41 protein-coding genes, 3 tRNA genes and 1 pseudogene are annotated in these 52,951 nt (G+C 56.9%); 14 read left to right on the top strand and 31 right to left on the bottom strand.

Annotation, left to right across the window (positions count from 1 at the left end; translation table 11 throughout):
- Positions 1–242: 242 nt before the first annotated feature.
- From QP381_RS07850 to QP381_RS07835, 4 genes are all read right to left on the bottom strand, one after another.
- Positions 243–1,061 carry a glycerophosphodiester phosphodiesterase gene (locus tag QP381_RS07850; protein ID WP_006681764.1) on the bottom strand — a complete coding sequence of 273 codons (819 nt, stop codon included), beginning with the start codon at positions 1,059–1,061 and terminating at the stop codon, positions 243–245.
- Positions 1,058–1,906 carry a M23 family metallopeptidase gene (locus QP381_RS07845; protein ID WP_006681765.1) on the bottom strand — a complete coding sequence of 283 codons (849 nt, stop codon included), beginning with the start codon at positions 1,904–1,906 and terminating at the stop codon, positions 1,058–1,060. The genes QP381_RS07850 and QP381_RS07845 overlap by 4 nt, the downstream gene beginning before the upstream one ends.
- Before the next feature lie 124 nt (positions 1,907–2,030).
- A complete protein-coding gene (locus tag QP381_RS07840) occupies positions 2,031–3,095 on the bottom strand; it encodes a hemolysin family protein (protein ID WP_006681766.1) in 1,065 nt (354 codons plus the stop codon).
- Entirely contained in the window at positions 3,092–4,423 is a 1,332-nt protein-coding gene (locus tag QP381_RS07835) for a hemolysin family protein (protein ID WP_040318734.1), read from the bottom strand. The genes QP381_RS07840 and QP381_RS07835 overlap by 4 nt, the downstream gene beginning before the upstream one ends.
- A 236-nt stretch (positions 4,424–4,659) precedes the next feature.
- Between QP381_RS07835 and QP381_RS07830 the strand changes: the two genes are divergently transcribed.
- Both QP381_RS07830 and QP381_RS07825 read left to right on the top strand, forming a co-directional pair.
- Positions 4,660–8,484, top strand: coding sequence for a multifunctional oxoglutarate decarboxylase/oxoglutarate dehydrogenase thiamine pyrophosphate-binding subunit/dihydrolipoyllysine-residue succinyltransferase subunit (locus QP381_RS07830; protein ID WP_006681768.1), 3,825 nt, complete (start codon positions 4,660–4,662; stop codon positions 8,482–8,484).
- Between the two features lie 14 nt (positions 8,485–8,498).
- Complete coding sequence (locus tag QP381_RS07825; RefSeq protein WP_006681769.1) at positions 8,499–9,098, top strand: GDSL-type esterase/lipase family protein; 600 nt, start codon at positions 8,499–8,501, stop codon at positions 9,096–9,098.
- A 67-nt stretch (positions 9,099–9,165) separates the two neighbouring features.
- Here the strand turns inward: QP381_RS07825 and QP381_RS09700 are convergent, their stop codons facing one another.
- The 3 genes from QP381_RS09700 to QP381_RS07815 all read right to left on the bottom strand — a co-directional run bounded on the left by QP381_RS09700 (position 9,166) and on the right by QP381_RS07815 (position 10,255).
- Positions 9,166–9,240, bottom strand: a complete 75-nt coding sequence (locus QP381_RS09700; protein WP_373273797.1) for a 50S ribosomal protein bL37 — start codon at positions 9,238–9,240, stop codon at positions 9,166–9,168.
- Between the two features lie 90 nt (positions 9,241–9,330).
- Positions 9,331–9,657 carry an anti-sigma factor family protein gene (locus QP381_RS07820; protein ID WP_006681770.1) on the bottom strand — a complete coding sequence of 109 codons (327 nt, stop codon included), beginning with the start codon at positions 9,655–9,657 and terminating at the stop codon, positions 9,331–9,333.
- Complete coding sequence (locus QP381_RS07815; protein ID WP_006681771.1) at positions 9,650–10,255, bottom strand: sigma-70 family RNA polymerase sigma factor; 606 nt, start codon at positions 10,253–10,255, stop codon at positions 9,650–9,652. The genes QP381_RS07820 and QP381_RS07815 overlap by 8 nt, the downstream gene beginning before the upstream one ends.
- A 134-nt stretch (positions 10,256–10,389) precedes the next feature.
- On the opposite strand from QP381_RS07815, the gene QP381_RS07810 reads away from it, so the two are divergent.
- From QP381_RS07810 to QP381_RS07785, 6 genes are read left to right on the top strand one after another with little or no spacing between them, the layout of a single operon-like run.
- Positions 10,390–10,884, top strand: coding sequence for a hypothetical protein (locus tag QP381_RS07810; protein ID WP_006681772.1), 495 nt, complete (start codon positions 10,390–10,392; stop codon positions 10,882–10,884).
- Positions 10,881–12,215 (top strand): 3-phosphoshikimate 1-carboxyvinyltransferase, encoded by a 1,335-nt coding sequence (aroA, locus tag QP381_RS07805; protein WP_285068327.1) that lies wholly within the window; start codon positions 10,881–10,883, stop codon positions 12,213–12,215. The genes QP381_RS07810 and aroA overlap by 4 nt, the downstream gene beginning before the upstream one ends.
- Positions 12,205–13,275 carry a ribosome small subunit-dependent GTPase A gene (rsgA, locus tag QP381_RS07800; RefSeq protein ID WP_285068326.1) on the top strand — a complete coding sequence of 357 codons (1,071 nt, stop codon included), beginning with the start codon at positions 12,205–12,207 and terminating at the stop codon, positions 13,273–13,275. Before aroA ends, rsgA begins: the two co-directional genes overlap by 11 nt.
- A gap of 9 nt (positions 13,276–13,284) precedes the next feature.
- Entirely contained in the window at positions 13,285–14,082 is a 798-nt protein-coding gene (gene hisN / locus QP381_RS07795) for a histidinol-phosphatase (protein ID WP_103633521.1), read from the top strand.
- 51 nt (positions 14,083–14,133) lie between these two features.
- On the top strand, positions 14,134–15,354 hold the full coding sequence (locus QP381_RS07790; RefSeq protein ID WP_103633520.1) for a metallophosphoesterase family protein: 1,221 nt from the start codon (positions 14,134–14,136) through the stop codon (positions 15,352–15,354).
- A 1-nt stretch (position 15,355) separates the two neighbouring features.
- The gene (locus tag QP381_RS07785) at positions 15,356–18,481 is read left to right on the top strand and encodes an AAA family ATPase (RefSeq protein WP_285068322.1); all 3,126 of its coding nucleotides are present in this window, start codon (positions 15,356–15,358) and stop codon (positions 18,479–18,481) included.
- A 144-nt stretch (positions 18,482–18,625) separates the two neighbouring features.
- Here QP381_RS07785 and QP381_RS07780 read toward each other — a convergent pair whose 3' ends face one another.
- Positions 18,626–19,078, bottom strand: a complete 453-nt coding sequence (locus QP381_RS07780) for a DUF6912 family protein (protein WP_219585733.1) — start codon at positions 19,076–19,078, stop codon at positions 18,626–18,628.
- A 490-nt stretch (positions 19,079–19,568) separates the two neighbouring features.
- On the opposite strand from QP381_RS07780, the gene QP381_RS07775 reads away from it, so the two are divergent.
- A complete protein-coding gene (locus QP381_RS07775) occupies positions 19,569–20,039 on the top strand; it encodes an Rv3235 family protein (RefSeq protein ID WP_006681779.1) in 471 nt (156 codons plus the stop codon).
- A gap of 126 nt (positions 20,040–20,165) precedes the next feature.
- Here the strand turns inward: QP381_RS07775 and secA are convergent, their stop codons facing one another.
- The 5 genes from secA to gltX form a co-directional block, all read right to left on the bottom strand.
- A complete protein-coding gene (gene secA / locus QP381_RS07770) occupies positions 20,166–22,994 on the bottom strand; it encodes a preprotein translocase subunit SecA (protein ID WP_103633516.1) in 2,829 nt (942 codons plus the stop codon).
- Positions 22,995–23,237: 243 nt separating this feature from the next.
- A tRNA-Glu gene (locus tag QP381_RS07765) sits at positions 23,238–23,313 on the bottom strand.
- A gap of 49 nt (positions 23,314–23,362) precedes the next feature.
- Positions 23,363–23,438, bottom strand: a tRNA-Glu gene (locus tag QP381_RS07760).
- 23 nt (positions 23,439–23,461) lie between these two features.
- A tRNA-Gln gene (locus QP381_RS07755) sits at positions 23,462–23,536 on the bottom strand.
- Between the two features lie 304 nt (positions 23,537–23,840).
- Positions 23,841–25,346, bottom strand: coding sequence for a glutamate--tRNA ligase (gene gltX / locus QP381_RS07750; protein ID WP_285068316.1), 1,506 nt, complete (start codon positions 25,344–25,346; stop codon positions 23,841–23,843).
- A 132-nt stretch (positions 25,347–25,478) separates the two neighbouring features.
- Between gltX and QP381_RS07745 the strand changes: the two genes are divergently transcribed.
- On the top strand, positions 25,479–26,663 hold the full coding sequence (locus tag QP381_RS07745; RefSeq protein ID WP_285068314.1) for a MalY/PatB family protein: 1,185 nt from the start codon (positions 25,479–25,481) through the stop codon (positions 26,661–26,663).
- Between the two features lie 114 nt (positions 26,664–26,777).
- On the opposite strand, the gene QP381_RS07740 is transcribed toward QP381_RS07745, so the two are convergent.
- A complete protein-coding gene (locus QP381_RS07740; RefSeq protein ID WP_285068312.1) occupies positions 26,778–27,557 on the bottom strand; it encodes a fumarylacetoacetate hydrolase family protein in 780 nt (259 codons plus the stop codon).
- Between the two features lie 382 nt (positions 27,558–27,939).
- Positions 27,940–29,409 (bottom strand): alanine/glycine:cation symporter family protein, encoded by a 1,470-nt coding sequence (locus QP381_RS07735; protein WP_179370532.1) that lies wholly within the window; start codon positions 29,407–29,409, stop codon positions 27,940–27,942.
- Between the two features lie 266 nt (positions 29,410–29,675).
- On the opposite strand from QP381_RS07735, the gene QP381_RS07730 reads away from it, so the two are divergent.
- On the top strand, positions 29,676–32,336 hold the full coding sequence (locus QP381_RS07730; protein WP_179370533.1) for a DEAD/DEAH box helicase: 2,661 nt from the start codon (positions 29,676–29,678) through the stop codon (positions 32,334–32,336).
- 202 nt (positions 32,337–32,538) lie between these two features.
- Here the strand turns inward: QP381_RS07730 and ybaK are convergent, their stop codons facing one another.
- Together ybaK and QP381_RS07720 are read right to left on the bottom strand one after the other, a co-directional pair.
- On the bottom strand, positions 32,539–33,051 hold the full coding sequence (gene ybaK / locus QP381_RS07725; protein WP_285068308.1) for a Cys-tRNA(Pro) deacylase: 513 nt from the start codon (positions 33,049–33,051) through the stop codon (positions 32,539–32,541).
- Positions 33,052–33,065: 14 nt separating this feature from the next.
- Positions 33,066–33,455: a YccF domain-containing protein gene (locus QP381_RS07720; RefSeq protein ID WP_103633510.1), complete on the bottom strand. Its 390-nt coding sequence runs from the start codon at positions 33,453–33,455 to the stop codon at positions 33,066–33,068.
- Between the two features lie 139 nt (positions 33,456–33,594).
- On the opposite strand from QP381_RS07720, the gene QP381_RS07715 reads away from it, so the two are divergent.
- On the top strand, positions 33,595–34,290 hold the full coding sequence (locus QP381_RS07715; protein WP_285068305.1) for a YggS family pyridoxal phosphate-dependent enzyme: 696 nt from the start codon (positions 33,595–33,597) through the stop codon (positions 34,288–34,290).
- A 179-nt stretch (positions 34,291–34,469) separates the two neighbouring features.
- Here the strand turns inward: QP381_RS07715 and QP381_RS07710 are convergent, their stop codons facing one another.
- The 12 genes and pseudogenes from QP381_RS07710 to ilvD form a co-directional block, all read right to left on the bottom strand.
- Complete coding sequence (locus tag QP381_RS07710) at positions 34,470–35,519, bottom strand: lipoate--protein ligase family protein (RefSeq protein ID WP_103633508.1); 1,050 nt, start codon at positions 35,517–35,519, stop codon at positions 34,470–34,472.
- A 61-nt stretch (positions 35,520–35,580) separates the two neighbouring features.
- Positions 35,581–35,808, bottom strand: a complete 228-nt coding sequence (locus QP381_RS07705; RefSeq protein ID WP_442953409.1) for an alpha-isopropylmalate synthase regulatory domain-containing protein — start codon at positions 35,806–35,808, stop codon at positions 35,581–35,583.
- Between the two features lie 4 nt (positions 35,809–35,812).
- Positions 35,813–36,770, bottom strand: a pseudogene (locus QP381_RS07700) (lipoate--protein ligase family protein); the annotation flags it as partial.
- 82 nt (positions 36,771–36,852) lie between these two features.
- Positions 36,853–37,908, bottom strand: a complete 1,056-nt coding sequence (locus QP381_RS07695; RefSeq protein ID WP_184453202.1) for a DUF4432 family protein — start codon at positions 37,906–37,908, stop codon at positions 36,853–36,855.
- Positions 37,908–38,912, bottom strand: coding sequence for an ABC transporter permease (locus QP381_RS07690; protein WP_285068299.1), 1,005 nt, complete (start codon positions 38,910–38,912; stop codon positions 37,908–37,910). Before QP381_RS07690 ends, QP381_RS07695 begins: the two co-directional genes overlap by 1 nt.
- A complete protein-coding gene (locus QP381_RS07685; protein WP_285068296.1) occupies positions 38,909–39,955 on the bottom strand; it encodes an ABC transporter permease in 1,047 nt (348 codons plus the stop codon). The genes QP381_RS07690 and QP381_RS07685 overlap by 4 nt, the downstream gene beginning before the upstream one ends.
- The gene (locus tag QP381_RS07680) at positions 39,952–41,475 is read right to left on the bottom strand and encodes a sugar ABC transporter ATP-binding protein (protein WP_285068294.1); all 1,524 of its coding nucleotides are present in this window, start codon (positions 41,473–41,475) and stop codon (positions 39,952–39,954) included. Before QP381_RS07680 ends, QP381_RS07685 begins: the two co-directional genes overlap by 4 nt.
- 66 nt (positions 41,476–41,541) lie before the next feature.
- Positions 41,542–42,576: a substrate-binding domain-containing protein gene (locus tag QP381_RS07675; protein WP_285068292.1), complete on the bottom strand. Its 1,035-nt coding sequence runs from the start codon at positions 42,574–42,576 to the stop codon at positions 41,542–41,544.
- 38 nt (positions 42,577–42,614) lie between these two features.
- A complete protein-coding gene (locus QP381_RS07670) occupies positions 42,615–43,364 on the bottom strand; it encodes a hypothetical protein (RefSeq protein WP_184453212.1) in 750 nt (249 codons plus the stop codon).
- 141 nt (positions 43,365–43,505) lie between these two features.
- Positions 43,506–44,552: a LacI family DNA-binding transcriptional regulator gene (locus tag QP381_RS07665; RefSeq protein WP_184453214.1), complete on the bottom strand. Its 1,047-nt coding sequence runs from the start codon at positions 44,550–44,552 to the stop codon at positions 43,506–43,508.
- Positions 44,553–44,630: 78 nt separating this feature from the next.
- Entirely contained in the window at positions 44,631–46,247 is a 1,617-nt protein-coding gene (cimA, locus tag QP381_RS07660) for a citramalate synthase (protein WP_285068284.1), read from the bottom strand.
- A gap of 124 nt (positions 46,248–46,371) precedes the next feature.
- Entirely contained in the window at positions 46,372–48,243 is a 1,872-nt protein-coding gene (gene ilvD / locus QP381_RS07655; protein WP_285068281.1) for a dihydroxy-acid dehydratase, read from the bottom strand.
- Positions 48,244–48,429: 186 nt separating this feature from the next.
- Between ilvD and QP381_RS07650 the strand changes: the two genes are divergently transcribed.
- Positions 48,430–49,623 (top strand): cobalamin-independent methionine synthase II family protein, encoded by a 1,194-nt coding sequence (locus tag QP381_RS07650; protein ID WP_285068279.1) that lies wholly within the window; start codon positions 48,430–48,432, stop codon positions 49,621–49,623.
- A 124-nt stretch (positions 49,624–49,747) separates the two neighbouring features.
- On the opposite strand, the gene QP381_RS07645 is transcribed toward QP381_RS07650, so the two are convergent.
- On the bottom strand, positions 49,748–50,896 hold the full coding sequence (locus QP381_RS07645) for a branched-chain amino acid aminotransferase (protein WP_006681793.1): 1,149 nt from the start codon (positions 50,894–50,896) through the stop codon (positions 49,748–49,750).
- A 108-nt stretch (positions 50,897–51,004) separates the two neighbouring features.
- Positions 51,005–52,063, bottom strand: coding sequence for a 3-isopropylmalate dehydrogenase (locus tag QP381_RS07640; RefSeq protein WP_285068338.1), 1,059 nt, complete (start codon positions 52,061–52,063; stop codon positions 51,005–51,007).
- A gap of 202 nt (positions 52,064–52,265) precedes the next feature.
- Here QP381_RS07640 and QP381_RS07635 point away from each other — a divergent pair, with 202 nt between their 5' ends.
- A complete protein-coding gene (locus QP381_RS07635; RefSeq protein WP_285068277.1) occupies positions 52,266–52,907 on the top strand; it encodes a class I SAM-dependent DNA methyltransferase in 642 nt (213 codons plus the stop codon).
- Positions 52,908–52,951: the final 44 nt, after the last annotated feature.

Below are 52,951 nucleotides of genomic sequence, written 5' to 3'. Positions count from 1 at the left end.
GCGCGGCGCACACCCCGAATGCGTATGTAAGTATGGGGTCAGCATCGACGTCAACAGCGGATCAAACATACAGAACCTCGCTGGCGCTCTCTGAGGTCATTCGAGGCAAAAAACCGGATCCACTCCACACGCAAACCCCACATCGTCGCCTCACACGCCCAAACCTGCCAGCTCGCGCGTAACGCAAAAGAAAACGCACCTGCATGCACATAAACGCATGAGGCGCATTCTGCTCACGACGCTCAGTCGCGCGGGTGCTGACCTCGCATCGCGCCTGGAGGAGGAAGCTCTTCCCAAAGTCCGCGATCGATCAGATAGTCGCGCAGACACTTCGGCTTATTGGTCACAAAGCCGTCGACTCCAAGAGCGATCAGCTGATTAAGATCGTCAATCTCATCGACCGTCCAGACGTGGACAGCTAAACCATGCGAATGGGCCGCCGCAACAAAACGACGATCCACAACGGTCACAGGGCCGAAGGACAGCGGAACCTGAGCGGCAACAACGCCCTGATGAGAACCTGGAATCCGCCATGTGCGCGTCTTCGTTGCGCTCTTTGCAGCCACAACCAAACGCACCACTGATTGACTACCCAACGACGTTGCAATCTGGCCCTGAGATTGCTCTCTGAGCCACTTCAGCCGACGCTCGTTAAACGATGCCAGGACAACGCGATCCTCAGCATGAGCCTGACGGACAACATCCAACAGAGGCCCCTCAACACCGGGAACCTTCGCATCGATGTTGAAGTAGAGATCCGGGAAGGTCTCAAGAGCTTCGGACAGCAACGGAATACGATCACCGTGATCGTTCGTGTACGTCTTCAACTCATCCCACGTCATCTGAGCAATCAGACCAGAACCGTTGTATACGCGATCGATCATCGGATCATGGTGGACAACAACCTTGCCATCAGCGGTCAGATGAACATCGGTTTCAATGTGGCGGATACCGAGCTGACGTGCATCAGCGAATGCCTCAAGCGAGTTTTCAGGCGCGACCTCGTTGCCTCCCCTGTGGGCAAGAATGATCGGCCCGACGCGAGAAGAAACCGGGATCATGAACAAGCCTGCTCTCCGAAATAAACTGCGCCAACTTCTTTAAGCCATGCTTCGGGATCGATGGGCTCGTCGTTGGAGTTATGGATTTCAAAGTGAAGGTGCGGGCCAGTTGACCAACCGTTGTTTCCAACGGCACCGATTACCTGTCCCGCTTCTACGGTGTCGCCCACACGGACCTTGATCTGATCCATGTACTGGTGCAGGTACGCGCTATAGAAAATGCTTCCGTCTTCACGGACGTGCTTGATCTTCACCAACGCACCGGAACGGCTGTTTTCAGAGACCTCGACGACCTCGCCGCCATACACGGCGTGTAGCGGAGTCCCCAGTGGGCCAGCCATGTCGATGCCTTCGTGCATCTGTAGCTGACCAGAAATCGGGGAAACGCGCATCAAGAACGGCGACGTGATCTCGAACGTTCCTGCTGGCATTGGCCAGTAGATCTCCGAGGATCGAACCTGGACATCTCGATTGCCCGCGGCTGTCTGGGCAGAGGGCAAGCACCTATTGAGAGTCAAAGGTGCGCGAACTCGTGTGCGAGATGCTGCGGTGACGGACCCTTCAAGGGCCTGCGATTGCGCGACGACCGTTGTCGTTGTCCAGGACTCGTCACCGGCACTAACACCAAGTGCACGCGCAGGAAGTTCAACAGAAGACTGAGCACCAACAAACCCCGACAGCGGGATCGCGACAGTCGTTGCCGTTAGCACAGCAAGAACACCGACACGAGCTACACGACGAGTAACGTGGGATTGTCTTTTGCGAGGCGTAGACGCGTCCAGATCGCTATGTCCATGAATCTGCCGACGTGACGGCAACGGACATTCAATCTTGGCTTCAGACACGCTGAACGTTCCTTTTCATCTGCTGATTTCAGGGAGTTGCCCTCGAAGTGAGTGCCCGAGTTCAACGGTTACTAACCTACATCGTATTGCCTGGCGGTTAAAGAGGTTTGGTTGAAAGTGGGAGTCATAACTCATCGCGGTCGCGAGTGATCACATCGCGTTGCAATGAGTCACGAACCTCGCCGACCAATTCTTCTAGAACATCTTCAAGGAAGAGCACGCCGATTCGTTCTCCTGCTTGGTTTTTCACCAGTGCACAGTGCGTTCCCGAACGTTGCATTGCGCGGAGCGCGTCTTCGACTTCATCGGTTGATGCAACGGTTTCCATCTTGCGGATACGCCAGGCGGGAATCGGTTGAGTGCGATTCGTAGCATCGGCATAGAGTACGTCCTTCAGGTGAATGTACCCAGCGATTTCACCGGATTGAGCAACGATCGGGAAGCGCGAGAAACCTGTTCGAGCAACTTCTTTTTCAACCTCGTCGGGGGTGACATCGGGCTCCAAAGTAACCAGGTCACCCAAAGGAACCATCGCTGACCCAGCGGTTTCGGTCGAGAATTCCAAGGTTCCCGAGAGCAAACCAAAGTCGTCACTCAAAGCTCCTTCAGCGGTCGAATATTCGACGATGGAGGCCACTTCTTCGGCTGTAAACGTTGCCGCAATTTCAGATTTAGGTTCAATTCCACGAAGTGACAGGAACCAGTTCGCCAATGAATCCATTGCATGGATAATCGGGCTGACAACGTGTCCAATTGCCACCAGAGGTGGCGCAAGAAGCAGAAGGAGTCGTGCCGGGTTTGCGATCGACACGTTCTTCGGCACCATTTCACCGAATACTACGTGCAGGAACAACACGATAATCAGTGCGACAATAAAACCAACGACGTGCGCCGACGAGGCAGGTAAGCCCAGTGAAACCAGCGGATGCTCCACGAGGTGCGCGATCGCCGGTTCTGCGACGACGCCGAGGGTTGTTGATGCGACCGTGACACCCAGCTGACAGATAGCGAGCATCAATGATACGTGTTCAAGTGCGAACATCGCCTGAGCGCTTCCGCGACGCTTTTCTTCGCAGAGAGGCTCGATCTGCGAACGGCGCGACGATGTCGTCGCAAATTCTCCGGCGACGAAGAAAGCATTCATTGCCAGCAACACAACGGTGATTCCAAGACCCCAACCGGCGCTCATAGCTGAACCTCCGGTTCTTCATCTTCCTGATCAGGCACATAGAGCGCTATCTGCATAATGCGTCGACCCTGCATGTGTTCAACTTCGAGGATCACTGAGTGCACGTCAACGCGGTCGCCAACCATTGGGATGCGTCCAAGTTGGGCCATCACGAGGCCGCCTATCGTGTCGTAGGCGTTGTCTTCAGGAAGGGCGATCCGAGTTCGTTCGAAGAGCTCATCGGGGCGCAGGGTTCCGGGGATCAGCAGAGCGCCGTCGGCACGGGTACGGATCCCGAGGCGACGCCCATCATGCTCGTCGGACACTTCACCAACGATTTCTTCGATGACGTCCTCCAAAGTGACAACACCTGCCACCCCACCGTATTCATCGACGACGATTGCCATTTGCAGGCCTTCGTCACGCAATTGCACCATCAGAGGACCAATGGGGGCTGTTTCGGGAACCGATGGAACCTCTGCCATCAGGGATGCAGACACAACGGGGACCTCGTCGCGACGCTCGAAAGGAACTCCGATGGCACGGCGCAACGAAACCAAGCCGATGATGTCATCTAAATCCTCACCGACGATCGGAAAACGTGAGTGCCCGGTTTCTCGTGAGAAGGCGACAACGTCAGATGCGACGGCGGTGTCCGGCAGGAAGTGAAGCAGCCCGCGGTCTGTCATGACGTCGGCAGCGGTGAACTCGGACAGGCGGATTGAGTTCGTCAACAACGAGGCGGTCGACGTGTCTATCGTGCCTTCTTCGGCTGAGTGTCGAACCATTGCTTCGAGTTCAGACGCTGACCGAGCAGATGAGATCTCTTCCTGAGGCTCGATGTTCACCAGTTTGAGCACCGCGTTCGCCGACCCGTTCAAAACGAAAATAATCGGCTTCATCAGCGCAGTGAAGAACATATGAAAGGGAACGACAAGACCCGCGGTTTTTAAGGGGTGAGCGAGCGCAAGGTTCTTTGGAACCAGCTCGCCAAAGAGCATTGATACGGCGTTAATGAAAACTGCCGCCACAATCGCGGCGATACCCGTGGCAAGCCCAGCCGCTAAACCAGCACTTCCGAGTGCCGTTTCAAGAAGGTCAGCGATTGTTACCTGCGTGGTGTAGCCGAGAAGAATCGTGGTCAGCGTAATACCAACTTGGGCTCCAGAGAGCTGGGTCGACAGTGTTTTCGTTGCCTTCAGGACTTCTCCGGCGGATTTGTCGCCGGCTTGGAATCGCTTTTCAACGACCGCTTGATCGAGCGCGACCAGCGAAAACTCCGCGGACACGAAAATAAATGTGCCGATTGTCAGAACGATGCCAAGCACGAGCATCGCAATAGTTGCGATCACTGCGTGACCTTACTGTTGGATGGTAAATCAGAATCCATAACCCGTTCAGTTTACCGATTCGTGCTCTGTGTAGCACAAGAATCCACTCTGTTGCCAGTTTCACCAAAAATTCTTCTTCTTTTCCCCAAAGACGCGTTCAAGCTATATCCAATCTCTATAAAATCGGGCCTAAAGACCCAGACTGTCCGTATGCTTTGCCGTAGGGTTCACGGCTGAACAGAACGGAGATTCTCGTGGCAACTGACAACGGAGCACAGCCGCAGGCAAATAATTGGTACGTCGACACCATGCGTCGCGCGTATCAGGCGGATCCAACTTCGGTTGATCCCTCGTGGCGCGCATTTTTTGCGACCGAGTCCGCTCCTCCTCAGTTGCGTGTTCCTCAGCCAACTGCCGAGGCCGCTCCGGCCGCATCGCACCCCGCCCCCGTTCAGACCGCGGTTTTCCCGCCGGCGGCCTCGTCGATCCACGATCACCCCACGACACACTTCGCACAGCCGAAAGCACGTATCTTAGCTGAATCTGTGTTCGAGGAACCCGAAGCGGACGCACCGGAAACGAACGTGGAGTCCGTGACGCGTTCTGACCTGCCCCCGGCTCCTCCGGCGCGCATCATGGAAGCAACGTCTCCCTATACACGTCAGATGCACGGCCACACCGCCGCATCACTCAACACTGATCTTGCCGAGGAAGACGAGCTCCGCATCCTCAAGGGCGTGGCACGCGCAACTGCGAAGAACATGGATGAATCCCTCTCTGTTCCCACTGCAACGTCACAGCGTCAGATACCTGCGAAGCTCCTGATTGAAAACCGCGCTCTGATCAACGCTCACTTGGCGCGCACCGTTGGTGGCAAGGTTTCCTTCACCCACCTGATTGGCTACGCCTTGGTCGAGGCTCTGTGCGAAATGCCGGATATGAACGTCCGCTATCAGATGGAAGGCACCAAGGCCGCGATCCACCGTCTAGCCCACGTCGGATTCGGCTTAGCAATTGACGTCACCAACGCCTCCGGCGGGCGTTCTCTGATGGTCCCGGTCGTCCACAAGGCAGACACCATGACCTTCATGGAATTCGTTGACGCATATCAGGATCTGGTCAAGCGTGCGCGCACCGGCGATCTTGGTACCGCTGACTTCCAAGGGGCAACCGTTACTCTGACAAACCCTGGAACAATCGGTACAACAACATCTGTTCCTCGCCTAATGAAGGGGCAGGGCCTCATTATCGGTGTTGGCGCAACCGACTACCCCGCCGAATACCGCGGAGTTTCCCCGCGCAAGCTGGCAGCAATGGGCATCGGCAAAACCATGTTTATGTCGTCGACCTACGACCACCGCATTATTCAAGGTGCGGCCTCCGGCCAGTTCCTCGCGCTCATCGATAAAAAGCTGTCGGGTCTGGATGGATTCTACGAACGCGTTTTCTCTTCACTTCACATCCCCCAGTACCCCTACGCCTGGGAAGCGGACCACGAGTATGACGTCGAGCGTGAGAAGGGGAAGCCCGCGCGCATCGTAGAGCTGATCCACGCATTCCGCTCACGCGGTCACCTTGCCGCAGACACGGACCCGTTGGCATACCGCGTGCGCCGCCACCCCGACCTGGATATCACCCAGTACGGCCTGTCCGTATGGGACCTCGATCGTCCCTTCCCGACCGGCGGATTCGGTGGCCAACAGCAAATGTTGCTACGCGATATCCTGACTCGCCTGTCCGACACGTACACGCGTAGCGTCGGCATTGAATACATGCATATTCAGGATCCCGAGCAACGACAGTGGGTCCAGCACCGCATCGAACTCCCCTACGAAGTTCCCACTCCAGTTGAACAGCGTCGAATTCTGTCGACGCTGATCCGCGCCGAAGCGTTCGAAGAGTTCCTTCAGACCAAGTTCATGGGACAGAAGCGTTTCTCCCTTGAAGGTGGCGAGTCACTGATCCCGCTTCTTGATGAGATCCTTGCACGATCGGCACGAGAAGGTATCCACGAAGTTGCGATCGGAATGGCGCACCGTGGCCGACTGAATGTTCTGGCGAATATTGCTGGCAAGTCCTACGCGCAGATCTTCTCCGAGTTTGAAGGAAACCAAGATACTTCATCGGTTCAGGGCTCCGGCGACGTGAAGTATCACCTAGGAACCTGGGGCGTCTACACTTTGGAAGACGGTGTGGCAACGAAGGTGTACATGGGCGCTAACCCATCGCACCTCGAGGCCGCCGACGCCGTCCTAGAAGGCATTGTCCGCGCCAAGCAGGAAGTGCTTGGCGATGAAAGCCTGCCAATTATCCCTGTTCTGGTTCACGGCGACGCCGCGTTCATTGGCCAAGGTGTTGTCCAGGAAACCTTCAATATGAGCCAGCTGACCGGTTACAAGACCGGTGGCACGATCCACGTGATCGTGAACAACCAGATTGGCTTCACAACCGGACCAACGTCTGGCCGTTCGACCCGCTATCCCACCGACCTTGCCAAGGGCCTCCAGGTACCGATCCTCCATGTGAACGGCGACGATCCGGAAGCTGTTGTCCGCATGGCAGCACTCGCCTTCGAGTACCGCAATACGTTCCATAAGGACGTCATCATCGACATGGTCTGCTATCGCCGTCGCGGTCACAACGAAGGTGATGACCCGTCGATGACCCAGCCCGTCATGTACGGATTGATTAATAAGATCCCGTCGACACGCACCGTTTACACGCGGAACCTCGTTGGTCGTCACCAACTGACAGAAGACGAGGCCCTCGCTTCGGCGACCGCGTACGAGAACGAGCTCTCGCGCATCCTGTCCGAAACTCGCGAAAACGGGTGGGCACCGCAAGATGATGCTGAGAAGGAAAGCGCCGGCTGGTTGATGCCCGACTCTCAGTTGCCCGGTTCCGGCATGATGATTGGCTGGCACTCAGCAACAACGACGGAAGAAATCCGCCGCATCGGTGACGCTCACGTTTCCTTCCCGCCCGGCTTTACCCCGCATCCGAAGATGGCTCAGCTCTGCGAGCGACGCCAAGAAATGGCCTACGGGAAGCGTCCCATTGACTGGGGATTCGGCGAACTCTTGGCTCTTGGCACACTGCTGATGGAGGGAACGCCCGTTCGTTTCTCGGGTGAAGACGCACGTCGCGCGACCTTCGTCCAGCGCCACGCTGTTCTTCACGACAACACGAACGGCCGTGAATTCACACCGCTTCAGTTCCTGACCCCAACGCAGGCGAAGTTCGATATCTTCGACTCTCCCCTGTCGGAGTATGCGGTGCTCGCATACGACTACGGTTATTCGGTGGAACGTCCCGATGCTCTGACCGTCTGGGAAGCACAGTTCGGTGACTTCGCGAACGGCGCGCAGCCCGTCATCGATGAGTTCGTGTGCTCCGCCGAGCAGAAGTGGGGCCAGCGTTCTTCCTTGGTGATGATGCTTCCCCACGGTTTCGAAGGTCAGGGTCCCGACCACTCGTCGGCGCGTATCGAGCGTTACCTGCAGTTGGCTGCCCAGGACAATATGTGGATCGTTCAGCCGTCTACTCCGGCTAACCACTTCCATATGTTGCGTCAGCAAGCCTATCGACGCCCGCGTAAGCCTCTGATTGCCTTCACGCCCAAGCAACTGCTCCGTCTTGCCGCCGCAACTTCTAAGATTGAAGACTTCACATCTGGGACCTTTAGACCAATCATCGGTGAAGTTGATCCGTCGATTGATGCAACGCAGGTCACCAGGGTCTTGATCTGTTCCGGACGCATTTACTATGACCTTGTTAAGGAACGCAAAGCGCGTGGCGATCGTTCAACGGCGATCATTCGTCTTGAACAGTTCTACCCGCTTCCCGCCCAGGAGCTTGCTTTAGAGCTTGCCCGCTACCCGCACGCAGAAATTATGTGGGTTCAGGATGAGCCGAAGAACCAAGGTCCCTGGCCGTTCCTGGCACTCAATATGTTCATGGAGTTTGAACGTCCTGTTCGCCTTGTCTCTCGCCCCGAATCGGCAACAACCGCAGCCGGTCGAGGATCGGATCACAAGCGGCAGAACGTCGAACTCATGGCAGCAGCATTTGCTCGCTGACTCGAGGGAACCCAATGAGACTTTGCGTTATCGGAGACGAACTGGTCACTGGAACTGGTGACCCGCGAGCGCTCGGCTGGATTGGTCGCGTGCTTGCTCGATCAGAGTTTGCAACGGCTCCAACGGTGATGACATTGGGCGTTCCCGGGGAATCCACGAATAGCCTGGCAGCGCGTTGGGAATCGGAAGTCGGGCTCCGCTTGGGTGCCGAAGGACCTCGCGGTTTGATTGTCGGTGTTGGTACCGCTGATATTTCAGCGGGTTTAAGCTCGGCTCGTTCGCGCTTGAATCTGGCGAATATCACCGATCGTGCTGCCTCGCTGGGGATTCCTTGCTTCGTGGTGGGACCTCCACCTCTTGCCGGGAGTGATTCTTCGTCGGTTGCTCAGCTTTCCCGTTCGATGAGTGAAGTATGCCAGCGCCGTGGCCTTCCTTACGTTGATACGTACACTCCCCTTGTTGCGCACGATCAGTGGTTTGAAGACATGGCAGCCTCGAGGGCGCGAACGGATTCAGGGCTGACGCTTCCCGGCCAGTCCGGATACGCCTTGATGGCGTGGCTCGTACTGCATTCAGGGTGGTACGAATGGACGGGTGCGACGCCTCGCGAGTAATGCGAAGGAAACTGATAAAACAAAATGCCCGGAGGCTTTAGCCTCCGGGCATTGCGTTAAAGACGGCTCATGCGTTTGGACGCTTGCCGTGGTTCGCACCGTGCTTCTTACGATCGCGACGCTTGCGGCCCCTCTTCGACATGTTGATCTCCTCAAGTTTTGAATTCAACCCTGACAGTTTCCCATAAAAACAGCGGTTAAGCCAACAGGCTGACCGTCCTAGCGACACACGTCACTGCCCTGACGTTTCGACATATACAGATGTTGTTTCAACCTGAACCGATGAGAGGCGAGCAAGCAGACGGGCTTCGAATCCTTCGGGAAGAGGCTCGTCATCGAAGAAGTGTCGCAACGCGGTTCGCACATGGCGTTCATGGTCTAATTCTTGGGCGCAGTGCTCGCATCCAGAAGCATGCGCGATCAAGGCAAGGCGTTCGCGTTCGCAGGGGCCTTCGACTGTTCCGGTATCAATGAGCGAGCGACGTTCTTCGCATTCTTCACAATCCACCAGGGCGAAGAGCGCTTCTCGGAACGCGTCGCATCCGATGGCTTCACTCATTGTTATCTCCTGTAATTCCATATTCTTTGGCAAGGTCTGCGAGTGTTCGGCGCAGGCTTGCTCGGCCTCTAGAGAGACGCGACATGACGGTTCCAATCGGAATGTCGAGTATGTCGGCAATCTCTTTGTAGCTGAGCGATTCAACATCGGCGAGTACAACAACTGCTCGCTGTTCGTCGCTCAGGCTGTGTAATGCTTCTTGAATTTGTGTTGACGGAATCCGAGCGAGAGCCTCGGTTTCCGCCGATTTCAAAGCAACTGAGTCGTGAGAAGCTGCTTGCATGAGCTGCCAGTCTTCAACGTCTTCGTTAGGCGAGTGTTTGGGTCGACGTTGCGCTTTGCGATATTCGGAGATGAAGGTGTTCGTCAGTATCCGGTAGAGCCAGGCTTTCAGATTGGTGCCTTGGGCGTATTGATGGAACTTCGCATATGCGCGAAGATAGGTCTCTTGTACGAGGTCTTCAGCGTCTGTTCTGTTACCTGTCAGTCGCAGTGCTGCGCGGAAGAGCATTTTTTCGTACGGGATGGCATCGCGGACGAATGTCTGATCTAGTTCCACTTCTACAAAGGGACGAGAAGCGTTGTCGAAAGTAGTCATCGCTCTTAAGGGTAAGCGTTGGAGACCCAAATCGTGTGGTTCATACGTCTGTAAACGCGTGCGGACGAGGTTTGTATTCCATAATCAAGCGCGTTGTGGCTCACGAAAACCGCTTTTCATCGGACAATAGAAGCATGAATCTTCTTCGTGCATGTGCAAGGCCAGCTTTGGCGCTTCCCGCCCTCCTCGATGGCATTTCAGCTCTGCGTGAGCCTGAAGTGCACGTCGAGCGCGCTCACGTTGTCCGTCCGCTGATGGATACGGTGGCGGGCGAGGCCGCTCCCACCGATGAGCAGCTGACTGTTGCGACGCGGGTTTTAGGTGGCGTGATGCTGGGTGCAGCCACATGTTTTGCTCTTGGTAAGGCTCCTCGGACAAGCGCTACGGTTCTTGCGACTATTTCGATTCCGATGGCTCTTGTGAATCATCCGCTGTGGACTGCTCGTAGTCGCGCTGAGCGCCGTGAAATGACCTCTGGAATGGCATCCCGTTTCGCACTTGCTGGAGCATATGCGCTGGCCAGCACGGATCGCGTGGGTGCCCCGTCAGTGTCATGGCGAGTCAATCAGTGGCAGGCACGCCGTGCCCTAGAACGTGAGAAAGCTCTGGCGACAAAGGTTTCCGCTTGACTTCCCGCCTATGGCAGGCGCCCGTAGCATCGGGCACGTTAGATGCAACTATTGAGATCCCCGGGTCGAAGTCGCTGTCGGCTCGTGAGCTTTATCTTGCAGCGACCGCTGATTCTCCTTCTTCACTGACCGGGGTTCTTGATTCGCGGGATACTCGATTGTTTATAGACGCCCTTCGACTGTTGGGCGCTGACATTGAGTTTTCCGGCACCTCGGCGCACGTTGTCCCTCTTGATCCTCAAGCGCCAGAGCACACCGATGAGATCTCCATCGATTGTGGGCTTTCTGGCACGGTGATGCGTTTTATTCCGCCCTTGGCTGCGCTCAACAGTCGGATCACTCATTTCGATGGTGATGAGGGCGCTCGTCTACGCCCCCTCAAGCCACTCCTGGACGCTCTTGCGCAGTGTGGTGCCACGATCACCTACCACGGCGAAGAAGGATTCCTGCCTTTCACTATTCAAGGACCACTCCGCCTTCCGGCGGGAGCAACAATCACGGTCGATGCTTGCGCATCATCACAATTCGTGTCATCCCTGCTGTTGGTTGCGCCTATGCTCAGCCATCCTGTAACGATCAGTGCACTCGGTAAAGTCGTTTCGCTCCCCCACATTGAAATGACCTGTCAGACCATGCGAGCGCGCGGATGCGATGTCGAGGAAATAGACGAAGGTGCCCCCGCGTTCCATTCCTGGCATGTCATCAACGAACGGTCGCGCGGCCTCGTCAATTCGATCGAACCCGACCTGTCGAATGCTGGCCCTTTCCTCGCAGCCGCACTGGTGTGTGGCGGAAAGGTGACGATCCCGCATTGGCCCGCCGAAACGACGCAGGCCGGTGACGCATGGCGCGACATTCTTCCACGGCTGGGAGCCGACGTTACTCTGCGCGATGGCGCACTGACTGTGAGCGCGAAGGCCGGCCATATTCGCGGAATCGACGTGGATCTGGCAGACGTCGGGGAACTCACGCCGACGATTGCTGCGCTCACCGTTTTCGCTGATTCACCTTCGCTTCTACGAGGTATCGGTCATCTGCGAGGTCATGAAACTGACCGTCTAGCCGCTTTGGCAACAGAACTGCGGGCATGTGGTTGCCAGGTCGATGAGGGGACAGATTATCTGGCGATCACTCCCCCCACCACTCCAACGCCCGCGCTCCACCACGCCTATGCCGACCACCGAATGGCAACCTTCGCGGCAATCCTAGGATTGGGAATTCCGGGAACAACGCTGGATGATATTGCGTGCACATCAAAGACATTGCCCGATTTCCCTTTCATGTGGGCATCGCTTGTCGCTTCAAGCAAGGAGGCTTCCGTTGAGGCGTGACACTGGAACCGACGATCCGCGCGTCAAAGTTCGCGCAGGAAAGTCAAAGCGTCCACGAACAAAAATTCGCCCAGATTGGTCTACTTCACCGCTCGGGCACGTCATTGCTATTGATCGTGGGCGATACCGCGTCAGGATGGACGACGCGACAACTCTGAATGCTATTCGCGCCAAAGAGCTAAAGCGCGGATCGGTGATCATGGGTGACCGCGTGCGCGTAACCGGGGACGTTTCGGGACGCGTCGATACGCTGGCTCGAATTGTCGCCGTCGAAGAACGCACTTCCATCCTTCGCCGGTCATTGGAAGATGCACCCGACCAACGCGGAGAAAAGGCGATTGTCGCGAACGCGGACACTATGTGTATCGTCGTCGCGCTGGCCGATCCGCCACCTCGAACCGGCATGATTGACCGATGTTTGGTGGCCGCATATGAAGCCGGAATGACCCCCATCCTCTGCCTCACGAAGTCCGATCTTGGCGTCCCAAGCGAGCTTCTTGCGACCTATACTCCATTTGGCTTCCGCATTATTGTTACGCAGGCGCTTGAGGGTGGTAAGGCCACTCCCACTGAGGGGCTCGGGGCATTAAAGGGCGAGCTTGCGGGTCATTTCTCCGTGCTTGTCGGGCATTCGGGTGTCGGAAAGTCAACGCTGATCAATGCGCTGGTTCCTGATGCTCACCGCAGTGTCGGGCACGTCAATGAAGTGACGGGACGGGGACGCCATACGTCCACTTCCTCCGAAGCATTCGAACTGCCCGAGGGCGGATGGATTATGGACACGCCCGGCGTCCGTTCTTTCGGCCTGGGGCACGTAGACGAAGAAGACGTTCTGGGAGTATTCCCGGAAGTTGCAGAAGCAACCTCGTGGTGTCTCCCCCTCTGTTCCCATGCGGAGGGCGAACCGAGTTGCGCAATCGACGCTTGGGTGCGTGGCGAGGCCCCGTTTGAGGCTGTCTGTCATGAAGACTCTGCGCGTCGCAACGCTATGGCACTGTCAGCGCGTCGCCTGCTTGATGCCGTTAACGTGGCAAAGCAAGCGTCACGCGATGCGCGCTAGAGTGAAGACATGCCTGACTCTCGTTACGCTGATGATCTGAAAATAGCATTAGATCTTGCTGATCACGCTGATGAAATCACAATGGCGCGCTTTCAAGCATCTGATCTTGTTGTTGAGTCAAAGCCTGATCTCACGCCCGTGTCAGACGCGGATCGTGGTGTCGAAGACATGATCCGCACTGCGTTAGCGACTCGCCGCCCAGATGATGCGATCTACGGAGAAGAACGCGGTTCGTCTGGGGCGGGGACGCGACGTTGGATCATTGACCCGATCGATGGCACGAAGAACTTTGTGCGCAATGTCCCCGTGTGGGCGACATTGATTGCACTGGTTGATGGTTCCGATGTTGTTGTCGGTGTTGTGTCGGCGCCTGCGTTGGGACGACGCTGGTGGGCATCCCAAGGTGGCGGAGCATGGGAACAGTTTGGCTCGAATGCCCCTCATACTCTGCACGTTTCCACAATCAATGCCCTGTCGGAGGCGTCGCTATCGTATTCGTCGCTGACGGGTTGGCAGCAAGTTGGGCGGATCGACGAGTTCATTGATTTGCAGGCTCGCGTTTGGCGCACGCGCGCCTACGGTGATTTCTTCAGCTACATGTTGGTCGCCACCGGCGCTGTTGACGTCGCTTGTGAACCTGAGCTTGAGCTTTATGACATGGCCGCGCTGGTGCCAATTGTGACTGAAGCAGGTGGGCGCTTTACGTCTTTGTCCGGAGTAGCAGGCCCCTGGGGAGCGAATGCACTCGCATCAAACGGCTTGCTTCACGACCAGATTCTTGATCATTTCCACTGGCCAAAGGACTAATCCGTCGAGAGTGCAATTCGGTTTGTACACGGTATGCCTCACACTAGAAGCATGCAGATTCTTCACACATCGGATTGGCACGTTGGGCGCACGCTTCACGGCGAGTCCCTATCTGACTCCATTGATGCCTTCTTTAGCTGGTTAAAGGAACTGGTTATCCAGCGCAAAGTCGATGTTGTTCTGATTAGTGGCGATGTTTTTGACCGTAGCGTTCCACCGGTTCATGCAGTACGCCAGTTGTCCCGCTACTTGACCGATTTGGCTGGTCATACGCGCATTATTCTGACGTCCGGGAATCACGATGGCCCCATTCGTTTGGGAATGTTCTCTGCTCTTCTCAGTGATTCACTTGTCATAGAGACTGAACCGGAACGAATCGGCACTGCGATTGAGTGCGGCACTTTCGACGACGGTGCGTTGATCTATCCCGTGCCTTATCTTGAACCTGACCTTGTTCGTCAGATCCTGTCCGATCAAGAGATCGATGAAGAAACCTCACTGCCTGTTCCCCTGGCGCGCTCACACGAAGCCGTAATGGGGGCAGCGTTGCGTCGAATCCATAACGACCTGCGTAAACGCCGCGCTCAGGGTGATGTGCGTCCGGCGATTGCGATGCCTCATGCGTTTATCACCGGCGGTAGCGCATCGGATTCAGAGCGCAATATCGAAGTCGGTGGCGTTGCCCATGTGCCGGCGGGAATCTTTGACACGCTTGGCGGGAAAAACGCGCCGGTGGCACACCTTGCATACGTCGCAGCTGGGCACCTGCACCGTCCTCAACAGATTTCAGGAACCGTTGTTCCCGTGTTCTATTCGGGTTCACCAGTCGCATATTCTTTCTCGGAATATCGGGTAACCAAGCGCGTGTACTTGCTGGACACCGATGCAGTGGACGAAGCGGGATACCTTCACCCGCAACCGATTGCTATTCCTGTTCATCGTTCGATTGCTGTTCTACGCGGAACGATGGACCAGCTGATCACTGACCCTGACCCGAATGATCAAGCATCCTATTGCTCCATCACGGTGACCGATGATCTTCGACCCGATCGTATGATCCCACGGTTGAAAACGATCTATCCGTACGCGTTGATCATCCAGCACGAGTCATCGCTTACTCCGCCGTCTCACACGGGAGTATCTGCGGTTTCGTCTCGTAGCGATACTGAAATCTCTCTCGAGTTTTTTGAGCTCTTAGGCGGAGCAAAACTCACCGACACCGAGAGAGGCATCATTCAAGACACGTGGGAACAAGTAAGGAAGCAGGCCTGATATGAAGCTGATTCGTATCGAGTTCGCAGGAATCGGCCCTTTCTCTGGAAAGGAAACGATCGATTTCACCCGATTCGACGACTCCGGTTTGTTCCTGCTTGAAGGACCCACCGGGGCTGGAAAATCAACAATTCTTGATGCGATTACATTTGCATTGTACGGAATTGTTGCGCGCGGAAGCGACTCAACGAAGGATCGCTTGCGTTCTGACCATGTTCCGGCCAAAGCGAAGTCCTATGTCGAACTAGTCTTTGAAGTCTCCGAAGGTTTCTTCAAGGTCTACCGAGAACCCACATATATCCCCGAGGGCAATAAGACTGCGCGTAACGGGCAGTTGACGTTGATTCAGGTACACCCCGTCGAATCAGCCGATGGTCATTTTACCTACGTTGATGGGGATCCCATCGGCCGTAACGCCGCCGAGATGAATCAGTGGATCACGCAAGCGGTTGGTCTGACAAAAGACCAGTTCGTTCAAACCGTCGTTCTTCCTCAAGGAAAGTTCGCTGATTTCTTGATGGCAAAGTCAGAGCAACGTGAAGCGCTTCTGAAAGATATTTTCAACACTCATCTTTTTACGACCTTCCAAAAGAAGCTTGCTGAAGTATCAAAACAACATTCAGATGACGTAGTAGAGGCAGAACGCGAGGTCACCCGTCGTTTCAGCGATCTAGAGAGCCTGTACGGACACCTTCAGGACTTCATTCGCCCCGCAGATGCTGATTCTTCCCACGATTCTCCTTTCTTAGCTTCACAGGATTCCCCCTCATCATTTGCGGATGTCGATCCTCTTGACCCCGATTCACAGCAGGCATCGACGCTGGCGATCACTCTCGCCCAGAGTGCTCATCGCGTATGCGATGAAGAAGAAGCCAAGCTCCCCGGGTTGATCGATATAGCCGAAGCATGTCACCGCGAGCTCGAAGCTACCCGCGCCTTGAACTCCTTGGTTGAAGAACGCATGGAACTCCAATCTCACTTGGAGATGCTGATGGAGCACGCTTTGATCATTGATCAGTACAAGAAGCGTCATTCCGATGCTCTTATTGCTTCCTCGCTCTCTGGGCCGGTTCGTCAATTCACCGACGCTCGCGACTATATGTCAGTCAAAAATACCGAGCTTCTCACTGCGCATCGTCAGCTTCGCTCACGGTTCACGACCCTTTCGCATATTGAGGAAGATTCTCTTTCCTCTCACATGGTTGACGAGCTTTTAGAAGAACTCAGCACCATTGTGGAAGCTCTCAGTGCCAAGAAAGCAACTCTTGAGAACCTCACGTCACTCGAGCAAGAACTCAGTAATGAACGCGAAGAACAAGAGGCATTAACAGCCTCACTTGCTGTACTCACCCAGAAACGCACCCAGCTTGAAGACCAGCTTTCCCAGCTTCCCAAAATGCGTGAAAGCGCCCTTCAGGGACGCGAAAACATGTTGAAAGACTTGGAGCTCTTCGCAACAGGCGAACGCGACATGGCGCTCTTACAACCGCGTTACCAGGCTGCATGTGAAGTCGCTGAGCATATCGAAATCCTCAAGATCAGGGCTAAGAACATTCAAAGTGCTCGTCGCCGGGCGCAAGAAGCTAACATCGCTTCCCTCCAAGCACATATGCGGTGGATGGATCACGCCAGTGGCAGTCTTGCCACCCAGCTTGAAGACGGCAAGCCCTGCCCTGTTTGTGGTTCGGTGGAGCATCCAGCTCCGGCACGTATCGACCAGACGGACGCTGTCACCCTCGAAGACCTTGATGCTGTCGATCAGGCGCGTTCGAAAGCAGAGCAGGAATTGAACGAAGCACATATGCTTCACGCTCAGACCAACCAAGCCATAGCGAGCGGAAACACAATTGCACGTGCGGATAAAGCTTCGTTGGAACTCGAAATCAAGAATGCTCAAGAAAGAATCGACAAGCATTCAGCGTTGTCTCAAACGATCAAGGAACTTGATCAGGCTCTGGCCGAACTTGAGCAGAACATTAGCCGTGTGAAAGACGAGCTCGCTGAAACCAAGGTTGAAATTGGCAAGGCGCAGACACAACACTCTTCGCTTGCCCAATCAATCGATACGAAGCAGGCTCGGTGTGAAGAAGGCCGTGGAACCTTTGAATCAATCGAAGCGCATCTGGCGAATGTCAGCGATTCTTTGACTGAAGCTCGCACGCATCACAAGCACCTCCAAGAGTGGAATCAAAGCTATGCGCGCCTTGAAACTACAACGAATGCGCTGACGCAGGCTCTCACTGATTCGCCGTGCGCTTCCATCGAGGAAGCCCTCGCTTTCGTTGATTCACATTTCATCGCTGGCGAAGAGCTCCGTGCATTAAAGGACCAGATTGACTCCCATCAGAGTGATCTTCAGATAACGCGAAACCAACTCCTGGACAAACGTCTTGCCAATGTTGCTGATCGAAGTGTGCAGTCTACGGCGGCCTTGGAAGAAGCGGATACCAATGCGACGGCTGCGCGCGATGCCATGCAACACCGCTGTGGTCAGCTCAGTGCTCTTGTGAGACAGATTGACGATGCTCACACGCACTTTAAGACCGCCGTGGCAGAGCTCGACCATGTCCGAGCAGAAGTTGCTCCGTACCAGCGTCTTGTGAATATCGTCAACGGTGGATCTCTCAATCTCAGTTCGACTCCCCTATCATCATGGGTGCTAGTGTCGCGTCTCAATGAGGTTTTGGATGCGACGAATCCTCGTCTCAGCGCATTCTCCGGTGGTCGCTACCAACTGATCTGCAGACCAGAAGATGGCACTCGTTCAAAGAAGTCTGGGTTGGGGTTGGCAATTCACGATCTGGAAACAGACCGCATTCGCAAGACCCAAACGTTGTCCGGTGGCGAAACGTTCTATACCTCTCTCGCACTGGCGTTGGGATTGGTTGACATTGTCACTGCTGAATCGGGGGGCACGGAAATCAAATCGATGTTCATCGATGAAGGATTCGGCTCATTGGACTCCGATACGCGTGATGTCGTCATGCACCACCTGCATGCGTTGCGCCAGAGTGGTCGAACCGTTGGTGTCATCAGCCACGTCGAAGAGATGTCAAAGCAGATCAGCGATCAGATCCATGTTCGCCCCAAAGCAAACGGGGGTTCAAGCTTGTCGATCGACTTCTGATTCCAGGCGACACATTATCCCCTTCCGTTTCAATAGACGGTTTGTCAGGGAGGAAAGGAAAGGCCTTGCTTCATCGTGTGTGGGGCTAGCGTTGATCACGCTAGCCCCACACACGATGCATCAGGGATCAGTAAATACAGATTCCTACTTCAGAATCTCGCGCAGCGCATCTCGTTCCGACACATCAAACCACTGCAGAGGAAACTCCCAGAGATCACTAATCGCGTGGTCTGCCTGGTCTTGATCATCGGCTTCTATCACGCGCCGAACCTGCTCCGATGTTTCACCATCATCGGCAAGAATCGCAACGACATCGTTCCAATCACACCGAACATTGTTGACTTCAAGCACTCCGGTTCCAGAAGGCACTGCGTCCGTTTGAATGTCAGTTGCAAGCACAATACGCGCATATGCATGCGTTGGGGCATCGCGCAGAAGAATCAGCGAAGCCAACGCAGCCTCGACCTGCGCATCATCTTCAAGCACTTCAACGTCCTCACGCCCCATGTCTGGGGAAGGAACGGCTACGAAGGCCTGTCGCAAAGAAATCTGTTCTTCGCCAAGATCAGACGATAGAGCGGGGAAATATACGCGCATAGCTTCAGTGTTCCACACTTACCCTTGTGTCTTGCTTGTCATTGAGCGCGTTGAAGCAAATAGCTTCCTCTCTTCGCAACACATGCGAGCACTATAACCCTGATGAGGCGATGATGCGCCGCTTCAAACTCATCATTTTTCTTTGAAAAAACACCATTTTTTAACTCTTCTAGGGCTTTTGTCGTTACGAAGAACAGTTGAAAAGCATTCAGGGGTAAAAAGTTATCCACAGGACTTGAAATCTATTGACAGCATCCACCCACAGACCGCACACTCATAACTCATAAACAACCTTTACACAAAAACCTATATCGGCGCGTCGCAATATCGCACCTCATTCGATGGCACTTTTTAACGCGCGCACCACATCCCCAGCGCAAGGAAGGGAGTAGCAAATACAGCGGTACACAATCAGCCCTTCATGTCTACATGACGGACGATGAACACAGTCAAACACACCGAGAATCTCAAGATAAGAGGAGCTATACCAATGGCAACGATGCCAGCCTCCTTCCCGTACATGCCCGAACGTCGCATGTTTCGCTGGGACCTCACAATCGACGTTCCTCCGAAGCAACAAGCTGACACTCGGACATGGCTCGAATCGCGGGCTACTCCCTACGGGCACTATCCAGACACACTTCCTGACGTGGGACCGTGGGCTGCAGGTTTTGCCCGCGCAGCCATCGAGGCAGTCCTTGATCTCAGGGACAAACGTCAGCTGGAGCGCTGGATGCTTCCGCAACTTTTCAACGCTTTCAAACACCTGAGTTTCCGGGAAGAAGGCGACGAAGAAACCCGAACAGGGTGTATCCCCGTCACGTGGCGAGCAAGCGAGCCCAGCCCCGGAAAAGTTGAAGCGTCCGTCGTTATTCGCGGTGCTGCACGATGCTATGCGGTGGCACTGCGCCTACAAGAGTTCAAAGGTCGCTGGATGACGACCGCTCTTGAAATCGCTTAGAAGTTCACAGCGATTGAAGTAAACGAACTTCTCCCCAGAAAACATCAATGACGATGTTCTTCTGGGGAGAAGTTTTCGTTTTTTATCGTCGCCTTCTTAGATAATCACCAAGGCGAGAGCCAGCGCTTATTTTCGATGACGCGCTTTCTTTGCCGACGCGCGACGCTGAGCACGATTCGACGACGCGCCAGACGAGGTTGCCCTGCCCTGCGTTGCCGTCCCATCGGACGATGAGTAGCTGAGCTTCGCCAGGTTGAGGCGCTGAGCTTCGCCGATGACAACCTGCGCCTTAGCAGCGGCAACGGGGCTGGCCGGAGCAGGCGCATCAGCAGACTCGGCCTGGGCGGCCGGTTCTTCTGCCGATTCCTTCGCAGATTCATCATCTTTAAAGAGGCCTTGTTCCTTTGCCTGTTCAAAAGCACGCTCGAACTGGTGGGAAACAGAGAAGACCTGCTGGACCGATTCTTCCTTGATGCGCTCCATCATGGATTGGAACATCTGAGCGCCCTCGTCTTTGTATTCGACGAGCGGGTCGCGCTGACCCATGGCACGCAGGCCAATACCTTCCTTGAGGTAGTCCATTTCGTAGAGGTGCTCACGCCAGAGACGGTCAACGGTCGCGACAACAACACGACGTTCAAGGTCACGCATCGGTTCTTCACCGAGCTGACCGCGAGCAAGCGGATTGGCCTTCAGAGCTTCTTCCGCATCCTCGTAGACAGCGGTAATGTCACCGTAGATTTCTTCGACCAAGTCTTCACGAACCAGTGAACCTGCCCCACCGTGTTCTTCTTCGACTTCCTGATAGGTCACTGACGGTGGGTAGTAGCCACGCAACGTATCCCAGAGAACGTCAAGGTCCCATTCGGCGGGGCTGATACCACCGGTCTTTTCATCGATAATTCCAGTGACCAGTGAACGCATGAAGTTCTTCATCTGGGGCTCGAGGTCTTCGCCTTCGAGGACACGACGGCGCTCATCGTAGATCAGTTCACGCTGATTGGTCATCACGTCGTCGTACTTCAGAACGTTCTTTCGAATTTCGAAGTTGCGCGCTTCAACCTGGTGCTGCGCCGATGCGATCGAACGTGAAACAAGCTTGTTTTCCAGTGGTAGGTCTTCGGGGTATGCGCCCGAGGCCATGATGCGTTGCGCCATACCCGAGTTGAACAGGCGCATCAGGTCGTCTTCCATGGACAGGTAGAAGCGCGATTCGCCGGGGTCACCCTGACGTCCGGAACGACCGCGCAGCTGATTGTCGATGCGACGCGATTCGTGGCGTTCTGAACCCAAAACATACAGGCCACCAAGCTCACGGACCTCTTCGCGTTCTGCCTGGACGGCCGCATCTGCTTCTTCAAGGGCGATCGGCCACGCCGCACGGTATTCGTCAGCATTTTCCTTCGGGTCAAGTCCCTTGGCCGCGAGGTTTGCCTGAGCGATGAACTCGGAGTTACCACCGAGCATAATGTCGGTGCCTCGACCAGCCATGTTGGTTGCCACCGTGACCGCACCCTTGCGACCGGCCATTGCGACAACGGCAGCTTCGCGCGCGTGCTGCTTTGCGTTCAGGACCTGGTGCGGAATGTGTCGTTGCTTGAGCAACTGGGACAGCAGTTCGGACTTTTCAACCGAAGCGGTACCCACCAAAACCGGCTGCCCCTTTTCGTGGCGCTCAGCGATATCTTCAATGATTGCCTTGAGCTTGCCGGCTTCAGATGGGAAAACGAAGTCCGGCTGATCCTTGCGGATCATCGGCTTGTTTGTCGGGATCGGGATAACGCCGATCTTATAGGTGGAGGCGAATTCCGCTGCTTCGGTTTCTGCCGTACCGGTCATACCAGCGCGGGAGCCCTCCGGGTAGAGGCGGAAGTAGTTCTGCAAGGTGATCGTTGCCAGGGTCTGGTTTTCAGCCTGGATTTCGACGCCTTCCTTGGCCTCGATCGCCTGGTGCATACCGTCGTTGTAGCGACGCCCCGGAAGGACACGGCCGGTGTGCTCGTCGACGATCAGAACTTCACCGTCGGTGACAATGTAGTCCTTGTCTTTGTGGAAGAGTTCCTTGGCGCGGATCGAGTTGTTCAGGAAGCCGATCAGTGGAGTATTTGCTGCCTCGTACAGGTTTTCGACGCCGAGCTGGTCTTCGACGTGGTCAATACCTGCTTCGAGAACACCGATGGTCTTCTTCTTTTCATCAACTTCGTAGTCGACGTCGCGCTCAAGCATGCGCGCAATGCGAGCGAATTCCATGTACCAGTGGTTGACGTCGCCCGAGGCCGGACCCGAAATGATGAGTGGCGTACGGGCCTCATCAATGAGGATCGAGTCAACTTCGTCGACGATGACGTAGTTGTGACCACGTTGAACCATGTCATCGAGGGTGGATGCCATGTTGTCGCGCAGATAATCGAAGCCAAACTCGTTGTTGGTTCCGTAGGTGATGTCAGCTTCGTACTGCTTACGGCGTTCTGCAGGCTTCTGTCCGACCAGTACACAGCCGGTGGTCAGGCCGAGGAAATTGTAGACTCGAGCCATGATGTCCGACTGGTATTTTGCCAGGTAGTCGTTGACCGTAACGACATGGACGCCCTTGCCTGTTAGTGCACGCAAGTATGCGGGCATCGTGGCGACGAGGGTCTTGCCTTCACCGGTCTTCATTTCGGCAATGTTGCCCTTGTGCAGTGCGATGCCCCCCATGACCTGGACGTGGAAGGGACGCATACGCAGGATGCGCCAGGACGCTTCGCGGACTGTTGCGAAAGCTTCAACGAGGAGGTCGTCGAGGGTTTCGCCCTCTTCAAGACGAGCCTTGAATTCGGCGGTTTTTGCCTGGAGTTCTTCGTCCGTGAGCGCTTCGAAGTCTTCTTGCAACGCATCAACCTGGGTGGCAAGCTGATCAAACTTCTTGAGTGTACGGCCTTCGCCGGCTCGCAGAATCTTGTCAATGAGGGACACAGATACTCCTGACGTTCATTTCGGACCGTCGTCCGATTGTGCGTGCGCACCGAACCAGTCTACGTAAAGATAGGCGCACACTCGAATTATGAGCGTCGAAAGTTAGTATTTTCCGCTCACATTTACCTCAGTGCGCTCCACGCTCGCCCAGGTACGAGGCCGGGATCACCATCTAGTCGCGATCCTGTCAGCGCCCGGTGGCAGATAAACAAAAACACCCACGCCACAAAGCATGAGTGCAAATGGTACCCCCAGCCGGATTTGAACCGGCGTTAACGCCGTGAGAGGGCGTCGTCCTAGGCCGCTAGACGATGGGGGCGCTGAAATTCTCATGGTGAAAACTTCAAGTTAAACCGAGAAAATCGGTTTGGTACCCCCAGCCGGATTTGAACCGGCGTTAACGCCGTGAGAGGGCGTCGTCCTAGGCCGCTAGACGATGGGGGCCTATCGGAAAACATGCGTTCCGATGGCTGGGGTACCAGGACTCGAACCTAGAATGGCTGAACCAGAATCAGCTGTGTTGCCAATTACACCATACCCCATTGGCAATCGCAGTCACCGCTGAGGTTTCTTGCGACGAAAAGAAAGATTAGTCGAGTGTGGCACTAATGCCAAATCGAGCGGGCATGTTTCGACTCACATTCTCCTGCCCCTCCCCGTTCATCAGGGAGATGGCGCATCGAAACAGCGTCTTTCACGTTCAGCGATCCGCGATGCACCTCGCACATTCACGATGAAAACAAAGCGGAGAATCAGAGCGGAAGATGCCGAAAGCCACACTTGGCCTCCCCCAAACGCTTTCGTGCCAGCCGGTAGCAACCGATTGGCACGAAAGCGTTGAGGAAATCAGGCGAGCGTCGCGATGAAGCGATCAAGGCGAGCAAGGGTTTCTTCCTTGCCCAGGATTGCCATCGAGTCAACGACGGGCAGCGACACGTTCGAGCCGGTCATCGCCACGAAGAGCGGGCCGAATGCGAAGCGTGGCTTCACCCCCATCTCTTCGACCAGCTTGGCATCGAGCGCGGGCTTGATTGCCTGAGCACTGAAGTCATCGAGTCCGGCAAGAACCTCACGTGCGGTGGCGAGCACGCCCGGAGCGGAATCCTTGAGCTTGGAAACAGCCTTTTCGTTGTACTCGAGGGCGCTTGCGCCGACGAACAGGAAGCGCATCAGTGGGCCAGCCTCGCCGAGCGTCTGAATGCGGGTCTGCGCCAGCGGAGCAGCAATGTCGAGGGTTGCCTTCTCGGTATCTGTGAGCTCGGAGTAGATTGCGGCGCTCATGTAGCCTTCGCGTGCCAGGAACGGCACTAGGCGACGGGTGAAATCACAGGTGTCGAGGCGACGAATGTGCTCGGCGTTGGTGGCGACGGCCTTCTTCTGATCGAAGCGCGCCGGGTTCGGATTCACCTGAGCAATATCGAACGCTTCAACCATTTCGTCCATCGTGAAGATGTCACGGTCGGGTGCGATCGACCAGCCGAGGAGGGCGAGGTAGTTGTTCAGGCCCTCGGGAATCATGCCGGCTTCCTTGTGGAGTAGCAGGTTCGATTCGGGGTCACGCTTGGAGAGCTTCTTGTTGCCCTCACCCATGACGTAGGGCAGGTGACCGAAGCGAGGCATGAACTTGGCGATGCCGAGTTCTTCGAGTGCGCGATAGAGAACGATCTGGCGCGGGGTGGAGGACAGCAGGTCTTCGCCACGCAGAACGTGCGTGATCTCCATCAGTGCATCGTCGACCGGGTTCACCAGCGTGTAGAGCGGGTGGCCATTGGCACGAACGATGACGTAGTCCGGAACCGAGCCTGCTTTGAAGGTGATTTCACCGCGGATAAGGTCGTTGAACGTGATGTCTTCGTCGGGCATGCGCATGCGCAGAACCGGCTTGCGGCCTTCAGCCTTGAATGCAGCGACCTGTTCTTCGGTGAGGTCACGGTCGAAGCCGTCGTAGCCAAGCTTCGGGTCTTCGCCCTTTGCGCGGTGGCGTTCTTCGATTTCTTCGGGGGTGGAGTAGGACTCGTAGGCGAAACCATTTTCGAGGAGCTTTGCTGCGACATCAGCGTAGATGTCCATACGCTCGGACTGGCGGTACGGGCCGTGAGGGCCACCCTTGTTGACGCCTTCGTCCCAGTCAAGGCCAAGCCATGCCAGGGAGTCGAGGATCTGGTCGAACGATTCCTGGGAATCGCGAGCAGCGTCGGTGTCTTCGATACGGAAGACGAAGGTACCGCCGGTGTGGCGCGCGTATGCCCAGTTGAACAGGCAGGTTCGGACCATTCCTACGTGGGGTGTACCGGTCGGTGAGGGGCAGAATCGAACGCGCACGTCGGCGCCGGAAGCAGTCGTTTCACTCATGATGCTTTTATCTTACTCGCCCCGGCGGGCAGTATTTTTCGTCGGGGCTAGGCTTGTTCCCAATACGTCATTTTCTCGGCAGGCATCAGAGGGTATCGATGACTGCTTCGGCGACCCGATAAAGGAGCAATCGTGCCAATTCGTACTTTTACTGATGCTGAGCTTCATCGCGTGGGCTCGTTGAAATGGACGGGGATAACCCGCAAGGATGGCTCCCCCACGATCGGCGCGTGGGTTGCCGAGATGGATTTCGGTACTGCTCCCAGCGTCGCGAAGGCGATGACGGATTGCATCAATGATGGACTATTGGGCTACCAGCCGTCGTGGTTGGCACCGAAGCTTGCTGAAGCAACCGCCTCTTTCCAACAGCGTCGTTTCGGCTGGGATCTGCGCCCGGACCAGGTTCGTCTCGTGACGTCCGTTCTCCCCGCATTGGAACTGACGATGACCAAGTTGATGCGCCCGGGTACGCCGGTGATCGTTCCAACGCCGGCTTATATGCCTTTCCTTTCAATGCCCACCGAGGCTGGCCACCCCGTTATCGAGGTTCCCTCCCTTCACGGCGATACTGCCGGTGACAAGGGGTGGGCGCTCGATCTGGAAGGCATCAAAACAGGTCTTGAGGCTGGAGCGGGCCTCGTGATTCTCTGCAACCCGTGGAATCCGACCGGCCGTGTTTTTGACGAAGCTGAACTTCGCGCGCTCGGCGAGCTGGTCAGCCAGTATGACGCCCTCGTGTTCAGCGACGAGATCCATTCTCCCCTGGTCCTCGACGAGGTTCCTTTCCTCTCCTACGCTCGTCTTGATCCGCGTTTTGCCGCGCACACGGTGACGGCGACCGCTGCGTCGAAGGGGTGGAATATCGCGGGGCTTCCGTCCGCTCAAGTGATTCTTCCCGACGAGGCGCTTCGTGAGCGCTGGGATGAGCAGGGTCAAAAACTGCATTTCCACGCTTCGACGATCGGCACTGTTGGCACGATCGAAGCCTACGAGAATGGTGTCGAGTGGCTCGACGAAGTCCGCGACTATATTCGCTTGAACGTCGATGCACTCGAGGCTGCGATCGCACACTCCCCCATTGATTTCGTTCGCCCGCAGGGCACGTACTTGTCGTGGTGGGGATTCGCGGGCTTGGGCCTGAATCCTTCACCTGCGATCGCTCTGCGCGAGCAAGCCGGAATCGCAGTCAATGACGGTAAGACTCTGGGCGCCGACTACGCCGATTGGGCGCGCTTCAACCTGGCATGCTCGCACGAAACAATTGCGGAGATGATCGACCGCGTTCTCGCCTTGGTCGCGGGTGCACGTCTGGGCTGATTTTTAACCGGCTGGCTTTCTGGCTATTGACAGGGCCAAGCACCTAAAAACAGACCTGTGGGGAGCAGTTCATTGAACTGCTCCCCACAGGTCTAACAGGCAAAAGGGGCGCTACTATTCGGGGTCTCGAACCGTGTTGCGAAGGGTGCCGATGCCTTCGATGGTGACCTCAACGGTTTGACCGGGTTTCATTTCGCTGACCCCCTTGGGGGTTCCGGTGATGATGACATCGCCGGGCAATAGCGTGAAGATCGACGACACGTAGGAGAGAAGTTCCGCAACAGTGTGGATCATGTTGGCGGTCGTATCGTCTTGGCGAACTTCGCCATCGACCGTGGTCGTGATCCGCAGGTTGTTGATATCCAAGTTCGGGTCAACGGTGATCCAGGGCCCCAGCGGGCAGGACGTGTCGAAGCCCTTTGCGCGAGTCCACTGCGAGTCGGCTCGCTGAATATCACGAGCGGTCACGTCGTTTGCAATGGTGTATCCAAGGATGACCTTGTCGACGTCCTCAACCGGAACATCCTTTGCCAGGGACTTAATAATGACTGCGAGCTCGCCTTCATGATGCAGTTCATCGCACCAGGACGGGCGAATGATCGGATCATCGGGGCCGATGACAGAGGTGTTCGGCTTCAAGAAGACGACCGGCATATCCGGGGCTTCGCCTCCCATTTCGCGCGCATGATCGGCGTAGTTCTTACCGATCGCAACGACCTTGGAACGCGGAATGACCGGAGAAAGCAAGCGAACTTCATCAAGCTCAACGATTCGCCCATCGGGCTCAACCGGATTGAACAGCGGGTCGCCCTTCAGGACAACGATTCGGGTTGAGCCATCTTCAAGGGCTCCATAACGTGGTGAGTCACCGTCAGAAAAACGCACGATCTTCATAGTCAAAGCCTAAACCGCGAGCGCCTTTTTGTCGGAACAGGGCGCACACGCTGGCAATGTTCAGGGCACCGTGTGGCCAGCAGAATATGCCACCGCGGAGGCAGGTTGTCCCCGAGGGCAAGTTTTGCGTGGCGCGTTGGCCCCGCCGACGTAGTCGGTGGAATCCACACAACACGCAATTGTCTGAACGTGAGGGGATTGCCTACAAAGCGGTGGCGATCTCGTCGATCTGAAGGTGAACAGTGTGGTAAAACGCCGGTGCCTCGGGCATGAGCCCGGAGCACCGGCGTTGAGTCAGGATGGCTTTCTGATGGGCTTCGTCAATACGAAGCCGTTTCAGCACACAACTTCGAAGGCGGACGGGAAGTCCAATCGCGCGGCATCAGGAGACTTTTTCCTCGGCCCAGGTGTCGGTCGGCAGATCGCCGGGAAGTAGCGGATTGTCCGTGCCGACGAAAACGGGGATCTCGACGCCGGCCTTGCGCTGAGCTTCGTAGTCGCGCAGGGCACCCAGGCCCCACTTCGAGAGCCAGAGCAGGGCGATCAGGTTGGTGACGGTCATGACGGCCATCGCAATATCGACGGCGTTCCAGACCAGGTCCAGCGAGACCAGCGCACCGAGGACAACGGACCCGACGGAGATAACGCGAACAGTCCAGGTTGCCCACTTCTTGCCGGTCACGAACGTCATGTTCGTTTCGGAGTAGACGTAGGCGGCGATGATCGACGAGTACGCGAGGACGAAGATGAGGACGGCCATCGGCATGATGGTCCATTGACCGAGCTCGTTCGCGACGGCCACGGAGGTCAGGTTTGCGGGACTGATACCCTCGGCTCCCCAGACATCCGGGCCTGCGATCAGGATGACGAACGCGGTGGCGGTACACACGATGACCGTATCGATGAAAACGCCGAGGGACTGAATGAGCCCCTGGGACACGGGGTGCGCAACAGTCGCGGTTGCAGCGGCGTTCGGAGCAGTGCCCTGGCCGGCTTCGTTCGAGAAGAGGCCTCGCTTCGTGCCGTTGATCAGGGCGGCGAGAATGCCACCACCGAGGCCACCAACGAGTGGCTGGGGCGCGAATGCGGAGGAGAAGATCTGGCCGAGGACGGCTCCGAACTGGCCGATGTTCATGATGACGATGATCGCGACCATGATGACGTAGATCGTGGCCATGATCGGGGCCATCCATTCGGTCACGCGGGCGACGGTGCGGATACCGCCGAAGATGACCATGGAGGAGAAGACGAACAGCAGGGCACCGATGATGATCTGTGCCCGGGTGAGTGAAGCGATGACGGGCTCAGAGCCGGCGTCACCAAGTGCAGAGAGCAGGGTTCCTGCGATGGCGTTCGACTGGACGGAGGTGATGACGAATGCGCAGGTGACAACGGTGATGACAGCGAAGACTGAGGCAAGTACCTTGTTCTTCATACCGAGCGAAATGTAGTACGCGGGACCGCCACGGAATGTGCCGTCAGCAACGCGGACTTTGAAGACCTGCGCGAGCGTTGCCTCGAAGAATGCGGTCGCCATCCCGACGAGGGCGACGATCCACATCCAGAAAATTGCGCCCGGACCACCCATCAGCAAAGCTGCTGCCACGCCGAACACGTTGCCGACGCCGACGCGGGCGGCGAGCGAAATCGTGAACGCCTGGAAGGACGAGATGCCGCCCTTCGCGCCTTGACGCGAGCCGGTGACAGCGCGAATCATCGACGGGAAATGCCTCAGTTGCACACCACGAGAAGCGATGGTCAGGAAAAGGCCGGTGCCAACGAGAACCCAGACTGTCACGTGTAACGTGAGCCAGTCTGCGACCGCCAGAATCTGATTTGCAAGGTCTTCCACGTCGCACTCCTTTCTTGTCCACCACTGTGGTGGGTTACGGCTAACGGGACGCGCTAAGCATGGCACATGATCTGCTTTCCCCGTTTTTCGATCCACAACGTGACCACTTGGGTGCACTTCCAGTTGGCGGTCGGGGTACGAGGCTCATCGTTGAACGCGTTTCCTTAAACAGGCAGTTATTCACAGGCTCACATCGCCTGTCCCTTCTATCCAAACATTTAATAACCAGCGTTTGGGGGCAGTCGTCTTTCTGGGACAATGGGACCATGACAGCGAGCTTGAATGAACTTCTGGACCAGTTGGAAGACGATGGCCTGTTGAAGGATCCTGATGCGCTCTACGAAGCGTTTACTTCGTGGGCGGCCTCAACGGGCAGGCCACTGTATCCGCATCAGGAAGAGTCGTTCCTTGAGCTCCTCGACGGGAAGCACATTATTGCTGCAACCCCAACTGGGTCGGGCAAGTCGATGATCGCGTTGGCCGCGCACTTCGTGTCGATGGCGAATGGTGGGCGCTCGTATTACACAGCACCTCTGAAGGCTCTTGTTTCAGAGAAGTTCTTCGATCTGGTCGCACTTTTTGGTGCGCAGAACGTTGGCATGGTGACGGGCGACGTGTCCCTCAATCCTCTGGCGCCGATTATCTGCTGCACGGCTGAAATCTTGGCGAATCAGTCTCTGCGTGAAGGCCCATCCTTGGATGCGGACATGATCGTGATGGATGAGTTCCACTATTACGGGGATCCGCAGCGAGGATCAGCATGGCAGATTCCCCTGCTGGAGCTCACGAAACCTCAGTTTGTCGCGATGTCTGCGACACTTGGTGACACCGCGTTCTTCCGTCGTACGTGGCAGGAACGCACCGGACGCGAGGTCGCGTTGATTGATAATGCGAAGCGCCCGGTTCCTCTTGAATTTGAATATGTTGTCGATCGTTTGGACGACACGGTCGAGCGCCTGTTCAACGAGGGCCGCTGGCCGGTCTACATCGTGCATTTTTCTCAGAAAGATGCCGTTTCAACTGCGCAATCATTTAATAAGCGCACGTTGATCAGCGATGACCAAAAGAAGAAGATCAACGCCGAGCTTGCAACCGTGAGCTTTGCGAAGGGGTTCGGTCAGACTCTGCGGTCTCTACTCACCCAGGGAATTGGTGTTCACCATGCGGGTATGCTCCCCCGCTATCGCCGACTGGTTGAGCGCCTCACACAGCAGGGCTTGCTCCCCATCGTGTGCGGAACTGACACTCTTGGTGTTGGTATCAACGTGCCCATTCGCACGGTGTTGTTGACGTCATTGGTGAAGTTCGATGGCAACAAGATGCGTCACCTATCAGCACGTGAATTCCATCAAATTGCTGGTCGCGCAGGTCGCGCTGGCTTCGACACCGTCGGCTATGTGCGTGTTCTTGCTCCTGAGCATGAGATTGAGGCTGCCCGCGAGCGCGCGAAGCTCAGTGCGGCCCAGGAAGCGGCTCGCGACGTGCGTGAGTTGAAGCGCGCCCAGAAGAAGCATGCGAAGAAGAGTAAGGGCCCTGGCGACGGAACGATCTCGTGGACAAAGGCGACGTTCACGCGTTTGACTGAAGAGCAGCCCGAACAGTTGCGTTCACAGTTCTCAATGACGCACTCGATGGTCTTGAATGTTCTTGCCGGAGCGGAAGTTGCAGGGCGTGATCCTGGAGCCCATTTGGTGGAGCTGGCCGTGGGCAACGATGACCGTTCCCAGGACTCGAACCCACATCTTCGCCGCTTGGGCGACATCTACTCCTCGTTGTTGCAGGCGGGCGTAGTCGAGCACGTCTCTACCGCTCAAGCGTTGAAGGAACATCGTCCCAGGCTCCGTGCGGCAACTGATTTGCCCGATGATTTTGCATTGAATCAGCCCCTGTCGCCGTTTGCACTTGCTGCGATTGAACTCTTGGATCCTGACTCGCCGTCATATGCGCTTGATGTTCTGTCCGTTGTGGAATCGGTTCTCGATGATCCTCGTCCACTGCTCTTTGCCCAGCGTTCTGTAGCCAAGGGTGAGGCCGTCGCCGCGATGAAGGCCGAGGGCATGGAGTATGACGAACGTATGGAAGCATTGGAATCGGTAACGTGGCCGATGCCGTTGGCTCATCTGTTGGAGTCGGCGTTCGCAACCTATGTGAAGGCGAATCCTTGGATCGGGAATCTTGAGATTTCTCCAAAGTCAGTTGTCCGTGAGATGGTTGAGAACGCGATGACATTCACGGAGCTTGTTTCCCGTTACGACGTGGGACGTTCCGAGGGCGTGCTGTTGCGTTATTTGACGGATGCATATCGTGGCATGAAGCAGATTATTCCCGATGATGCGATGACGGACGAGGTCGAGGCGATCATCGATTGGCTGGCTTGCCTGATTCGTGCGGTTGACTCCTCCTTGTTGGACGAGTGGGAGGCATTGGCTGAAGGCAAGGCCTCGAATTCTGCTACACAGACGGTTGGAAACGAGGTTGCGTTCGGCGCTGACGAGGACGGAACGATCGCGTTTACGACGAACAAGCATGCATTCCGTACGGCAGTGCGTAAGGCGATGTTCCATCGTGTAGAACTGATGAGCCGCGACGCGGTTGAGGCTCTGGCGCGCGAGGACGCCGATTCCGGGTGGGATGAAGAACGTTGGGATCACGTGTTGGAGCGCTACTGGGCAGAGTATGACTGGATCGGGATCGATCAGGAAGCCCGGTCGGCCTCATTGTGCGAATTGAATGAGCACCCTTCCCCCGCAGATCTTGAGGTTGCTGGCGCCGAGGCGGACGGTGACCACACGTATTGGTTGGCGACTCAGACACTGCTTGATCCGAATGGCGATGGCGACTGGCACCTCGTCGCCCTGATCGACCTTGTTGAATCCGATCGCCAAGACGGAGTCGCGCTGACCCTACTGTCCGTAGGCCCGCACTAAGAAGTTCACCGGCAAGCTCAAGAGCCTCGATACGATTCACCTTGCAACAGCTTCGATCCTGACAAGTCCCACTACTCAGATCACTTTCTGCACGAATGATCTGAAGCTTGCTCGGTCAGCAGAAAAGAGAGAGTTTCCTATCGCAAGCCTGCTTCAAGGGTTTCATCTCTAACGGCTCAGCAGACGCCGGGCCTGTATTCACCTAGTCGATCGCAGTCAGCGGAACGCATTCGGCGCCTGACACATCGATAAAGTCCAGCGGGCTCAACTCCACCGAATAGCCGCGCCTGCCACCTGACACGATCATCGTGTCATGGTCCAAACAGGACTCATCAACAAATAAACGGTGCGAAGTCGTCTGTCCCAGCGGAGAAATCCCGCCCACCACGTATCCCGTACGACGCTGCGCGACAGCAGGATCCGCCATCTCAGCGTTCTTCGCACCCGCAGCCTTCGCGATCAGCTTCATCGACAGATGATGAAGAACCGGGATAATCCCGACAACGAACTCGCCGGTATTCAGTTTAACCATCAGCGTTTTAAATGCAGTCGCCGGATTAACACCGAGCTTCTCAACCGTTTCACCACCATACGTGCGGGCTTCGGGCGAATGCTCGTATTCGTGCAAGGTGAAGGAAATCCCGGCCTTATTCAATGCTTCAATCGCACGAGTCGGACCCGACGGCGAACTCGAATTCGCTTTCTTTTTCCCCACTTGGATACACCTGCTCAGATGATTACTGCGCGCGGATCAGAAACCACGGTCTTTCCGAACGGGAAGCACGTCACCGGAATCATCTTCAGATTCGCAAGCGCCACCGGAATACCGACGATCGTTACGGCTTGCGCAGCAGCTGTTGCTACGTGCCCCATTGCGAGCCAGAGTCCAGCGATCAGGAACCAGACGACGTTCATCAGAGTCGACCCCGCGCCCGCATGTGGCAGAGGCACAACACTACGTCCGAACGGCCAGAGCACGTACTGTGCGATACGGAAGCACGCCAGGCCAGCCGGGATCGTCACAATGAAAACGCACGCGATGATGCCGGCCAGCAGGTATCCCAGCCAAAGCCAGATGCCACCGAAGAGTAGCCAAATGATGTTGAGCAGCGTGCGCACGAAGTCTCCTTGAAGTCGTTGGTGAAGCTGCATCAATTATCTCGCATGCGCGTTGGGCGCGCTCTTCGAAAGCCAGTTGTTCAGAGCAAGTCAGGGATTATTCAGGGGGTACGAGGCCGGACTGCCGTACGATTCACCTATGAACATTCAGGCGGGAATTCAGCACGCGTTGGAACGGATTGAGGTTGCGCGCACCCACTATGGGGCATCGCAAAAAGTTGCGCTCGAGCTTGCCGTGAAGACGCGATCCGCCGAGGAATGCGCGCAAGCGGCACGGCTGTTGAAAGACCTTGGGCAGCCGATCTTGCTTGGCCACAATCGCGTTCAGGAAGCCCGAGATACCGTCGATGCTATCCGTAGCGTCGAAGGCTCTCACGTGCACTTGATCGGACCACTGCAATCGAACAAGATCAATCAAGCGTTGGCGTGCGTCGATCTGATTGAATCCCTCGATTCTGTAGCGCTCGCCGCGAAGATCGACCAGCGTCTTTCCACTTCCCTGCCGGTTTTCATCGAGGTCAACGTGTCCGGTGAAGACACGAAACACGGGTGCCAGCCGGCAGGCGTTGATTCTGTCGTTGAGGCAGTCGTGAGGTCAGAACACTTGAAGCTCAGTGGCTTCATGACAGTTGGGCTGAATTCCCCTGTCGAGGCTGATGTTCGCTCCGCGTACGCACTGCTTCGCGAGATCCGAGATCGAATCAGGGTCTCGTACGCGATGAGCAAGCTGGAACTGTCGATGGGAATGTCGAATGATCTTCACTGGGCGATCGCTGAAGGCGCAACAATCGTCCGCGTCGGCACCGCCGTTTTCGGGGCGCGTCACCTGGGCTAGGTGCAAAACTGGGACATGAGCATGACGCCTGTCTATCTCACCCTTGATCTGATTCGAGAAGTCGGCGGAGAACGGAGTTTCCTGCGAGGGATTGAGTACGTCTCTCAGCTCTCGATAATCACTGGCTCTTGACAACATCCTCGCGACTGAGACAAGCCGCGGGGAACAGCTCTGACCAATCACGGAATGCGGTGCACCCACTCGTAGGTCGCGAACTTCGTTTCGCACCGTTCCTTCGCACGCTGGATGTCGGCTTCAGTGATTTCACCGTCAGTAGCGTTGTACTTCGTCTTGAAATGGTCGTAGAAGGTGTCGAGGATCTGCTCGCGTGGCAGACCGATCTGGGAGCGCATCGGGTCAACACGCTTGACAGCGCTACGGGTTCCTTTGTCGCGGATCTTTTCCATGCCGATGCGCAGAACCTCGTTCATCTTCACTGCGTCGATGTCGTAGGCCATTGTCACGTGGTGAACCATGTAGCCGTTTGACCAGCGCTTTTGTGCTGCACCGCCGATCTTGCCCGCTTCGGACGCAATGTCATTCAGCGGAATGTACTTCGCCTTCACGCCTAGCTTTGCCAGGACTTCCATGACCCACTGGTCCAGGAAAGGGTATGACTGTTCGAAACTCATTCCTTCAACCAGAGCGGTCGGAATGACCAGCGAGTACGTGACGCAGTTGCCGGGCTCCATGAACATAGCGCCGCCGCCGGTGACGCGACGGGACACGGTAATGCCGTAGCGTTCGACACCATCCTGCTGGATCTCGTTCTGGTAGGACTGGAAGGAACCGATGACAACCTGCGGGCCGTTCCATTCCCAGAGTCGCATGAACGGCTTACGGCGACCAGCCGCAACATCTTCGACCAGTGTCTCGTCCATGGCAACGTTAATCATCGGGTCGACAACGGGACCGTGAATGACCTCGAAATCGATGTCATCCCAAGAGAGCGCATGTCCCAGAGCACGACGAACGGCCACGCCAACAGCGGCGGGCGTAACACCCATGAGAACATCATCGGGATCCAGACCAGCTTCAACGCGCGATGCGATCTCAACACCCGACAGTGATGCGGGGGCACCTTCAAGCGCGCCCGTCATACGCAGTAGCGCATCATCGGGGTCAAGGAAGAAGTCGCCAGAGAGGCGCACATTCACTATCGAGTCGTTTTCCACGTCGCAGTCAACAACGACGAGCTTGCCACCGGGAACTTTGTACTCTCCATGCATGGCTTAATTGTCCTCCGCCACGCCCCGCAATGCGAATCGCGCCAGCGTTTTCAGCTGAAGTTCACTCACGCAACAGTGGCGCCACGCCCGAATGCAACAGCCCCCACATGTAGGCGTCGAAGAGTGCTTCCCACGAGGCCTCGATAATATCCGTACCGATACCAACGGTCGACCAGGAGCGGCGGCCGTCGGTCGTCTCGATGAGGACGCGGATCGTCGCGTCGGTGCCCGCGCGGTCCTCGTCGAGGATGCGGACCTTGAAGTCGGTGAGCTCGAAGTTCGCACACACCGGGTAGTCGCGTGGTACTTCTCCTTGAAGTGGTCGTAGAAGGCGTCGAGGATCTGCTCGCGCGGAAGACCCGTCTGCGAGCGCATCGGGTCGACGCGTTTGACCGCTGAGCGGGTGCCCTTGTCGCGGATCTTCTCCATGCCGATGCGCAGGACCTCGTTCATCTTCTCGGCGTCGATGTCGTAGGCCATCGTCACGTGGTGGACCATGTAGCCGTTCGACCAGCGCTTCTGCGCGGCGCCGCCGATCTTACCGACCTCGGAGGCGATGTCGTTGAGCGGCACGTACTTCGCCTTGATCCCGACCTTTTCGAGGACCTCCATCACCCACTGGTCGAGGAAGGGGTAGGACTGCTCGAAGCTCATCCCTTCGACGAGGGCCGTGGGGATGACGAGGGAGTAGGTGACGCAGTTGCCGGGCTCCATGAACATCGCGCCGCCGCCGGTGACGCGGCGGGACACCATGATCCCGTGCTTCTTCTGCCCCTCGGGCTGGATCTCGTTCTGATACGACTGGAAGGAGCCGATGACGACCTGAGGGGCGTTCCACTCCCACAGGCGCATGAAGGGCTTGCGACGCCCCGCGGCGACGTCCTCGACGAGCGTCTCGTCCATCGCGACGTTCACCATCGGGTCGACGACGGGCCCGTGGATCACCTCGAAGTCGATGTCGTCCCAGGACAGAGCGTGGCCGAGTGCCCTGCGGACGGCGACGCCGACCGCGGCCGGCGTGATCCCCATGAGGATGTCTGAGGGAACGAGGGACTTCTCGACGAGGACGGCGATCTCTTGGCCGCTGGCGGACGCGGGCGCCCCTTCGAGAGCCGCGGTCATCCGGGTGAGGGCGTCGTCCGGATCGAGGAAGAAGTCGCCCGAAAGGGTGACGTCGACGAGGGCGTCGCCGTCGACCTCGCAGTCGACGACGACGAGCTTTCCACCGGGAACCTTGTACTCACCATGCATGGCGCTCATTGTCTCTCACCTGCGGGTCCGACTCCACCAGAGCGCCAGAATCCACGTGCCCGAAAGGTCGTGTCTTCCGCCATCAACAGCGCTCGATCAGTGTGCGATAGGTCCGAGACTCCCCCGGGTCGAGGTGAACAAGTTCGCCCTGCACCCGCGCGTCGGCGCGGCCGCCGTCCCGGGACGTCGACGGTTCAACCGCTAGGACGTTTCTACCAGGCGACGGGTCACGCCAGAGTATGAGTATCTTCCAATCTTCCGAATCGAATGACACTCTTACCTTCCCTACCTCTGCGGCTTCGACGTTCACCACGCATGCGCTACCGTCACTAGGCGGCAAGAAGTAGCTCACACCTTCAGGCGCAGGCTCCTCGCGGAGCTGAACTGGAAGCACATCAATTGCGCTAGGCGAGGATTCCCGAACCCCAAGAAACACCGCATTAGACGAAACCGTCGTACCTTCCTGCACCAATGGATACCCGAGGTTAATATGATGCCGAAACATGTGTTCAACACTTTCGAAGCCATCATTTGTTACGGTGTCGATAATCTCGATCAAGGGACGGTCTAGAGCGAATCGCAATTCGCGCTGAAGTCGCAGCCACTCTCCCCCAAGGGAATACTCAACGACCTCGCCGCGAACCCGGAGTGACAAGCGTGACCGCCAATCACAGCACTCCAACTCTTCACAGGTGCGCCCAGCGTTCATAACAAGCTCAGCAACAACATTTGAAGAGGGAAGGGCGCCAACCCTACCGTGAAGTCCGAACTCCCGCCCCATGTCGACGCTGGGCATACCGGTAGCGAGCATGCCACACGTCGTCAGGAGACCTCCTCCGAATGAGCGAACCCAGTCAGAACCCAAACTGCTCGTGCGCGCTGAGGCTACCCGCCCACATCCACTAATCCACGAAATGGGAAGGTTCGCGGCCGAGGCCCGACCGATATCCAGACAGCGATCGATTTCAAGTTCGACAGAGAAACCTTGCGGGTTCGAAACTAGCAGAAGATCCTCACCCTCTGCCAAGCCATCTGCCGCTTTCACTCGACTCACGTCGATCAGCTGCTCAATCGCACCGAGGCGGCCCCCCACTTCCGACCGAAGCAGCGCTCTCGCTTCGTTAGAAATCTGCAGCACTACTCGCTCCTAAGTGGAACGGCACGTTGCCGCACAGTGCCGATGGAGATCGCAACGATGAGAACGACACCCGTCACGACATACTGCCAATACGACGGTACCCCGAGGAGATTGAGAGCATTTCCCAGAATTGTAAACAGGAGAGCACCGATCACGGTACCCCATATCGTTCCAGAGCCACCCCGCATGCTCGTTCCGCCGATAACAACCGCAGCAATCACGGTCATTTCATACCCGATCGACATGTTTCCTTCGGCCGATGACAGGCGTCCACAAATGAACATCGCACTCAGCGCGAAACAGAATCCAGCGAAGACAAATGCGAGCGTCTTTACGCGCGGAATTGAGATCCCCGCTAAAGCCGCAGCCCTCTCATTCGAACCCACTGCGCGAATCTCGCGACCAAAATACGTATGTTGGAACAGGAGGTACGTCAAGGCGGCCAAACACGCGAACACAATGAACGCAATCGGCACCACTGAAATCGAACCGGTTGTAAACGCTCGAAAATAATGCGAGCTAATCGGAACAACGTTTCCATCGGTGAAGATAAACGCCGCGCCCAGGAAAAGATAAAGCGACCCGAGTGTCGCGATGAATGGCGGAATCCTCAGGCCCGCCACCAGCAGACCATTTACCAGACCCATGATCACACCGAGAACGAGCGCGAGAGCGAAGGCCGCTCCAATGGTCATGTGTGGCAAAGCAACCGCCACCGCAATCGAACATATCGCAATCTGACCGGCAACCGAAAGATCAATTAAGCCACCCGCAATGAGGACTGTCATTCCGCATGCAGCTATTCCCGCAAAAGCACTCTGAGCCAAGATATTCGCGATATTTCCGGCCCCAAAGAACGAACGGCTACACAATCCGAGCAGCACGCAAACAACAATGAGCGTCGCCGTTAAGTATTGCGCCTTCAGTAGGCGCCATAAGGCACCTGACGCCGGGGAATGTTCATCAGATGAGGGCTTCAACATCTCAGGATTCTTGTCGTTCATCGACTCGCCTTCCCACCTAGGAACGCCTTCTTCACGACCGCGCGCTGGAGAGAGTCCAATGAAAGCGCGAAGACCAGTAGCGCGCCGAGCGCGATGTACTGATAGAACGAAGAGACGTTGAGCAGATTCAACGCTGCATAGATCATCGACAGTAGAAGGGCACCAATCAGCGTGCCCACGATCCGTGGGCGTCCGCCCATCATCGACGTGCCACCGAGCACAACGATCGCAATCGCCTTCAACTCAAGACCCGTCGACACGGTTCCATTAACAATTCCCAACTGACTCGCCAGCAGCACACCGGCGACGCCCGCCATCAACCCGCAGAGAACGTATGCAGAGACGACCATGCGCGAAACCGAAATACCCGAATCGGTCGCAGCAGCCGGCGCATCGCCCACCGCGATCAGATGTCGTCCAAAGCGCGTTCTCGCCACGACGAGCCACCACGCAAACCCGATAGCCATCGCCACAATGAACGGTAACGGCAGGCCAATGACAGAGGTCGTCGCGAATCCCTTGAACCCGATACTACTGATCACCACCGGAGCACCTCCCGTAATGAGAAGCACTGCGCCGCGATATACGCTCATGGTCGACAATGTCGCAATAAAGTCAGGAACTCTAAGTTGTGTCACCAGCAGTCCATTGATGAGGCCTGTAATCAAGCCGACGCCAATACCGCAAACCACTCCAGCAAGCGCTCCACCATGTGCCATGGCTATTGCCGTGGAACACGCAACGAGCGCCTGAGCAGAACCAACCGACAGATCAATACCTCGAACGCCGATTACGACTGTCTGACCGAGCCCAATGATGCCAAGGATCGCTGAAGCAATCAAGACATTCGTAACATTTGATGCCGATAGGAAATTGGGCACAAACGCGACGCAGAGCCCAAGGATCAATACAAACGGAATCAGAACTCCAGCATTCTGCATGAGCGATCGCAAGCGGAGCGCCCGCTTCGAATCACGCTCTGATTGAACTCTCGCCTGCTCCTGAAGCGAATCAATCGAGCCCTGTGACACAATCTCACTCACTCGACATCGCCCCCTTCCATCCCCTGACCCACGGCCGCAGCAATAATCGCCTCTTCAGTATTATCGGCACCAGATATCTCAGAAATTATCTTGCCAGAGAAGTAGACGAGACAACGATCGCAAATCGCGGCCAATTCTGGCGCATCAGAACTTGAGATGATCACAGATACACCACGATCCGCAAGCTCCTTAATCAGCTGATATATTTCGACCTTCGCCCCAACATCCACTCCTCGCGTGGGCTCATTGAGAATCAAGATTGGGCATCCGGAAAGAAGCGCCCGACCAAGCAGAACTTTCTGCTGGTTTCCTCCTGAGAGCGATGCAATGAGCTGGCGCGAATTTGCGACACGGATCCTCATCGACTCTCGCAGCTTGTCAAAGGCCCCACTCTCCATCGCACCAATCGGAAGATAGCGCCCAACGGACTTCAAGTTCTTTCGATCTTTCGACACCAGGGCATTTTCGAGCACCGACAGATGCGGGAGGATGCCTTCCGCCTTTCGGTCTTCAGACAACATGAATATGCCACCCCGAATTGCTGATCGACTGTCCCTAATTCTGACATTCTTTCCGCCAACAATGACGCTGCCCGCGATGATGGGAATTGCGCCAAATAGCGCACGAGTCATTTCAGATCTGCCAGATCCAACGAGGCCCGCAAGGCCTAGGATCTCCCCATTTCTCAACTGAAAGTTCTGTCGATTAGCATTTCCCGGGAGCAGAACGTCCTGGACTTGAAGTGCAAAGACAGCACTGGAATCAAGCTTTGCTTCACGCGAGAACTTCTCAGGCTTGCGCCCAAGCATCGCCTCAATGAGCTCATCCTGACTAATGTCTGATGGACGCACTTCGGCAACGAGGGCTCCATCACGCATCACCGCAACGTTCGAACAGATTTCGAATATCTCATCAAGATGATGCGAAACATAGATGACTGCTTTGCCCGCCTTTGCGAGGCGACGAACAATGACATGAAGATTCGCAATTTCTGCATCATTTAGCGCCGCAGAGGGCTCATCCATGATTATTACAGAAAAGTCGTACGATAGCGCCCGCGCGATTTCGACGAGTTGCTGGTCTCCGACGGTTAGGGTCGATACCAGGCGGTTCGGATCCAGCTCGAGGCCGAGTTGCTTGAGAAGTTCGCGTGCCTCTTTGAGTGTGGTCGCGCTTTTTACGAAGGGACCCTGTGTCAGTTCGTGGCCGAGGAATATGTTGTCGGCGATCGAAAGATCTGGGACCAGCCTAAATTCCTGGCTTACAACTGCAATACCTGCCGCTTGGGAATCACTTGAAGAGCCGAACTGAACCTCGGCGTCACGAACAACGATACGGCCCGAATGCGGACGCTCAATCCCTCCTAGCATTTTGATCAGCGTGGACTTTCCAGCGCCATTTTCGCCAACAAGTCCCAGGACCATTCCTTCTTGAATGGTGAGCGTGACGCCCTTTACGGCGTGTACTCCCGGGTATTTCTGATGGAGTTCCTCCACCCGCAGGATTTCTGAATTGTCCACCGGTCACCAGTCCTCTGCTCGGGCGCCGGGGGGCGGATATCTTTAGATATCCGCCCCCCGAGCGCACTACTTCTGCTCGGCGCGGCTCGCTCGGAAGTCGGCGAGCGTGCTGCTGTCAACCATCTGCACAGGGAAGAAGATCGTCTTTGCCGACGGATCGTCAAATCCGAGATCATTACCCTTGAGAAGCGCCAGGACCGTCTCAACGGCCTTCTTGCCCTGGCCATACGGATCCTGAGCGACAGTCGCGCTCATCTTTCCCTGTTCGATCAGGTCAAGTGCGGAGCTCGAACCATCGAAGCCGATGAGCACAAAGCCATCTGCAACAGACTTCCCCGCTGTCTCCATTGCCCTTTGCGCACCAATGGCCGAGTCATCGTTCGCTGCGTAAATGACTTCGAGATCCGGATTCGCAGAGAGCATGTCCTGCGCCGCAGAGAAGCCGCCATCAACGGTGTCCTTGCCGTCAAGTGAGGCCACGATCTTCAAGTTGTCCTGCGACTCAATCTTCTTGACGAATCCGCCAACTCGTTCCTCACCGACAACCGAGCCTGCATGAAGTTCGATCACACCAACCTTGTGAACGCCCTCTTTACCCGCAAACTTGTCAATGACGTACTGTGCAGCCAACTCACCACCGTTGGCGTTGTTCGACTGGATGTACGCATCGTAGTTGCCGCCGGTTCCAATATCGCCAATGACGACGGGAATCTTCGCAGCGTGCGCTGCGTCCACCGTCGACGGAAGCGCCGTGGGCTGAACGGGAGTGATGATCAATCCTGAGATGTTCTGATTGATCAGGTCAAGGGAACCGGAGACTTGCTTGGCCTGATCCGACTTTTGGTCCACCACAGTCACCTTGACTCCCGCGTCGGCAGCACCTGCCTTGACACCTGCCGCATACGACTGCCAGTACGGATTTTGAAGGTCATAGACCGAGTAGCCAAGGGTAAGTGGGTCTTTCGCTTCGAATTGAACAGCCGCACTGGACTGTGCTGTCTCGGCTGATCCGGGCGCTGCAGTATCGGCACCGGAGGCGCATGCCGCCATCGTGAGTGCAGCTGCTCCTGCGATAGCTGAGAACTTGATGAGTGACTTCATGAATCTCTCCTTTGAAATCCTTGAATGTGCTTCGTCGATCAGATGATCTTGGTAATGAGTCGGCCAGCGTTCGCCGCAGGCGCAAGGAAGGTGTTGTCGTGCACGCCGCGCCAGGCCTCGAGGGGAACTGGCTTGTCGTGCGCAGCCTCTGTGGGTTCATGGCTGTAGGTCGACACCTCGCGCACAACCAAAGGCACCTTGGCGTCAGGCGGGCAGCGGAATGCGTGCAGATGCTTCCGGTGCATCACGAACTTCGGGTCACCCGCTTCGAGACGAACATAGCTCGTAAGCTGCGAGTACGACTCTTCACGCCCCTTCGGGAGCTCAACGCCCTCGGGCCACGACTCGCCAGAAGGCATCTTCTCGAATTCGAGCAGCTCCTCGTCGCGCGGATTTAGCCCCTCGGCTCCATAGAAGACGTCCATCGAACCGAGAACGACCTCGTAGCTCTCCGTCTTACGCAGATGGTAGTGGGAGGCGCAGTACTTGCCTGGATGGAGAATCATCAGTTTGTCGCAAAGCCCAGAATACTCAGAGTAGGGGGCTCCGGCAGCCGGGAGCCCGTCGACCGCAGCTTGGTTGAGCGACTCGAAGATGATCATGATCTCGTAAGGATCCGGACACCAAAGCCCCTTCTCGAAGGCCTCATACTGATCGTCACCGTAAACAATGCCAGCGCTGTCATTGATCATCGACTCAGTGATCGGGTACCGAAGCGCGCGGGCGAGGCTCGCAGCACTCAGGATCCAGTCGTCATATTCCTTGCGAGTGATGAATGTTCTAGTCATCGGACCTCCCACGCAGACTCACGGCTCCATCGCCGCATTGAACCGGTTCAGTTCTGAACCGGTTCAAGAATATGACATAAGGCGCATCACAGGGAAGGTTGAATAGATCTCGATTCGGTAACGTTTCGAGCTGAGGGAGTATCAGTCGCGAATTGACGTCGGGACACCGGTGGAGTCGCGAGCGACGAGTTTCGGAGCCAGCATCGTCGCATCGACTTCATAGGCGCGCCCTAACAGTCGGCACGCGGCCGCGACTCCAATCTCGAATGACGGCTGATGGACGGTCGTTAGTGAAGGTCGGAGAGCCGGAGCGAAGTCGACATCGTCGTACCCAACGACGGAAAGATCCTGAGGAATAGTGACACGCGCCTCATCACAGGCAAGGATGACGCCAAGCGCCGTGACATCGTTCGCACATAGGACTGCTGTCGCTTCACCTTCGGCAAGAATCCGCTTCGCTGCGATCTTGCCTTCTGCAACGGTTAGATCAGCAACGCTGATCTCCTTGAGGACCTTTGAGGGTCTAAGGCCTCTTGCTTCGATTGCTCGGCGCACGCCCTCAAGACGATTCGCGCACCAAGGAACGAAGTGCGGACCGTTGATGAAGCAGATCGACCTATGACCCAGCTCGAGAAGGTGCTCCATCGCCAACCGCGCGCCCGTCACGTCATCAGATCCAACAGCAGCCCTGTCAGTTCCCTGTTCAGCGGGTTTGATAGTGACGATCCCGTAGGTGCATCTTTCAAACTCCTGCCATTCCATCGCGGACTCGGAGATGGGGACGTGGATAAGACCGTCAACCCCCTGACTTCGATGCGCACGAAGGATCGATCGTTGGCGCTTTCGATCTTGGTGCGTCGAACTGACAAGCATCGACAGTCCTTCTGCCTCGATAATTGACTCAACGCCTCGCAGAACCGATGCCCAATAGGGGTTTCCTACATCTGGCACGACAACACCGATCTGCTTGGATCGATGTCCCCTCAACTGACCCGCGGCAATCGATGGCACGAATCCCAGAGCATCGATCGCGCCCTGGACTCTCAACCGCGTCTGTTCACTGACAGTCTCGGGGCGATTTAGAACGTTGGAAACGGTGCCTGTGGATACACCAGCAGCAGCGGCAACTTGCCGAACGCCGACGAATTGAAACCCTTTGCCACCCCCACTGGACTTTCGAGCATTCATGCCGTATCCCCCGCGCCGATTCTAAACCGGTTCAATGATAGTGGACACGAGGCATCATTGAAGACACGGCCGCGCCTTCTACTCCTGAAGGAGCGAGGTCGCCCCGGAGTGGAGCAGCCCCCACCAGTAGGCGTTGAAGAGGGCTTCCCAGGAGGCCTCGATGACGTCGGTCCCGATGCCGACGGTCGACCAGGTGCGGCGGCCGTCGGTCGTCTCGATGAGGACGCGGATCGTCGCGTCGGTGCCCGCGCGGTCCTCGTCGAGGATGCGGACCTTGAAGTCGGTGAGCTCGAAGTTCGCACACACCGGGTAGTCGCGGGTCATGACGTGGCGCAGCGCCCGGTCGAGGGCGTTGACGGGGCCGTTGCCCTCGGCGGTGCGGATGTGGCGGCGGTCCGTATGGATCTTCACCGTCGCCTCGGACTCGGCGAAGGGCTCGCCCTTCACCTCGGCGATCTCCTGGGTCGTCACCTTCCACGACTCGACGCGGACGAAGCGCGGGAGGCGCCCGAGCTGCTCGAGGGCGAGGAGTTCGAAGGAGGCGTCGGCGGCGTCGTAGGTGTAGCCCTCGGCCTCGCGCTCCTTCACCTTCTGGGCGAGCATCGCTGCGGCGTTCGGGACGCCGTCGAGGTCGATGCCGAGCTCCTCGGCCTTGAGCTCGATCGACGACTTGCCCGCCATCTCCGACACGAGCATCCGCATGCCGTTGCCGACGACGCCCGGATCGATGTGCTGATAGAGGTCGGGATCGACGCGGATCGCGGAGGCGTGCAGGCCAGCCTTGTGCGCGAATGCCGAGGTTCCAACGTAGGGGTCGCGCGCGAACGGCGTGATGTTCACGAGCTCCGCAATGCGGTGGGACACGGAGTCCAGCGACGAGAGCGCATCGTCCGGAATCACATCAAAACCGCACTTGATCTGCAGGTTCGCCGCACACGTCAGCAGATTCGCATTACCGGTGCGTTCACCGTAGCCGTTGACTGTACCCTGGACCTGACGCGCCCCCGCTTCCACGGCAGCAATGGTGTTCGCTACCGCGCACCCGGTGTCGTTGTGAGTGTGAATGCCGAGCACCGTTAAACCGCACCCGGCCTCATCCAAAGCTTGACGCGAACGCGCCGTCAGCGCACCGATAGTCGACGGCAGGTTTCCACCGTTCGTGTCGCACGGAATAACTGCGACGGCTCCAGCGCGCGCGGCCTCGAGCATCACTTCAATTCCATATGAAGGATCGAATGCGAGCCCGTCGAAGTAGTGCTCCAGATCGACCATGACGTCGATACCTTCGCCCGTCAGGTATTCGACGGTGTCACGCACCATGCGCAGGTTTTCTTCGAGCGTTGTTCGTAGCGCACGCGTCACATGGCGAGGATCCGACTTCGCAACCAGCGTGACGACCGATGCGCCTGATTCAGCAAGCCCAGCAACCTGGCGATCCTCGGATGCCCGAACGCCAGCTTTCGTGGTGGCACCAAAGGCTGTAAGGCGCGCGTGATGCAACTGTATGCCGCGAGCACGCTGGAAGAACTGCGTATCTTTCGGAATCGCGCCCGGCCATCCGCCTTCGATGTAGTCGACACCCAGCTCGTCCAAAATGGGCAGTGCTGCGAGCTTGTCAGCGACGGACAGGGAAATGCCCTCCTGTTGGGCTCCGTCGCGCAAGGTCGTGTCGTACAGGGCAACGTGTTCGCTCATTGCCAGCTCCCTCGAGTTCAGCGCGTGTGCGCTTTGGTCTGATCAGGTCGTGTTGGGCTAACCGTTCAGATATGGGTGGGTGGCCTCATCACAATCGACGAGGCCACGACCACTGATTCAACGTTCAACGGAGGACGCGCGAGACGTCGCGCGCTGCGCCCTTCGATGCGCTCATTGCCGTTGCGGCGTAGAGCTGCAGTGCGGGTGAAACAACGCGGTCACGGTTCAGCGGAGTCCACGGGTGTTCGCGTGCTTCCTGAGCGGCGCGACGGAGTTCGATTTCCTCTTCGGGGACATCGAGCTGCAGAAGACCCTCGTTCACGTCGATGATGATCGGATCACCGTCTTCGATCAGGCCGATCAGACCACCGTCAGCAGCCTCAGGCGAAATGTGTCCAACGGAGATGCCAGACGTGCCGCCGGAGAAACGACCGTCGGTGATGAGGGCGCAGGCTTTACCGAGGCCTCGTCCCTTGATAAAGGAGGTCGGGTAGAGCATTTCCTGCATGCCCGGCCCCCCTGCGGGCCCCTCGTAGCGAATGACAACAACGTCGCCAGCTTCGACGGTCTTGTCGAGGATCTTTTCGATGGCTTCGTCCTGGGATTCCATGACGCACGCTCGGCCTTCAAAGTGGAAGAGAGACGGGTCAATACCGGCTGCCTTGATGATGGCGCCTTCGGGAGCAAGGTTGCCGAAGAGAACGGTCAGGCCACCGTTTGCGGTGTAGGCGTGCTCGATATCGCGGACGCAACCATTTTCCTGATCGAGGTCGAGTTCAGCCCACTTATTCGAGGTAGAGAACGCTTCGGTGGTGCGCACATTTCCAGGCGCAGCCTTCCAAAGTTCGATCGCTTCGTCGGTGACGGTAGGCGACTTCGGATCCCATGCTCCCAGCCACTCGTCCAGCGACGGCGAGTGGATGGTGTGGACGGTGTGGGTGAGGAACCCGCCACGGTCAAGTTCACCAAGAATGCGCGGAATACCGCCTGCTCGGTGGACATCTTCCATGTGGTAGTCGTTGTGGTTCGGCGCAACCTTGGACAGGCACGGGACGGTGCGTCCCAGTTCTGCGATGTCTTCGAGGTCGAAGTCAATTCCGCCTTCGTGCGCAACTGCCAGCAGGTGCAGGACGGTGTTCGAGGATCCTCCCATCGCCATATCCAGTGTCATCGCGTTGTGGAAGGCATCCTTGTTCGCGATGTTACGAGGCAGGACGGAATCATCTTCCTCGTCGTAGTAACGGTGGCAGAGGTCAACGATCATTTCGCCTGCGCGCACGAACAGGTCGCGGCGAGCAACCTGGGTGGCGAGGGTTGAGCCGTTACCGGGCAACGACAGGCCAAGGGCCTCGGTCAGACAGTTCATCGAGTTCGCGGTGAACATGCCAGAGCAGGAACCACAGGTCGGGCAAGCAAGCTTCTCGATGGCGAACAGCGCATCGTCGGAAACCTCGTCGTTCGCCGTCGCATTCATAACGGTGATGAGGTTGCCGTGGCCGGTCTTTGCATCGCCAATGATCACGGACGGATCGATGTTCTTGCCAGCTTCCATCGGGCCGCCGGAGACGAAAACAACGGGGATGTTGAGGCGCATCGCAGCGATCAACATGCCGGGCGTGATCTTGTCACAGTTGGAGATGCAGACCATGGCGTCCGCACAGTGGGCATTCACCATGTATTCAACGGAGTCGGAGATGACCTCGCGGCTGGGGAGTGAGTAGAGCATGCCACCATGGCCCATCGCAATACCGTCATCGACGGCAATGGTGTTCATTTCCTTGGCAACGCCGCCAGCTTCAACGATTGCGTCAGCGACAAGCTTGCCAACGTTACGAAGGTGGACGTGTCCAGGCACAAATTCGGTGAACGAGTTAACGACGGCAATAATCGGCTTCCCGAAGTCGCTGTCTCTCATACCCGTCGCGCGCCAGAGCGCACGGGCACCAGCCATATTGCGGCCCTGCGTTGAAGTCGCGGAGCGAAGCTGCCTGCTCATGAGCGTCCTCCCAGTAATTAGGTAATGCGTTAAGCCTAAGAGGATTGGTTGACGCGCGTCCGACGAGGTCATTGAGTGAACAGACAGTTTGTCACATTCGCCTACCCAATGGACGCCTCGGCCTACGCCTCGTACCCAAAACGTAATCTTTCGCTCAAGACGCGGTCGCTAGAAAGGATTACCGACGTGACTATCCGTACAACCCATGTGGGTTCACTCCCCCGCACACCCAAACTTGTCGACGCGAACTGGAAGCGTGCAAAGGGTGAGCTCTCCGACGCTGAGTTTGCTCTGATTCTTCAGGAAGAAGCAAACAAGGTTATTGCCAAGCAGGTTGAGCTCGGCATTTCGGTCGTTAACGATGGGGAGTACGGTCATGCGATGCTCGACACAGTCGACTACGGCGCATGGTGGACCTACTCCTTCTCCCGTTTCGGTGGTCTGACCGCTGAAGAGACCGCTCGTTTCGATGCGCGTCCTCCGGCAGGCCGCGAAGGTCACATTTCATACTCTTCCTTCGCAGAGCGCCGAGACTGGCAACGTTTCCAAGATGCCTACTCCGATCCGGATTCCGGTATCCACATTGCGAATAAGAATCCCGTTGTCTTCCCGACGATCACATCGGAGCTCACCTACATTGGCACCGACGCTGTCAACGCCGATATTGCCGGCACGAAAGCAGCCCTCGAAGCTGTTGGAAAGTCCGTGAAGGATGGCTTCATCGCCGCTATCTCCCCCGGCTCTGCCGCCCGCGTCGCCAACGCCTTCTATGAAGATGACGAGGCCGTCGTGTGGGCACTCGCTGATGTTCTTCGCGAGGAATACAAGCGCATCACCGACTCAGGCCTGACCGTTCAGATCGATGCTCCGGATATTGCCGAGGGCTGGGACCAGTTCGCTGTTGCCCCTTCACTCGAGGAGTACCGCGCTTTCCAGCAAGTCCGTATCGATGCTCTGAACCACGCACTTGCAGGTATCGATCCCGAACTCGTCCGTTTCCACGTCTGCTGGGGTTCCTGGCACGGCCCGCACACCACGGATATCCCGTTCAAGGACATCGTCGACCTCGCTCTTGCAGTGAACGCCAATGGCCTGACCTTCGAGGCAGCGAATGCGCGCCACGCTCACGAGTGGACAATCTGGAAGGACATCGAGCTTCCTGAAGGAAAGTACCTGATCCCGGGCGTTGTCTCTCACTCCACAAACGTTGTCGAGCACCCCGAATTGGTTGCTCAGCGCATCCACCAGTTCACCGACATCGTCGGCAAGGAACGCGTTGTCGCATCGACCGACTGCGGCCTGGGTGGCCGCGTCTACCCGTCGATCGCATGGGCAAAGCTCGAATCACTGACTGAAGGTGCACGCCTGGCTGATCAGTGATCCAACTCCGCCCCTCACAAGGCTTTAGGGCTGTGGGACTCAGTCCCACAGCCCTAAAGCCTTGTATATGGAGGCGGCCTCGTCGATAAAAATCAACGAGGCCCCTACGTTAAAAACGTGAAAGTCAAGCGAGACGGTAGAGCCAGTTGTACGGATCCGGATGGTGACCCATCTGGATACCGGTCAGCTCAGCGTGGATAGCCTTCGTCTTTTCACCAACGGGGAGCTCCACATCGAAGTCATCATTCGCAAGGCGAGTAATCGGCGTGATGACGGCGGCCGTGCCACACGCGAAGATCTCCGAAACAGCGCCGGAGCGGATGCCCGCAACCAGTTCGTCCAGAGCGATCTTTTCTTCACGAACCTCGGTTCCCTGCTCGCGCAACATACGGCAGATTGCAGAACGCGTACCACCCTCAAGGATGACACCGGACAGTTCGGGCGTACGGATCGTGCCGTCAGCCATGACGACAAACATGTTCATGCCACCGAGCTCTTCGAGATACTTTTCCTCGTAGGTGTCCAGGAAGCAGACCTGCGAGAAGCCCTTTTCAGCAGCGACTTCCTGCGGCATCAGGGACGCAGCGTAGTTGCCACCCGCCTTCGCGGCACCGGTGCCACCCGGGCCCGCGCGGTGATAGCCCTTCACGACCCAGATCGGAACACCGGTGAGGCCGGACTTGAAGTACGGGCCGGACGGCGAGCCGATCACGTAGTAGTCGACAACCTGGGCGGCGTGGACGCCCACAAATGCCTCGGAGGCGAACATGAACGGGCGAAGGTAGAGGCTGGTGCCATCGCCTTCGGGAACCCACTTTGAATCCGCGCGAACGTAGTCAACCAGGGAAGCGACAAAGTCTTCGCGATCCATCTCGGGCAGAGCCAGACGACGAGCCGAGTGGTTGATGCGCGCCGCATTGAAAGTCGGGCGGAAGGTCCAGATCGACCCGTCATCGTGACGGTACGCCTTGATGCCTTCAAACACGGACTGCGAGTAGTGCAGAACCGCAGCACCCGGCGTGAGATCCAGCGGACCGTAAGGAATCACACCACGATCCGTCCAACCTTCACCCTTGATCCAGCGCATGTGGGCCATGTGATCGGTGAACTGACAGCCGAAGGTCAGATCATTCATCACCGCGTCGTATTCTGCCTGCGACGCAGGATTCGGGTTGACGGTAAGAGGGAAACGACCTGCAAGCTCGTCACCGGATCCAATCGGCTGAGCAGCCAAGGATTCCAACTGAGTAGGCACATGCTCTTGGATCGCCATTATTTCTCCTCTTCGTAGGCGTTACGTCAAGGATATGTGTGGATACGACGACACTCGCCAAGGTTCCGTCATGTGAACCTAGGCGAGCATCAGTCGGTGAGAATACGCTCAGGCAAGTGCCACGCAGATCGCGTCTCCGATTTCGGAGGTGGAGCGAACCAGCGGAGTGCCTGCCTTATCGGCGGCAGCGCGATCGGCCATGTCCTTTTCGATGGCGGCTTCCACCTTGGCTGCCAGTTCCGGCTTGCCAATATGATCAAGCAGCAGTGCGACCGAGGAGATCGTTGCAGTCGGATCAGCCTTGCCCTGGCCTGCAATGTCGGGAGCAGAGCCGTGGACGGGCTCAAACATCGACGGGAATGCGCCGTCGGGGTTGATATTGCCCGATGCGGCCAGGCCGATGCCACCGGTGACTGCGCCCGCTTCGTCGGTGAGGATGTCGCCGAACAGGTTGTCGGTGACGATCACGTCGAAGCGTTGCGGGTCGGTGACCATGTAGATCGTGGCCGCGTCAACGTGGCAGTAGTCGACGGCGACGTCAGGGTATTCGGCTCCGACGGCTTCGACTGTGCGGCGCCAGAGGTGTCCGGCGTTCACGAGGACATTGTGTTTGTGCACCAAAGTAAGTTTTTTACGAGGCCGAGCGTTGGCCTTTTCAAACGCGTAGCGTACAACGCGCTCAACACCGAAAGCAGTGTTGACTGAAACCTCGGTTGCGATCTCGTGCGGGGTGCCGACGCGGACGGCACCGCCGTTGCCACAGTAGAGGCCCTCCGTGCCTTCACGGACAACAACGAAGTCTGTGTTGTCGGGAATGCGCAGCGGCGAGGCAATGCCTTCGTAGTACTTCGAGGGACGAAGGTTCACGTAGTGATCAAGAGCGAAGCGGAGCTTCAGCAACAGACCGCGCTCAAGGACACCGGAGGGAACCGACGGGTCACCAACAGCACCCAGAAGGATGACGTCGTTTCCCCTGATTGCTTCAAGATCTTCGTCGGTCAGGGTGTCACCGGTGCGGTGCCAGCGGTCAGCGCCCAGATCGAACTGAGTCGTTTCAAGTTCCAGGTCGGAACCTTCAAGGACCTTGGTCAGAACCTTCAGGCCTTCGGGAACAACCTCTTTACCGATACCGTCGCCGGGAATCACGGCCAATTTGATCGTGCGCATACATCCAGTGTGCTGAGCTGCGTCTGTGTGCGCGGAAACGTCCGCCATGCGGATCCTTTTCCCCGACGAGGCGGACATCCCCCTGCGCTATTCCTCCCCACGCGCTCCTTTCCTTTTCGATGCCGTCATTTCTCTTCTTCATTCCACACCTCACGCCTCAAGCGGGCAGCACGCCCTAGACAGGCGCCTATACACTGTTCCCATGCTTTCGTCTTTTCCTACGCCCAATTCTCCGTTCGATGCCCACGCGGAGCAGTGGGATTCTTCTCCCGTACGCGGGGAACGCGCACGCACCGTCGCCTCAGAAATAATGCGACGACTCCCTTCGGGAGGTCACTGGCTCGATATCGGTTCTGGGACTGGGCTGCTGGGGCTGGCTCTGTCCTCCCATGCCGATCACGTAAGTCTGGGTGATACGTCTCAGGGAATGTTGGAAGTTGCTCACCGCAACATTGCGGATGCCGGCCTGAATGATCGCATGGATGCCCTGTTCTGTGACGCGGAGCAGTGGGTCAGCGAAGTTCCCTCCCAGGAATATGACGTCATTGTGTCGCTGATGGCTCTGCATCATATGAAGGATCAGCGCTCGGTGACCCGTGCGCTTGTGGACCGAGTGCGGCCGGGTGGCTGGGTTGCTCTGGCGGATATGGATGCGGACGACGGTTCCTACCATGCTGACGGGGATATTGTTCCGGCTCATCACGGCACCGAACGTGCTCTCGTTGAGCAGTTGCTCCACGAATGTGGCTGCCAGAATATCCTCGTCTCCACGGTGATGACGATTTCGAAGTCGGGGCGTGACTACCCGGTATTCCTTGCAACTGCGCAGGTAGCCCGACGCTAGCTCATTCCCCCACTCGTATATGCATGTGGCGGCCACCTTGAGGG

It is taken from the genome of Pauljensenia sp. UMB6358 (genome assembly GCF_030216865.1).
GTDB classification, from domain to species: domain Bacteria; phylum Actinomycetota; class Actinomycetes; order Actinomycetales; family Actinomycetaceae; genus Pauljensenia; species Pauljensenia turicensis_A.
Note: the sequence above shows the minus strand (reverse complement) of the source record. Positions and strands in the feature narration are given on the sequence as shown.

Bases quoted from the DNA above. Each gene is read 5' to 3' on its own strand.
- QP381_RS07645 (WP_006681793.1), bottom strand. From the start codon at position 50,896: ATGGCGATCCAAGAGCATGTGCCTACTCAGTTGGAATCCTTGGCTGCT.
- QP381_RS07825 (WP_006681769.1), top strand. From the start codon at position 8,499: ATGAGACTTTGCGTTATCGGAGACGAACTGGTCACTGGAACTGGTGAC.
- QP381_RS07740 (WP_285068312.1), bottom strand. From the start codon at position 27,557: ATGAAGATCGTGCGTTTTTCTGACGGTGACTCACCACGTTATGGAGCC.
- QP381_RS07640 (WP_285068338.1), bottom strand. From the start codon at position 52,063: ATGCGCACGATCAAATTGGCCGTGATTCCCGGCGACGGTATCGGTAAA.
- QP381_RS07710 (WP_103633508.1), bottom strand. From the start codon at position 35,519: ATGCATGGAGAGTACAAAGTTCCCGGTGGCAAGCTCGTCGTTGTTGAC.
- QP381_RS07785 (WP_285068322.1), top strand. From the start codon at position 15,356: ATGAAGCTGATTCGTATCGAGTTCGCAGGAATCGGCCCTTTCTCTGGA.
- QP381_RS07815 (WP_006681771.1), bottom strand. From the start codon at position 10,255: ATGACTACTTTCGACAACGCTTCTCGTCCCTTTGTAGAAGTGGAACTA.
- QP381_RS07730 (WP_179370533.1), top strand. From the start codon at position 29,676: ATGACAGCGAGCTTGAATGAACTTCTGGACCAGTTGGAAGACGATGGC.
- hisN (WP_103633521.1), top strand. From the start codon at position 13,285: ATGCCTGACTCTCGTTACGCTGATGATCTGAAAATAGCATTAGATCTT.
- QP381_RS07715 (WP_285068305.1), top strand. From the start codon at position 33,595: ATGAACATTCAGGCGGGAATTCAGCACGCGTTGGAACGGATTGAGGTT.
- ilvD (WP_285068281.1), bottom strand. From the start codon at position 48,243: ATGAGCAGGCAGCTTCGCTCCGCGACTTCAACGCAGGGCCGCAATATG.
- QP381_RS07780 (WP_219585733.1), bottom strand. From the start codon at position 19,078: ATGCGCGTATATTTCCCCGCTCTATCGTCTGATCTTGGCGAAGAACAG.
- QP381_RS07850 (WP_006681764.1), bottom strand. From the start codon at position 1,061: ATGATCCCGGTTTCTTCTCGCGTCGGGCCGATCATTCTTGCCCACAGG.
- QP381_RS07635 (WP_285068277.1), top strand. From the start codon at position 52,266: ATGCTTTCGTCTTTTCCTACGCCCAATTCTCCGTTCGATGCCCACGCG.
- cimA (WP_285068284.1), bottom strand. From the start codon at position 46,247: ATGAGCGAACACGTTGCCCTGTACGACACGACCTTGCGCGACGGAGCC.
- QP381_RS07670 (WP_184453212.1), bottom strand. From the start codon at position 43,364: ATGACTAGAACATTCATCACTCGCAAGGAATATGACGACTGGATCCTG.
- QP381_RS07820 (WP_006681770.1), bottom strand. From the start codon at position 9,657: ATGAGTGAAGCCATCGGATGCGACGCGTTCCGAGAAGCGCTCTTCGCC.
- QP381_RS07675 (WP_285068292.1), bottom strand. From the start codon at position 42,576: ATGAAGTCACTCATCAAGTTCTCAGCTATCGCAGGAGCAGCTGCACTC.
- QP381_RS07810 (WP_006681772.1), top strand. From the start codon at position 10,390: ATGAATCTTCTTCGTGCATGTGCAAGGCCAGCTTTGGCGCTTCCCGCC.
- QP381_RS07790 (WP_103633520.1), top strand. From the start codon at position 14,134: ATGCAGATTCTTCACACATCGGATTGGCACGTTGGGCGCACGCTTCAC.
- QP381_RS07840 (WP_006681766.1), bottom strand. From the start codon at position 3,095: ATGAGCGCCGGTTGGGGTCTTGGAATCACCGTTGTGTTGCTGGCAATG.
- QP381_RS07690 (WP_285068299.1), bottom strand. From the start codon at position 38,912: ATGAACGACAAGAATCCTGAGATGTTGAAGCCCTCATCTGATGAACAT.
- QP381_RS07775 (WP_006681779.1), top strand. From the start codon at position 19,569: ATGGCAACGATGCCAGCCTCCTTCCCGTACATGCCCGAACGTCGCATG.
- gltX (WP_285068316.1), bottom strand. From the start codon at position 25,346: ATGAGTGAAACGACTGCTTCCGGCGCCGACGTGCGCGTTCGATTCTGC.
- QP381_RS07665 (WP_184453214.1), bottom strand. From the start codon at position 44,552: ATGAATGCTCGAAAGTCCAGTGGGGGTGGCAAAGGGTTTCAATTCGTC.